Source organism: Paenibacillus tritici (assembly GCF_013204885.1).
In the GTDB taxonomy this organism is placed as follows: domain Bacteria; phylum Bacillota; class Bacilli; order Paenibacillales; family Paenibacillaceae; genus Paenibacillus_AQ; species Paenibacillus_AQ tritici.
The window spans coordinates 1-57,671 of sequence record NZ_JABMKX010000029.1 but is presented as its reverse complement, the minus strand read 5'-3'; the positions used below and the strand labels follow the sequence as shown (position 1 = coordinate 57,671).

Here is a 57,671-nt window from a genome sequence, read left to right as displayed (position 1 = left end):
AAAGGAAAGCATTCAGCCTTTATTTGTAGAATTCGATTAAATTTAAGCTAAAAATATAGTATAAGGACTATTTACTTTATAATAATATAAATTAATATTGTGTAAAAAGGTCAATAATCAATGATTTTTTTCAGAAATAAGATCAAATTCTACCTTTAGTTTGTATATTTTTAAATAGATTTATACTTTTATGTTTACAGGGTTCTTTATATATGCTATTTTATACCTGTAAGCGAATACATTCAATTGTTTTTCAATCATTCAATTAAAGTGTGAAATATATTGCTTGAAAGCGGTAGCTTGAACTAACAGGCCTCAGCGGGGTTTCTTGGTTCTTCTATATAGCATGTACATTCTAATGGTTGAGCAAATCCTAGGAGGGGTTACAGTGTTAAAGAAAAAGGGCTGGTTCACACTGCTGTCGTTGGTTCTGATGGTATCGGTTGTACTTACAGGCTGCGGCGGGAACAACAAAACATCGTCCGGAGGCAATAGCGGAGGCGAAGCCACGGCAAATGCCGGGAAGAAGGATTCCAAGGAGACCAAGAATCTTACCTTCATGTTCCGCGGAGGAACCGACGAGCAGAAGGCCTATGAAGGCGTTGTGAAGAAATTTGAAGCCGACCATCCGAACGTCAAGGTGAAGATTGTCGTGACTGCGGCAGATCAATATGCTACCAAGCTGAAGGCCTCTATTACAGGCAACAGCGTGCCGGATGTCTTCTATTTTGAATCCGGTGACTTGAAGGCCTATGTGAACAGCGGCGTGCTGCTCGATCTTACCAGCCATGTAGAGAATAATCCTAACATCGACTTGAACAACATCTGGAAATATGGCGTGGATCTGTACCGTTATGACGGCACCATGGCCGGACAAGGTAATCTGTACGGAATGCCCAAGGACGTAGGCCCATTCGCACTCGGCTATAACAAGACCATGTTCGAAGCTGCGGGTGTACCTCTGCCGGACAAAGACAAACCGTATACCTGGGATGAATTCATCAAAGTCGCCCAGCAGCTGACCATTGATAAAGACGGGGACGGCAAGCTGGACCAATTCGGCGCAGGCTTCAACGTGCAGTGGGCATTGCCTTCCTTAGTCTGGAGCAACGGCGCGGACTGGCTGGATGCTACCAAGACCAAGGTCACCATTGATGATCCGAAGTTCATCGAAGCCCTGCAATTCTTCACCGACATGCAGCTTAAATACGGGATTACACCATCCACGGAACAAGCGCAGACTCTGGATACCTACCAGCGCTGGATGAAAGGCGAAATGGCCTTCTTCCCTGTGGGCCCGTGGGATATGAGCACTTATGAGACTCTGCCGTTTGATTATGATCTGATTCCGTATCCTGCAGGCTCCACCGGCAAATCGGCTACATGGACCGGCTCACTCGGGATCGGTGCTTCTGCCAAAACCAAACACCCGGACGAGGCCGTAGAGCTGATCAACTATCTGACCGCCTCCAAGGACGGGATGGAAGCGCTTGTGAAGGCAAAAGTGCAAATTCCTAACCTGATTGACATGGCTACAGAATGGGCCGCAGATACAAGCACCAAACCGGCTAACAAAGAAGAATTCCTGCAGGTAGTGAATGAGTACGGACGCGTGCTGCCTGGCCATTATACGTACAATGCGGAATGGTATAACCTGTTCTACACCGACATCCAGCCGGTCCTTGACGGCAAAGTTACCCCGGAAGAGTATGTGAAATCGGAACAGCCGAAGATGCAGAAGCTGCTGGACAAAGCGGTAGAGCAAGAGGCGAAATCCAAGAAATAAGCGCTATCACATAGTACTTATCCAGCATTAAAGTGATGTTTGGTCTCCTGTAACAGCGGACCGGCATCACTTTGTTGCTGAACTATCCGAATTTGAGGTGATTCTTATGAATGCTAAGTCCAATCTCTACCGCAAGGAGAAAATCTACGGATTTCTGTTTATCCTGCCTCCGCTGCTGGGATTGTTGATTTTTACACTATACCCGATGATTTACTCCATCTATGGCTCATTTACGGATTGGGATGGACTCGGACAGATGAATGTGATCGGGCTGAGCAATTTCGCGGATCTTTGGTCAGATGAGCTGTTCCACAAAGCCTTATTCAATACCTTGTTCATGATGCTGGGCATTCCTATCGGCATTACGCTGGCACTGCTGCTCGCCCTGGGCCTTAACCGGGGGGTGCCCGGGACTACGGCCTTCCGGGTGATCTATTATGTTCCGGTTATATCTTCACTGGCAGCAGTATCCATTATGTGGAACTGGGCCTATAACGGTGACTACGGTCTCGTCAACCAGTTCCTCGATCTGTTCGGCATCAGCGGACCGAACTGGATGGCGAATAAATATACGGTCAAGCCTGCGCTGATTATTATGGCGGTATGGAAGGGACTCGGCTATACGATGCTGCTCTATTTGGCGGCGCTGCAAAGTGTCTCCCGCTCCTATTATGAAGCGGCAGAGCTGGATGGGGCGAACGGCTTCCAGTCCTTCCGGCATATTACCTGGCCGATGGTGCGCCCCGTAACCTTTTTCATCATCGTTACCAATATTATTGGAGGATCACAAATCTTCACCGAGATGAACATCATGACCCCGACAGGCGGTCCGGAATATGCTTCGGCATCCGTAGTATTCTACATTTGGCAGAAGGCGTTCGGCAATTTCCAGATGGGTTATGCTTCCGCAATGGCGGTATTCCTCGGCGTGTTCATATTTGTCGTGACTCTTATCCAATTCCGAATGAACGAGAAGCAATCGTTCGATGTCGATTAACTGAAGAGGAAGGAGACCATAACTATGACGAGCAGAAGAAGAATTACCCATACCATTATATTTGTCCTACTATCCATAGGCGCGGTGTTCATGATCGGCCCGCTGCTCTGGATGCTGTCCACCTCATTCAAGGATAAGCAGGATGTGTTTGCCCTGCCTCCGGTGTGGATTCCGAATCCGTTCCATTTCGATAAATACAGTGAGATTTGGGAGGCGGGTCCGCTGCTGAGCGGGATCAGGAACAGCTTGATTATCGCAGTGACAGTAACGATTGTAGGGACATTCACCTCCAGTCTGGCGGCGTTTTCCTTTTCCAAATTGCGGTTTCCCGGTAAAAACAAGATCTTCCTGCTGATGCTGTCTTCGCTGATGATCCCGTATCCGGCGGTCATGATTCCGCAATTCTTCATGTTCTCCAAGCTGGGCTGGATTGACACCCTGCTGCCGCTGATCGTTCCGGGCCTGTTCGGGAATATCGTGATGATCTTCTTCCTGCGGCAGTACCTGAGCAGTGTGCCGAATGCTATTATTGAAGCGGCCAAAATCGACGGAAGCTCGTATTTCCGCCTGTACAGCTCGATCACCTTCCCGCTGATCAAACCGGCAGTAGCTGCACAGCTGATCCTGTGGTTCATGGGAATCTGGAATGACTACCTGTCTCCGATTATCTACCTGAATTCACCGGAGAAGCAGACCCTTCAGCTGGTAATCGCCAACTTCAATGCAACCTATGCGATCCAGACGGACTATCCGCTAATTATGGCAGCTTCAATTATTGCCCTGCTGCCGATGCTGATCATCTTCCTGGTATTCCAGAAGCAAATTATTGAATCTGTAGCCATCTCGGGCGTAAAGGGATAACAGATATAAGACCAAAGGAGAAACCATAATGAATACAAATAGAGAGTACAATAACCCCCTAGTAGAACAGCGTGCAGACCCTTGGGTATACAAGCACTCAGACGGTTATTACTATTACACAGCTTCCGTGCCGGAATACGACCGGATTGAGGTACGCAGAGCTGCAACGCTTGAAGGGCTGAGAGAAGCAACACCAGTCGTAGTCTGGCGCAAATACGAGAGCGGCCCGCTCAGCGCCAATATCTGGGCTCCCGAAATTCATTACATCGACGGTAAATGGTATATTTACTTCGCGGCCGCCCGGACCACGGAAACGAAGGAGGGGCTGTTCGACCACCGCATGTTCGCCCTGGAGAATACTTCGGCGAATCCGCTGGAGGGCGAGTGGGTGGAGAAGGGGCAGGTGAGAACGGCCTGGGAATCCTTTGCACTGGATGCGACCTCGTTTGAACATAAGGGAGTACAATATTATGTATGGGCGCAAAAAGACCCCGGTATCGACGGGAACTCCAACCTCTATATCTCAGCCATGGAGAACGGCTGGACGCTGAAGGGTCCGCAGACGATGATCTCTACCCCGGAGTATCCGTGGGAGATTATCGGCTTCAAGGTGAATGAAGGTGCTGCGGTGTTGAAGCGGAACGGCCGGATCTTCATGAGCTTCTCGGCAAGCGCCACCGACCACAATTATTGTATGGGGCTGCTCACCGCATCGGAGGACAGTGATCTGCTGGACGCGGCCTCCTGGACCAAGCATCCTGAGCCGGTCTTCAAGACCAGTGAAGAGAACGGGCAATACGGTCCGGGACATAACAGCTTCACGGTAGATGAGAACGGTGAGGATGTGCTGATCTACCATGCCCGGAGTTATAAGGAAATTACCGGAGATCCGCTCTATGACCCGAACCGCCACACCCGTGCCCAGCGCCTGCGGTGGAACGGGGACGGGACTCCTGATTTCGGGGTGCCGGTGAAGGACGGCGGGGAGTAGGCTGGCGGGGGGAGTACAGACCTGGGGGAAAGAGAGCGGGATGCAGCGTGCCGGGTCACATGCTCCGGCGCTATGACGCCCGAGCCCGACTAGTACAGCGTCAGATTTAAAAAGGTGAGTGGGCGCGATGAGGCCTGAAGGACTATAAAAGTGAAGTCATTGGACCAGATGTATGCGAAAAATCGAACACAATTGGACTGGGTGCACCGCGTAGGCCAAATGTAATCGAAAAACCGAACACAATTGGACTGGGAGCGCCGGGTAGGCCGAATGTAAACGAAAAACCGAACACAATTGGACTGTGAGCGCCACGTAGGCCGAATGTAAACGAAAAACCGAACACAATGGGACTGGGAGCGCCACGTAGGCCGAATGTAATCGAAAAACCGAACACAATTGGATTGGGAGCGCTGCGTAGGCCGTGCGTTTATCGCAGTGCCAGACGTATTTTCACAGAAAAACCGTGCACATTATGCTGGCGCGAAGGTAATTGGGTCAATGTATGCGAAAAACCGAACACAATAGTAGGTGGTTCGATCTTACTGATTCAATCTACTGTATAAATTCTGATGCTCTACTAGTAGCCCTCTGTGAACCCTACAGTGTCTCCCCGTGACCGACAATACCCGCCGTGAACTGACCCGCCGCAACGCCGAAGATCCCGCAACCCTATCAGGGGAGCGGGATTCTTTATACTGTATGGAGGATTGCTGCACAAATTGCAACCTTCCCTTCGTGATATGGCCGCTAATCAGAAATTGTTGCACGAAAGTCAGCATTCCTGCGGCATTTACCCGCATGGCGGGACTATTCATGCATTTCCTGCAACAATTCTCTAAAGTGCACACTATCTATCGGCCTAAGTTGCAAAACGTACAACATTTGCAAACCTGCCTATACAGAACAGAATAAGCTAAAATGCTGGCGGTTAACCCTTTCAGCGTCCCCTTCCTATATACCCACAGCTATGCGTAAGCGGCGGGACGGCGGCACATTATTCCTGGGCTAGTGCTTCATATCATCAATTGGGCCAGTGCTCCATATCTTCATGATGCTAGTGCTTCGCATCCCCTAATGGAACTGGAACAGTTTGTCTATAGAACTTAATATAGTCGAAGCCATCCATCAGCAGGAACTGCGGCTTATCCGTGGTCTGGAAGGAATAGGTACGTTCCCACAGGATATTACCGTTCTTCAAGTCCCATGAACGAAAATCGGATATAGAGGTGACGGGGACGGCGGCTCCTGCGGCCTGAACAGCCAGAGTGTCCTTGTCCAGCATCGTGAACTGCTTCCCGGCGATCACGATATCATAGCCCTCAGCAGTCTTGGTGACACTGCGAATCCACAGCTTCTCGTTGCCGACCGGAACGGAGCGGTCTGAGGGTGAGGCCAGGGAGATAGGCTGCTCTACGGTCTGGTATCCGATAAAATTATCGAGCACCAGCTCAACGGTTTGCAGCTTGTCTGTCGGGAGCACATCGAATTCAATTTGAAACTCCAAGGCTTTCGTTTTCTCATTCAGGCCTGAGCGCATCGACCACATATTCACTTCAGTCCCATTCACATAAAGCTTGGTTGCTGCCGGAAATCTTGGAATTTCCCCATTATCCATTTCGTAATGTCCCTTTACGATGGTTGAGGTGGGTGAGGCTGTTATGGAATCATAGAAGACTTTCCCTTCGTCCACCGGCACAGCCTGGTCAATATCTGCAACGAGCAGGCTTTTCATGGCAAGGTTCGGGTCATATTTGAAGGAGATAGGGAAATGGACTATTTCTCCGCTTGTCAGCTTTGCATTGAGATTCACGGTCAATTTTTTGGAAAAAGGGCTGACCGGCTCAAATTTGTATACACCCTCGAACCGGGTCTTGTCCGGGCTGTAATCTCCGCCGCCTCCGGTAGGATCAGAGTCAGTAAACAAGCCTTTAATATTATTGAAGGAGTAATTGGAGAAGCCCGTCTCATCAAACACCAAGCCTGGCGGGCGCTGTATACTGTAATGCATCAGCAGGTTATTGTCGTCTGCAATCACAGCTTTGATAGTGAAGATGGTCCCGTCCTTAAGTGTCTTGCTCTGGTTGACCGCTTGTCCGTAACCCTCCTTAACCACTTGAGCGAAATTCACAGTATTCAGCTCGCTTTGACTGAACAGCTTCCCGCCGTAATAAGCTAAGGCAGGATATTGATACACGCCTACAGTCAGCAGGAGTGCGGCAGCCGAAGCGGCGACCCATGTTCTTGCTCTTCTAATCCGTGATCTTGGCTGTCTGGCAGGTGCCTGCTCCAGTGCCTTACGCAGTCTGCCCTCAAGTTCTGATGGCGTCCTGGTCTGCTGATGCTCCTGTAGTCTCTCCTCGATCGTTCTCATAACGGTCCCCTCCGATCATAGCTTTTAGTTTCTGTATCCCTTGCGAAATTCTCGACTTGATGGTGCCTACCGGTGCATCGGTGATATCGGCAATCGTCTGATACGACAGATCGTGAACGTAGCGGAGTTCAATCGCTTCCCGCTGCCGCGGATTCAGATGAGCGAGCAGCAGCGACATGTCCAGTTCAGACTCCGTATAACGATAGGGGTTATCTGCAGTCCAGGCCTCAAGTGCAGGCTCCGGCGGCCCGTCCTCCTCCAGGGCAACGAACCGGTTCTGTGAGCGGAGGACCGCTTTGCAGCGGTTGACGAGAATGGTCTTGCTCCAGCTGTAGAAGGCTTCACGCTTCTTCAACTGCTCCAGCTTCTCATACAGCGTGACAATCATGTCTTCCATCACATCCATCGCATCATGCTCATTCTTCATGTAGCTATAGGCCAGGCGATAATAAGCGTCCTGTTCGGCTAGGATTAGTTCTAATAATGCTTCTTTGTTGCCTCGCTGGGCCGCTCTGACAAGACGGCTTATATTCATCTTCTCACCCCTTTTCATAGATAAGAGTCCCTGGCAGCCCTAAAAGTTCATTATGCTCCAAAAAAAATCTCCACAGCCGTTCTCAGAGAAAAGTACTCTCTCTAAGGAGGCTGCGGAGGAAGCGGGAGGAGGAACAACCCTCACTCATAGAACAGCAGGCGTTTGGCATAAGCATTGCGGAACTCGGTGGGGGTGAGGCCGACGATTTTTTTGAACGATTTCATGAAATTATGGCAATCCTTATAGCCGAGCTGCTGCGAGACTTCACTGACATTCTGATTGGTGTCGGTCAGCAGGAATTTCGCCAGCTCCATCTTTTGCTGCAGAATATACTGCTTCAGGGAGATCCCGGAGATTACGGTGAACAGATGGGAGAGATACTTCTCGTTGTAGCCGAAATAGGCGGCGATCTGGGAGACCTTGATATGCTCGCTGCGGCTCCATTTGATGTAGTCCACGATATCATGGTAGAGCTGCTCCTGCTTCGTTCTTTTGAACGGATCGGCACCGGTATGCAGGGTCTGGTTGTACAGCTCGCACAGAATGACGGTGGACATATAGTTGCTCAGCGCCGTCTGATTATAGCTCCGGACCGAATCCTGAAGCTGCTTCATCATCACAATGAGCTTCTCCGCATTCCGCAGGGTCCCGTATTGGGGCAGATGGATTACGTATTCTTCCTGCCCGGAGGTCTGCGGAGGGAGATCTGTAGTCTGAGCGCCGCCCGCAGCTTGAAAATGCAGCCAATAGAAGCTACAGTCCGAGGACTTGGTTCCGTATTGTCTGGTAAGCGGCGGGAGCAGCAGATATTCGCCTTTGGAGACCACGAATTGCTGGTTGTCCCCCGCGAGGTAGAGCACGCCTTCTGTCATGACGATAAGCTCATAGTCCTGCAAAATCCGGCTCAGGTGAATCCACTCCGCAGAGGGGGCAACAAACTTGCCGGTCATCTCCAGCGTGACAGGCTTATCCACAAGCAGCTTGAATGCAGTCATGTATGTGTCTCCTTATATTCTGGCCTTCATCCTGTTTATCGTAACGGAGCGCCTGGGCAGAAGCAAGGAGTAGCTGCAAGCTCTGTTAGTTCAAGCCTTTATGATATGGGTTCAGATGAATCTGGAACCTGTCTCCTGCCTTGCCGCCGAACACAATCGTTCCGCCTTCCGGGAGGATTACCGATGATGTATCCTTATTCACGATTGAGGAGTACACCATCGCACCTTGGTCATCGTACACGATAACCCCTCCGCTGGCCGGAGCCTCTACGCTCATGGCTGAAGCAGCCGATTTGGCATCAATCTTGAACCATACAGCATGACCGCTATCCGCAATCGTACAGATCGAGGCATTTCCGCCGTAGATCGGGTGGATGGCATCTTCACTGAGGTAGGACTGCCCGTCTATCGTCAGATACTCTTGCTTGTTCACAGTATGGAAGCTCAGATCGAAGGCATCTCTTCCGCTCATCGCCGGAATTTCAGCAACATTGACGGCGGTATGTTCATCCACAATTCGGGTGCCTGAGGCATAGCCGTTCTTACTGTCAACAGCGATAGTATAGATTAGGTCTTCAGGGGTGAGATAGAGCAGGGAGTTGATTTTTTCATCCAATCCGTAGTAGCTTTTATGGTTTCTTGTCTCCCACGCAGCTCTGGTGGCCGGCGCTAGAGGATTGGCGTCCAGCTTCTGATATTCATAGGCGACCACAGACGTATACCCAATGCCGGGCAGTTCCACATAGGCCTTCAGCTTAAAATAGATATGTCCGTTGGACTGTTTCTCAAAGCTTATCGTCACGGTACCATCCTTGTTGGTGAATTGTCCTTGGCCTGTATACACATAGGCTTGTGGAGGGATAACGCCCCCTTCGAGGGCGGGAAGCGAGATCTCCCCATTCTTGATCTCCACCTTCAGCGTTGTGCCCACTGTGCCGTATAATCCGGCATACGCAAGCTGGTCCGCCGGCATCTTGACCTTGATGGAAGGTTCGAAGACAGGACTCGGGATCAGCTTGCCGGTCTTGCCGGTGTCCTGCAGATAGGCCAATAGAACGTTGGTGGCAAAAACACTGTTATACAGCGAATTTCCGTTCGAGGACAGGACAGCCATCGAAATATGATGTTCAGGCAGTGTAGTCAGAGCAGCATGATACATAACGGTATCCCCGCCTTTGGACAAAGCCTGGATGCCATATTGATCGAACGGGGTCAGGCGGACGGCATCCCAGCCCAGGCCATAGTTCACGCTGTTGGTTTCCTCTGGTACCCAGATGCCTTTTCTATATTCTGCGCTTTGCATGGCGGCGGCCGATTGCCCGGATAACACATCGGGCCGGCTCCCGGTCAATACTTCTCCGAACGCAGCCAGCTCTTCAGCCGTTGAGTATAGCCCGCCGGCACCAATGACATTGGTATTCTCCACGGGCAAAGCCTGTGGTATTCCAGGGTAATAGGTTTTGGCTAATTGTGCTCTGTCAAAGGTGCTGAGCGGCGTTTGGGTGGAGGCGAAAATCAGCGGCTGGTTGATCTTCTGATCCAGAAATCCGGTATAGCTTAAGCCGCTAACCCGTTCAACCAGGAGCTCCAGCAGCTGGAAGCCATCGTTGCAATACACCGAATATTCACCCGGTTTCGACTTCAGGCGCTCCGATTGCAGCCTCATTAATAATTCATCCCGGTTGCCGGTGTCATGGTCATCGAACAGGATGCTGTTGGCATAATGACTGCCGTAAAGACCTGAGGAGTGATTCATCAGCATACGCGGCGTAATGTCCTTATACCGCTCCTCTGCCATGCTGAAATCCTTGATATAAGTGATGAGCGGCTGATCAATATCCACTTTGCCCGCATCCGCCAGCATCATCACTGCAGCCGTTACATACATTTTGCTCACTGAGCCGATGCCGAACATGGTATCCTTTGTAACGGGAGATTGGCTGGCCCGGTCACGGACACCTGTGCTGCCGGATAATACAAGGGTTCCGCTGTCCATAATGGCATACTGTAAGCCGGTTACTCCATAGTCGGAAACAATCGTCGATGCCAGCTTGCGGGCCTTCTCCGTTGCCGTATTCTTAAGGGGCTGTGCTGAAGCCTGGTTCATGGGTTGAAGGATGGTTATAAGCATAACACTCATTACTGCTGCACGAATTCTCTTCACTCTAACTTCCTCCTCGGCACCCTGTAGCGGACTCATCTGGGCTATAGTTCAGCATACAAGAGAGGAGGCGGGAGGAATACGAATACACCCTGAAACGCCAAAAGCAATCCCTAAACAACCATTCGTCTAAGGATTGCCTGTATCGCATCATCCGGCAGCTTGCCGGGTAGGGCAGATAAGTCATTACGGTCTATGCCTCTTCAACTTTATGTAACGTCGTTCGGATATGCTCCAGCGCAGCCGCCGGGTCCTCCCGCTTGAGGCACTCCTCGATATAGAGGTACTGCTGGTTGGTGTCGTGGATGATACGATTGACCGATTGGAAGCTGCGTACCGTCTGGTCGTAACTGGCTTCCTGCTCGTTCATCTGCTGCTCCAGACGGGTATTCTCAAGCTTGAATTGAAATTTATCAACCATCGTATTCAAAATATAGATGATCATCACGTTGATCCATAGAAACCCGATCGCGGAAATAAAGTAATGGATGTTCATCTCCGTGTAGAATGTGAGTACATTAAGCTGGTAGATGCTGATGAGAGGAATAAGGATTAATAGGATGTAGGAACGATAAGGCAAGGGGAAGCTCCTGCGTGTGGCGATCAGCCGGATGATCTGGATAACGGCTAACATGATCATGAAGCTAAGCAGATTGGCCTGGAATAACAGGAACGTATTCTCTTCGTCCGCTACAGTAAGACTGGCGGTATCAACCAAGTCCAGCATATAGAAGCAATAGACCGAAATCATATTCGCAATAGACATTAATACCGCGTAGAGCACGGTAAATATAATCTTCGTTTTGAGTTCCGCCTTGAAGACTAGAGACAGACTGAAGATGGCGGATGTCACCAGAAGCGAAGAGACCACAAAAGAATCGGGAACAGATAAATAAAGGTAACCAAGGATTCCGTAAACGACAAAACACATCCACTCCTTGCGCTTGTGGGCCGGCTTACCTAACACCGAGTTGAAAAAATACATGATCTGAAAACCCAGAATAAGCTCAAGAAACAGCACGATGAACCCTTCGCTGGTGGTCATAGCTGTGCAACCCGTTGATCCATTGGGAACCTCCTCTCCTTCTAACAACTAAGCAGGCCAGCTTCGAAAAGCGTCCGCAGTCCCGGACTTTCCCCCGCCACAGCGCCCGTCCTTCCCCCGCCGCAGTCACCCGTTCTTCCCGCCGCCGGCAGCAGGGGAAGGACGGTATTCAGCGTGGTGACTACGATTATACCTTGATTATAGTAACCTTGTATTCCTGCTCCGTAAGATGATCCTCGGCCTTAACTGTGAGCTTCAGCCCGGTATAATCATGCAGCAGTCTGATCGTGCGCGGGAGCGAATCCTCGATTAATATGCCGTCAGCATAGACCAGGGCATTCTGATGCTGGGGGGTAACGTTCAACTGTACTTGGCGGGTGTCTTGCGGAACAGTTAGGGTGTAAGCCGTTACTCCGCCAGTAAAGGAAGTGGACAGCGTTCCTTCGCTGAAGGCAAGCTGTCTCAGCCCGGCGTTGTGATCATAACCGGTCATCATGCGCAGCAGGTCGAATATACCGTTCTCCCGGCCCGGAACAACGAATTTGACTTCTACCTCTGTTTTGGCGCCAATGGCTTCAGCCGGGATCAGATAACTCCGGTTGTAGAAGCTGCGGGCTTCATCCGTATACAGGATTTCGGACGCGATCCGCTCACCATCCACATAGATGGCAATTTCCTTCCCGTTATTTCCTGAGAAATAAGTCACCGAGAGATAGTTGTCCGTACGGGGCGCGACCTTCATCCGGTAGCTGAACCAGCCGCCTGTCTCCGCTTTGCGGATATTGTAACCATCCCAGGTAGCTACAGAGGTATTCTCTCCCTCAATGCCATGCTCCAGCTCATATTGGTCATTGCCGACAGGCAGGCTGTCCAGAGTGGCGTCCTGCATACGCTGCCGGATTTTGCCCTGTAAAATATGCTGCTGCAGCTCAGCCGAATCGGCTTCCACCAGCCGCCAATAGATGCCGTACCGCTCACTATGCTGCTTATAATGTGGAGTGAAGACCAGCCGGTCATCCTCATCCGTCCCCCGCAGCGCAAAAGCCAGCTCATCCTGCTCCAGCCGGACCATGCGGCCCTCAAGCTGCTCCAGCCAAGCCTCCGGAGCTTCGTTCACCGTAGTGATGAAATCCTTAACCAGCAGGTTCCGGGTCGGAACACTGACCGCAACGCCCGTTGCAGATACGGACAGATCGGTCTGGCCCAGAGCTGCGCTCAGCACCACCGGCCCGTATTTGAAGGCAACCACCTGGGGGGCATCCGGCAGATTGAAGGAGGCAAGCTTCATCGGCAGCCGGAGCTGAAGCGTATCGCCGTCTGCCCATATTTTACTAAGAATGATATAATTTCCGCTGACCTCTGTATTCACAGGCTGTCCGTTCAAGAGAAGCTCAGGCTCACCGGCTAGCCAATCCGGCAGACGAAGCTTCAGCGCGAGCGAATGAACCTGCGGCTGCAGCACCGATACAGTGAATTGTACACGATCACTATAAGGCAGATCCGCTGACTGTGACAGCTTCAGGCCATGTTCGGCAGAATTCAGGGTAGAGCTAAGATACTGGTTGACCACAATGCTGGATGCATCATGGAAGTACAGGCTGTCGTTCAGCTTGGTGAAGCTCTCCATGCCTGTACCCGTACAACACCAGAAATGCTCGAACGGGGAGCTGTACACCTTGAAATAGCCAGTCGCCATAGGCTGGAAATACATTGTCATCCCGGTATGCGGATGCTGTGACGAGACGATTGCATTCAGGTACGTATTCTCGTAAAAGCTGGCATAACGGGAGTCCCCAGTGATTTTGAACAGCTCGCGGGTCAGCTTGAGCATGTTGTAGGTGTTACAGGTCTCCGCTGTGAAGTTGGAGCGCTCCCGGTCCAGCATATCCGGGTCGCCGAAATGCTCCCATTCGCTGTTGCCGCCGGTGATGTAGCTGTGATGATGGACCACCATGTCCCAGAACTGCTTCGCGGCCTCCAGGTAAAAAACCTCGCTGTCCCCAAGCGTCCGGTAACGGTTCAGCGCACCAAGAAACTTCGGAATCGTGGTATTGGCGTGTTTGCCTTTGAGGATGTCCTTGCCCTCATGGACAGGGGTGAATAAAGTCAGCTCGTCAAAGCTATGGGCGGCGTTTAAGTGTTCAGCTTTCCCGGTGAGCTTATACAGCTCGTAGAGGCAGTCATTCATTCCGCCATATTCCACGGATAATACGCGCTGATGGACCTCCTCCGACCAGGAAGCCGTGCGGCGGCTGACCCAATCGCCCAGCTTATCCGCCAAAGTATAAGCGGTCTTGCTGCCGGTAGCGGTATAAGCGGCGGTGAGTCCGGCGATGATCTTGTGCATCGTGTACCAGGGAACCCAGGCGGGCTGCTTGTTCTCGATATTATCGAACAGCTGCTCCCCGAATGCGGAGAGGTAACCGCTCTCATGCTGGCACAACGCCAGCTCCTCCAGAAGGTATCTCAGCCGGAGCGCAAGTGCGTCATCCCGGGTGCTGGCATAAGCCTGGGACAACGCCGACAGATAGTGGCCCAGCGTATGGCCGCGGATCTCCGTATTCTCCCACCCCGGATATCTCTCGCCCTTCTCCGGCAGTCCCCGGTTCTCACGGAAGCCGGCCAGCAGGCGGTCGGGATCATAGCTGGTAAGATACTCTATCTCCTTGGCGAATGCGTTGACGATATAGGGATCGGATACGGAGACCTGGTTCATACGGTATTCCTGATACATCGGCGTGCCCGGAGTCCGGGCGGCTTGCTGCGGCTTGGGTGTAATAGTCACTTTTTTATCCTCATTCCTATGGGTTCTGTAGGGTTGATGCAAGGTATGAATCCTATGTATAAGCTTATATATAAAGGGCTTAACGGTAAATAGTGATAGGATTGAATATGTGTGAAAAGGTTAGAATGAAGCAGCCTGCTACAGGCGCAAAAAAGCCACAACTGCTGCTAACGGCATCAGACTGTGGCTTGTAGAAGGCGTATGAATGCTAGTAATCTTGTATCTTCGTTATGGAGTATACTGCTGCACGATAGATACGATTTGTCCATCCTTAAGAGTAAGGTGATAAGGAGACTGGCTTAGATCGAATACCTCAGTCCGGGCAAATTCATGAATGAACTGCTGCAGGCTCAGCGCTTCGTTCCAGTTGATATCCAGCTCTTCAAGCTTGCCTGTGCGGTCATAGATCTGCATGGTCACCTTGGCATCCGGAGCTACGGTATAGGTACTCAGCGAGTCGCTGTCATTCACAATGTAGTAGCCGTCAGGAGCACCGCCGATTTCGGCTGCAGATTCAGGCTCACGCTGTGCAAAAACTGCATCGGCGGCAGCTCCTTCGTACCATTCAATCTCGTCCCCGGTGAGAGTCGTCTGACCCTTCAGGGTATCAATGGAATGGATGTACACACTCAGGTGCTGGAGGCTGCTGCTCTTGGCGTCAGCGGTCTTCATGGTTGTGCTTGCCGTAGTTACGAGGGAGAGGAACAACAGGACCAGTACAGGAAACAGATAGACATTTTTGTTCTTTAGCATTATGAATTTCCCCCTTGGCGTAATAGTAACACGGCATAAGTCTATAAGATGTATTTACCCTGCCGGAACATTCTCAAACTTGGTTATACCCTAATAAACGTTGCTGGGCCGGAAATGTTGCAAAATATTTTTGCAGCCAGGCGGAAATGGGGATATATAACATTTATTCCGGTTTTGTCAACCTCTTTTGAACCGTTCAAACTCGATTGACCTGTCTAATTAAGGGACTTATTATATAGGAATATCTGGGTTTTTACTAGAATATCTGGTTCTCGAGGGGCGGTATTGGTTTGCAACACAAGTCTACAATTCAAGCAGAACTGGCTGCTTTTCTGAAAAAAGAGAGCTATACCATCAATCAGTTTGCAGGGCTATCCGGTGTCAATTCGGGAACACTGAGCAGCATTATTAATGGCAACCGTCCTATTGCCATGCAGCAGCTTGACCGGATTACCGCCGGGATGGGGCTTCCTGAAGGAACATTTTATGAGCTATATATAGATGAATGTGTCGTTCATTCCACACCTGACTGGCGGCGGCTCGGACCCTTCCTGCACCGCTGTGCGGAGCTTCACAAGCTGGACTGTATCCGGCAGGTTGTTCTTATCATTATGGATAATATTACATATGCTCCGCTGCTGTTCGATACGGCAGAAGAATTCTACGGGCAAGGCAAGCTTGAAGCAGCAGCTCTGCTCTATGAGGGGGTAGCTGACAGTGAGAAGTATCAGCATTCAGAACGGCTGGCCCTCTGCCAGTACCGGTTGTTCAAGATCAGAATTGGCCAGAGCCCCGAAGCGGACTTCCGCGCAGCCACCCGGTTCGAGTGTTTCGTGGAGCGCCTGGAGGAACTCGACCAATTGGGTGCAATACAGCAGCTCGCGGACATCTACATCTCTTTGCGGCACTGGGATAAGGCCGGAATACTGGCCCGGGAGCTGCATCATAAGACCTCTATCCAGTACGAGCTAAGGTATTACAAAACCAGAAAACATAAGGAGATAAAGGAAGCGCAGAGGCCTCTGTGCTTCTATATCCTATATTCCTACTGGCTCCAGTCCAAGGTATGTGAGGAATCCGGGGAATATAAGCAGGCGCTTGATTATGTAGGCATGTACTCCGACATGGACTGGATTGTGGAGGAATCGGAAGAGGTCCGGCAGATCAAAGAACAGTTCACGAAGCTTGGTATAGTCTATGCGTGTCTATACCGTCTGATGTGCGGTGAACTTGAAGTCCTCCCTGAATATGGGAAATATATCGGCACCCCTGAGCTGGGGCTGCTGGACGGGCTGCTTAAGGCCGTTCAAGCGGCTAACCGCTTCCACTGGGATACAGATAGCCTGATCAGCCGCTTCCAGCCGTTGCTGGCGCAGGAAGGAATGGTCTTGGGGCAAGCGGCTTCCGATGCGGATATCCCGGATAACTATCCGGTATTGCTCTATGAGCTGGCGGTGTATTATCTGCACACGGAGAGAGCAGAGCAGGGGCTGGCTTACCTATTCGAGAGTCTGGAGGCTTCGGCGGCTCTCTGCAGTGTGGCCTATGTCATCCGCTCCGTAAGATTATTCGAGCAGTTCCGGCCGCTTGCTTCAGCGGAGGATCAGGAGCGGTACAAGCATCTGATCAATAAAGTGCAGCAGGCCCACACCGGAGCGAAGCGGACTACAGGGTCCCTGCGGGAGTAATGAAGCTGCTTACAAATATATAATAAGCCCCTTCCCGGCTGGGAGGGGCTTACTGCGTTATATTATCTTGTTTTTTCTGTTATGATAAGGACCAGTCAAGTCTATCGTTACATATTTAGGCTTGGGAAATGAGGTTCTGGTACGAAGATGGAGAATACGAATACCCGTAGTCCGGTAATACGTAATTTAGAGGATGCCGCAGACCGGATGATAGAGCTGCTAAGCCAACTTTTCAAGTCCAACACGATTCTGATTTCGGTGTATGGTGTAAGCTCAGATCCCCTGCTGCGGGTGTTCAACCGGGAAGAGCTGACGGCGCCGGATACGGATGGCTCTGCGTTTTTTGATCCTATTTGCAGTCTGATCACTCTGAATAACAATAAGCCGTTACTGGTCGCTGATACGCATACACAGCCCGCGTCCCCTGCGCTCGGCTTCATACACACCCGGGGAGTGCATTCATTCATTGGCGTTCCCCTGATCACTGAGGATGGCGAATCGCTCGGGACGATCTGCCTGATGGACCCTGCGGCCGGGAGTCATACGAAGGAAGACCTGGACATCTTAAGCGCAATGGCTTATTTTTTCACCTATATTATGAATTTGGAACGGAAGTATGAAGCTGTAGAGCAGCGGAGCCAATCGAAATTGGATCTGTTCGCCATGCTCAGCCATGAAATCCGCACCCCCATGAACGGCATTATCAGCATGACGGATCTGATGATGACGACTGATATGAACGAGGAACAGCGGTATTACATGGAGATCATTGAATCGAGTAATGCCAAGCTGCTGCAATTCCTGAACGATGTTCTGGATTTCAGCAAGATGGAAGCGGGCAAGCTGTTCATTGAAAAAGAACCGTTCGATATTATCACCGCCCTGGAAGAGAGCGTCTATCTGTTCTCCACCAAGGCTTTTGAGAAAAACCTGGAGGTTATTCTGAATGTGGATTCGGAGATTCCACTATATGTTCTGGGAGATGCCCCCAAGATACGCCAGATCATCATGAATATCGTAAGCAACGCCCTGAAGTTCACCCACGCCGGGGAGATCCTGATTGAGCTGAAATCCTTGCCTGTGCGCGGGGAAGAGGTCGGAATTAGGATCAGGGTTCAGGATTCCGGGATAGGGATAGCGCAGGACAAGCTGAAGCGGCTGTTCAACAAATATACCCAGGTTCACCAGAACAGCGAGCTGCATCATTACGGAGGTACCGGACTGGGGCTGGCCATCTGCAGACAGCTGGTGGAGCTGATGGGGGGAGAGATCTCTGCCGAAAGCGAGGAAGGGACAGGGACCAGGCTGGAAGTCACACTATATCTGGAGAAGTATACAAGCCTGCCCTCGATTCCCTTCGAGAAGGATGTGCTTGATGCCATTAAGATCCTGGTTGTGGATGATAATCTGACCAGTCTGCAGGTCATCTCTTCGGTACTTGAGGACTGGAGTGTGGCTGTGAATTCTGCCCGTACTGCCGGAGAGGCCCTGGAGCTTGTGGCGGCCAATAACGACTATGATCTAATCCTTATGGACAAGGATATCGCCGGGACAGAAGCCACAGAGCTTGCCAAGCATATGCGCCAGCTTGCTCCGGGCAGGAAGCTGCCCGTCATTCTGCTTGCCCCCCTGGGGACGAATCTGGACGAGGAGACCAAAGCGCAGTTTGCCTCCATCATTATCAAGCCCATCCGCAAGGTGCATCTGCTCAATAACATATTGGCCTTGCTGAAGCACAGTAAGCCGGAATCATAAATCGTACAAGAGCCTGTTTGAAGCCGGGAGGATGCCGGAATTCAAGCAGGCTTTTTGGATTGTACATACGGTAAATCCATGCTCCGCATACGGTGATTTCACTATATCTTAAGCGGCTTATTGCCCGGCCCCGGGTCCGGATGACATAATCGAAAGAACAGGCATGTACACGGGAAGGCGTGAAGAAATTGGACTATTTCCGGAAGCAATCGTTCCGCAGTAAATTAAAAACCGCATTCCTGGCCGTGATTCTCCTCTCTGTGCTGATGACCGGAGGGCTGTCCTATTCCATCTCCGCAGCGATCCTGGAGAAGAATGCGCTGAAGCTCACCCAGGATACCGTCGTCAAATCGGCACAGATCATCGACGAGAAGCTGAACAAGCTGACCCTGATCATGATGACCTTTATGATCAGCCAGCCTTTTCACGATATGATGAGGGATGTCGTCTCCGGGGACACAGGCAGATATTATACCCACCTGAATGATCTTGATAACGTTTTCTCGCAGGCGCGGATTGCCGAGCCGCTGATTCAGTCCATCTATGTGTCCACGCCGATCGGGGAGTTCTACCCGTCGTCAATGAACCGCAACCGGCTGACGGAGTTCAAGGATACGTTTCTGTATGAGCGCATTGAACAGGAGAAGAAGAACCTGTGGGTTGAGGGACATGAGGATATGCTGTTCTCCGGTAAGGACCGGGTGATCTCACTGATCCTGGAGCCCATATTCGATACTCCGGTCAGCGGTGTGTATATCGTAGTCAATATCCGCGAAGACGGCTTCCGCAAGCTGGTAAGCGGAGGTACCGGCGGCGGGGGGCACAGCTTCCTGCTGAACGCTTCAGGGGAGCCCGTGTATTCTGTGAAAGATCCGCTGGTCCGGCAGGCGCTGGAGGGCAGTCATCTGGGCGGTATGATCAGCAGCAGCCGGGATCTCAGCAATACGTTCAGGCTGGGCGGTGAATCCTACCTGCTGAACTATGCCCATCTGGGCATTGCGGATTGGACGATGACCACGATCCAGTCCAAAGCCAGCGTGCTGAAGGATATGATCTATGTCAAGTGGATGCTTGTAGTGGTAGCCCTCGCTGCCTTTACAGTTACGATGATGGTATCCGGCGCATTTACCCGTTATCTGCTGAGGCCCCTTCAAGGTCTGATGAAGGTCATGAAAAAGGTGGAAAGCAACGATCTGAGCGCCCGGTTCGAGAGCAGCAGCGGGGACGAGCTGGCTCAGGTCGGTATCCGGTTCAACCGGATGCTGGAGCAGATTGTAGTGCTGATCGGCGAAGTCACCGAGGCGGAGACACATAAACGCTCGGCGGAGATCAAGGCGCTGTCGGCGCAGATGGACCCCCATTTCCTCTACAACACGCTGAATACGATCTACTGGAAGCTGAATCTGAAGCAGGTGGAGCAGTCGCAGCGGATGGTAGTGTCGCTGTCCCGGCTGTTTCAGCTGGGGCTGAATAAAGGGCAGGAGATCACCACGCTGTCCAAGGAGCTGGAGCATGTCGGCCAGTATCTGGAGCTGCAGTGCAGCTGCTATGAAGGGTTATTCCGTTATGAAATCTACGTAGAGGATGAAGCGCTGAATACACTCCCTCTTCCGCGCATTCTGCTTCAGCCGCTGGTGGAGAACAGCATTCTGCATGGCTTCCGTGATCTGGAAAGCGGCGGAGTGATTGATATAGAGGTATTGGACGAGGGGGAACGCTGGTGTATTACGGTCCGCGACAACGGAACCGGGATGGAGGAGGATCAGGTCCGGGCGCTGTTCTGGCGGGAATCGGAGAAGGGGTATGCCGTGTCCAATCTGATCCGCAGGCTGCAGCTCTATTACGGGGACAGCGCGGTGTTCCGGGTGGACAGCGGGCCGGGCAGGGGAACGGCGGTCATCCTATCTTTACCCAAGAGAGAGGAGCATCAGGATGGACGATAAGGGTGTGATCAGCTTGTGCATTATAGACGATATCAAAAGCGTAGTTGCAGGACTCACCTGCATGAACTGGGCGGAGCAGGGTATCCGGGTGGCGGGTACGGCAGCCAACGGGGAGGCTGGGCTGGACATCATCTCGGAGCTGCGCCCGGATCTTGTCATTACGGATATACGGATGCCGAGAATGGATGGACTCTCCATGCTGCGGGCCGTGCTGGAACGCCACCGGGATTGTAAAGTGATTCTGATTAGCGGCTATGCCGATTTTGAATATGCGCAGCAGGCCGTCCAGCTTGGCGCTTTTGACTTTGTCGTCAAGCCGTTTACCGAAGAGGATATTATGAAGACGGTGCTGCGGGCGAAGGCGGAAATTATGGAAGAACACTCGAAGCTGCTTACCCTGCGGGAGATGGAGAACCGATTGCGGGAGAGTCTGCCGGTGCTGCGGCAGGAATATTTCGCCCTGCTGGTCAGCCACCGTACAGCCTGGGAGCAGGCGGCGGCCCGCTGGGAATTCCTGAATATTGATCTGAATCCGCTAGGATTCGTGGTCATGCTGCTTGAGATTGATCACTTTCAGGAGCGGGCAGCCGAGCTGTGCATCCGCGAGGTGGAGCTGATCCGCTTCTCGCTGCTCAATATCACACAGGAGACGATTGCCGAGCATGTACGCTGCGTAGTCTTCCGCGCCAGACATAACCGCTATCTGGCGGTTATGAATGACTGCAGCACGGTCAGTGCGGTGGAGATTGCCGAACGCTGCTGCCGGAATATTGAACGCTACACCAAATTCACCGTCTCGGTCGGGGTCGGGGGCAGAGTGGAGGAGACAAGTGAGCTGCCCGATTCCTATCTGCAGGCCAACCGGGCGCTGGCCTATCATCTGTTCACGGAAGGCAATGCAGCCATCCGCTATGACGATATTCTCCCGGCCGGCAGCCAGGAGCCGCTGTCCCTGGAATACAAGGACGAGCTGCTGCTGGCGCTGCGCTCGGGCAATGCCGGCAAGGCAGCGGCCATTCTGGAGGATATCTCGACAGGCCTTCAGAGTCTTGTCTCCCGGCAGAATCCGGATTATCTGCTCAGCCTGTACGATGAGCTGGCTGCTTCGGCGATCCGGAGCTTCTATGAGCTGATTCCGTATGCGGATATCCAGCCGCTGATCCAGAGGTTCAGGACTGTTCAGGGGACAGCCGGACTGCCGCTGGCCTCTCTGCAGCGGCAGCTGCTGGAGTTATGCGTGGAAGGGGCCGCACTGGTGCGCAAGAACAGCCTGTCCGAAGGGCAGAAGGTCATCTATGCCTCACTCGATTATATCCAGAGCCATCTCTCTGAGGATATAACGGTGGGGGATTGTGCTGCTCACGTCCATCTCAGCGTGAGCTACTATTCCAGTCTTTTCAAGAAGGTGACCGGTATGACTGTTACCCAGTACGTGACTACGGAGAAGATCCAGAAGGCCAAAGCGCTGCTGATCGAGGGGATGCCTGTGCAGGAGGTCGCCCTTGCAGCGGGTTACCAGGAGCGGCGGTATTTCAGCGAAATGTTCAAGAAAATCACCGGGCAGACGCCTTCGGAATTCAGGGCGGGCTATCATCCTGACCGGCCGGAGGAGAAGCCTTACCGATGATGAAGTCAGAGCCGCATCGTTCCGGTGTCATGTATGCTAACTATTTCGCACACACGAAGCCCCACTCCGTGAAGTACGAAGAGGGGCTGACCTACTATCTGTTCCGGTTTCAGGCAGAAGGAACCTGCCGGGCGCTGGTGGCGGGGAATTACGAGACCATCATCCCTGGAGACCTGCTCATCTATCCTCCCGGCCAGCCCTACGAACTGAGCGTTCAGCCCCGAAGCGTACCAGCCTCGGGTGAGATTCAGCCTGCTTCGGACTATTTCCTGGCCGGCAAGGGGGAATGGCTGGACTTGTGGTGGGCCAACACAAGCCTGCCGGTAAAAACGAATATCGGTTTTGACGATACGGTGCTTACGTTATGGAAGCATATCATCAGCGAGAAGAGAAAAATGATGCAAAACCTGGACGAGATCATGGACTATCTTCTGAGAACATTTTGCCTGACCCTGGAGCATGTGATTGGGGTCAATCCGCGTACCAAGGGAGAGGACACCGCGTACAAGCTTAAGTTATTCATAGACAAGCATGCCCATGAACCGCTTAGCCTGGAGCAGATATCGGCCTCCGCCGGGTTAAGTGTGTCCCGCTGCTCCTATCTGTTCAAGGTTTCTTTTGGCCAATCTATGTTCGCCTACTGTATTCGCGTCAGACTGAAGCTTGCACAGCAGCAGGTGCTGTACAGTGACCTAACGCTTGAACAGATTGCCGACAAAACGGGCTTCCAGAGCTATGCCCACTTCTGCCGGATGTTCCGCGGACACTTTGATTATTCCCCGGGAGAATACCGGCGCAGATTCGGGTTCCGGTTCCATCCGAGTGGATGCACAGATTAGACGTCTGTATACAAAACCTGATTTTCTTGAAGAAGGATGGAATGCAGCTTCTCCACCTCTACATTCTGAACAATCCCGTCCGCGTCAAGCGCCAGCGCGGCTGCAGCCGCAGCCGATTGCCCCAGGATCATAAATACCGGTTCCATGCGGATTGAGCCGTAGGCGGCATGAGTAGCAGATACACATACCGGTACGATCAGATTGGTGCACTCCGTCCGTTTCGGTACAACCGCCCGGTAGCTTATCGGGTAAGGTGCAGCCAATCTCACATAGAATCCGCCCTCTGTGCTTACATGGCCGTCTTCGTTCACATAGTATTGGGTATGGTGCGAGTCCATGGCGAAGGAGCCCATGCCGATGGAATCCAGAACCGGATTGTCCAGTCTGACATCATGCTCCGTAACCACATAATCGCCGATCATCCTGCGGGATTCCCTGATATATAACTGGGGTGTCCAGTGGCCGCTGTCCGTGAATTCATCAAGCGGCAGCCCCCACGGCTTGTAGACCGCCCGGATGTCCTCCGGCACCCGCGGATGATTCTGCAGGGTCCAGACATAACCTTGCTGATAGATGCGGTGGGCCTCCCACATGGCTTCTCTTGCCGGATAATCCGCCTCTGCATAGCTATGGTTCATTCCGTTGTAATCCGTAGAAATGCCGCTATTGTTGTTGGAATCCGTCTTCTCTGCAGTAACCCGGTTTAATTTAAAGAAACGGGAGCGCTGCCCCTGCTCAATGGCCCGGAACAGAATTTCATAATCGGCCTCGTTATATCCCTCAGGCTTCCCGAGCTCCAGGCGGTTGCCGGGATTGTCCGTCAGGCACATGCGGAAGTTATACGCCTGAAGCTTGTTGTCACCGTCACCGATACCGCCGCCGCGGGTAGCATTGACACGCGGGAGCAAGCCGCTTGAAGGTACTCCTTTTATGATATAGGGATCAATACCGGCTGGAAGCTCGTTCAGCTCGTCGCCGGGCTGAATACCGTTAAGCGTCTCGCCATAGGCTGAATTCGGCTCCCGGCCGACAGTATAGGATACGCCTGATTTGCCCATCAGATCGCCTTCATACGTAGCATCAATAAACATCCTGCCCCTATAGATGTTCCCCGATTCCATGCGGATAGAAGTGATTGTGGTGTCTTGTCTGGCCACCCCGTCCTGAAGCTCAAGCCTGTCTCCGCAGACAACCTCGATAGGGTGTTCGAGCACGAGGTCCTGCAGTACTTCGAGCGCCACTTTGGGTTCGAACAGCCAGCGTGCCCCGTCTTCATTATATTTCCGGGCTACCCGCTGGTAGAACTCCAGGGACAGACCGCCGACCGCCTGCTTCATCCCCACATCCGTATCTCCCAGACCTCCGCTGGTAAGGCCCCCTATGCGCTGTCCCTGCTCGATCACTACCACAGATTTGCCCATTTTTGCAGCTTGGACCGCAGCTGTAATTCCTGCAGCGGTTCCGCCGTAAATGACAATATCATACACCTTTTCCCGGTTCATAGTACGCCTCCTAATGCCTGATTTCACCTGCAGAAATTATCATAACCGCTGGCCGGCCAGGCGGGAATGATGGATCTTCCTTTTTGATTTGACGGATCTTACTGTTTTAGTCCAGCAGCTGATTTTATGGCAAAAGGCTTTTGAAATCAGGAGTTTCGTATGATAAGGTGATTCCTGAAAAACGGCAAAAGCTCTTATTCTATGATGTTAAACGGGAGGAAATATGAAATGATGAAACCGAAATTCCGCTATTTGGACAAACCGGCGCTTGAGCCTGTACCCGGCTGTGATTGGGCGGATAAAATGGTTCTGAATCCGGCTATTATTAAAGACCCTGATTCTGATGAAATCCATATGCTGTTCCGGGCCACCGGGCCATGGCAGCACAAAAGAAGAGAGGGCTGTCATGATCCCTATCCGATTTTTCTGGGTTATGCGAGCAGCAGGGATGCGGGAGAAACCTGGGAGGCAGACTTTTCAACACCCGCACTGGCGCCTGCGCTGGGGTATGAGGAGCACGAACTGTACATCACGGATATATACGGAAATGAAGTGCGGAATTATGCCAACGGCTGTGTGGAGGACCCGCGTATCTTTTATATCGAAGAGGAGCTATACGTCACGGTGGCCTGCCGGGCGTTTCCCCCCGGCCCCTATTGGCTCAGCAGCCAGCAGCCTCCGGTACAGACGCGGTTTGAATATGTTCCGGACTGGATCTTTACCGGAGATGAGACAGACCCGTTCATTCAATCGGCGCGGGCTAATGACACAGTCAGTGTGCTCTACAAGCTGAATCTGGATAAGTTGAAGCAGGGTGAGTATGAAAGCGCTTTTCAGTATGTGGGTCCGCTTACCGAGGGGCATATCAGCGATAACCGCGATGTGTTCTTATTTCCCCGGAAAATGAGGATTGCCGGTAAAATGCAATATCTGATGCTGCACCGGCCGATGAATGTCCTTCCCTTTGAAGGGGGAGAGCAGGCGGGGAAGCCCTCGATTTATCTGGCAGCAGCGGAATCCATAGCGGATTTGGCCTCGCCCAAAGCGGCGCACAGGCTACTGGCTTATCCGGTCTTTGATTGGGAGGAGAACCGGGTGGGCGCAAGCTGGCCGCCGGTAGCCTTGGGGAATAGAGAATGGCTGGTATCCTATCACGCGAAGAAAAATATACAGTTCGGGTATACGCAATCCTTCATGATCCTCAGGGAGCAGGATAATGATTTCCCGGCTGTTATACACCGGTGCTCCGACCGTCTGATGTATGCAGAGCGGGATTGGGAAATGCCGGAGGATTACCCGACACCCTGCCTGTTTACGACCGGAGGCATTGTCTTGGGCGATGATTTAATCATGTCTTATGGCGCAGCAGATCAGAAGGTGGGGATATCGTGGGTTAATTTTGCAGAATTGCTGGCGTATATCCGGAACTACGATGAGAACGGGAACCTGACCGGACAAGGAACATCCAGCAGATAAGAACCATGGATTTCTGTCCCTAGAGAGTGAGTCTGCCGCACTCCTTTTGCGGGGGAGGGGGCTTATAATGAGAACGAGCTCACAATACAAATGTTAATCAAAGGGGTAGAATGTATGCAGAAAAAATGGTTGGGTCTCAGCTTAAGCCTCATGCTGGCCGCCGGAATCGCCGGCTGCGGCGGGAACAACAACACGGGGGCGGCAACTGAAGCGCCTGAAGCGGGCACGGCAGCTCCCGCCGCAACGGCCGCTGCTGGCGGCAACACTGCCGCAAGCGAGCCTGTACAGCTTAAATACTGGACGGACGACCGTCATGACCAGGAATATATCAAAGAGCTGATCAACAAGTTCAATGAGACGAACGGCGAGAATATCCAGGTCGAGCTGACGGTGATGTCCGAGAACTACGCGCAGAGCGTCGATATCGCTTTTACCAGCAATCAGGCACCGGATCTGCTCCGCCTGAAGAGCGGCAATACAGCCGAATTTGTCAAAAAAGGATATCTTGCACCGATTGACGGTTATCTTACCGATGACATGAAAACCAAATTTGGCAGCGTAATTATCGACAATGTCAACCGGATTGACGGCAAGGTATACTCCTTGGCGAATACCGGCCTCACCCTGCGCCTGATCTATAACAAGGACCTCTTTGCCAAAGCGGGGATTGCGAATCCTCCGGTATCGCTGCAGGAAATGGTCGATGATGCCAAGAAAATTACCGAGCAGGGCAAAGGAGAGGGTGTGTATGGCTTCGCGCTGAACTTCAAAAGTCCGAAGTCGGCTTTTGACCGTTCAATCCGCGAGATTCTCTCCTTGAGCGGCTATCAGGGACTCGGCTTTGACCTGAAGACAGGCCAGTTTGATTTCGCGCCTTACTCCCAGACCATCGAGTACTTCAAGCAGATGTATGAAGACGGCAGCATCCTGCCAGGTGCAGAGACACTGGACATCGACCCGCTGCGCGCCCAGTTTGCGGCAGGCAAAATCGGGATGTACCTCTCCTTCTCGACAGAGCCGGGGGTGTATCAGGACCAGTTCCCGACTGAAATCAACTGGGCGGGTGCCCTGGCTCCAACACTGGATGGCCAGATTAAAGGAACCTCTGAAATTGTGTCCGCCGGTACCTGGCTCGGCATCAGTGCCAAATCAGCACATCAGGAGGCGGCCTGGAAATTCATGCAATACATGTACGGTGACGATATTCTGAAGACGTATCATGAGAAGGGCTTCGGGATTGCCGTAGTGCCAACCATTGTAGAACAGGCTAAGAACCCGGAAATTAACGGCATGGAAGGGTTCCTGGTCGGCGAGCATGACTCACTCTGGCCTGCAGTGCCAAGCGTTACTCCAGAGGGCTCTACCTATGCGGATGCTTTCTTCAAATATATCCTTGCAGGCGGAGACGCCAAGGCCATTACTGAGGATTTGAACACAAGATACAATGCCGCCTTGACCAAAGCAGTGGAGAAGGGCGAGGTTACCGTTACGCCAAATGCTGCCTTTGATCCGCTGAAACCGCAGGGAGAATAACAGGTTAGGAAGGGGCTAGTACGGGATTCCCGGCGCAGCCCCTTTGCTATCCCCGAAGGAGGACAACGCATGATTTACAAATGGAGAAGGCTTGGGGAGAACTCCCTGTTCCTTGCGCCGAGCATTATTCTGACGATTACCCTTGGCATCTATCCTTTATTCTGGATGCTGCGCTATATGTTCTATGATTATGCCGGATATGGCGAGGCATTGTTCATCGGGCTGGACAATTTCAGCAGGCTGCTGCGGGATGGCTTGTTCTGGGAGTCAGTCCGCAATACCTTCGTCTTTGCCGGAGGCAAGCTGCTGCTGACCCTGCCGCTGTCCCTGCTGCTGGCTGTCATTCTTAATGGCAGACTGCGCGGTTCTAATCTGCTCCGGGGTATCTATTTCATGCCGACTGTGATCAGTACGGCGGTGATCTCCGTTGTTTTTTATAACATCTTCAATTCCTATAACGGGATGGTTAACACGGTTCTGATGAAGCTGCATCTGGTCTCCCAGCCGATTGACTGGCTTGGTCCGAAGCATGCGATGATGACAGTTATTATCGTGGCGGTCTGGGGTGCGGTCGGCAACTACATGCTGCTCTTCCTCGCCGGGCTGCAGAGTATTCCGCAGGATTTGTACGAGAGCGCGGCCATTGACGGAGCGAACGCCGGAAGACGCTTCTGGAATATCACGCTTCCGATGCTGGCTCCGGTTGCCCAGATGGTCATTATGCTGGCGATTATCGCTTCCCTGAAGGGCTATGAGAGCATCATGGTCATTACAGAAGGCGGACCGATCGGCAAAACCGAAGTGATGTACCTCTATCTGTATAAGCTGTTGTTCCCTGTATCCACCGGTTCACCGGTAGCGCAGCAGCTGGGCTACGGCAGTGCCGTGGGCTTCGCATCCGCCGTGATTGTCGGCGCGGTTACCGGATTGTATTTCTTCTTCAGCCGCAAAATGAACAAGGTGTATTAGGAGGTTTATTGATATGAACGAACATGTGATATCCAAGCAGCCGGCCGGACGGCCGCAGACGGCGCTCCGGCCATCCGGCCATGCCGGAAGAATTGCGGTCCGGGCGCTTATGTGGCTGTTCCTGCTGGCAACGGCGCTCCTGACCTTGTTTCCGCTGCTGATGACGCTGACCGGATCGCTGAAGACCGGGGCGGAAATGATGACCGGCGGCAGCCTGCTTCCGGCGAAGCTGCAATTCGCCAACTATGCGGAAGCCTGGAAGCAGGCCAACTTTGCCCGCTATACCTGGAATAGTGCTTTTATGAGTGTGATGGTTACGGTGGGGACGCTGCTGGTAGCGTCGATGGCTGCCTATGTGGTGGACCGGCGTAATTTCCCCGGCAAACGGATATTTGTAACGGTGCAGGCCTCCATGATGTTCATCTCGGTGGGTGCGATTGTGCTGCGCCCGCAGTTCGATCTGATGGTTGCCCTGCATCTGAATACCACGCTGTGGGGGGTTATTCTGATTCTGGTGAGCGCCCATTCCAGCACCTTTTTCATGCTGCAGGGCTTCTTCAAAGCAATCCCCCGGGAACTCGATGAAGCAGCTATGGTCGACGGCTCCGGCTTCATCCGCACCTTCTTCCGCATCATTCTGCCGCTCCTGACTCCAGGACTGGGCGTTGCCGGACTATTCGCCTTCCGCCATTCGTGGAACGAATATATCCTGCCGCTGGTGTTCACCATGACCAATCCGAAGCTGCAGACGCTGACTGTCGGGCTGGCGAATCTCCGCTACGGCTCCTCGGCCGCGATGCAGATTCATCTGATGATGGCCGGTGCCTGCCTGTCCATTCTGCCGATGCTGCTGGCGTATATTCTGGCCAATAAGACCTTCATCCAGGTTACAGCCGGTTCGGTGAAAGGGTAGCTCTAATCTTGTATATGCAAAGGAGAAACTTCCATGATGAACGATCTGACGATAGGAACACTTACCTCAAGTCCGGTGATAGTCCGGCATCCGCTGAACCCCATTCTGAAGCCTGCGGATGTCCCGTACGGGCCGGCCATGGTCTTCAACGCCGGTGTGGCGAAATTCAAGGGCAGATATGTAATGGTCTTCCGCAATGACTATGGGGATGAGGGCAAGGGGATCGTCGCCCCCCACCATACAACGAATCTGGGACTCGCCTTCAGCGATGACGGAGTAAGCTGGGAGGTCCAGCCGGAGCCCTGCTGGTCCTGGCATGATGAGGAAGTGGTCCGGGTATATGATCCGCGCCTGACCGTGATTGGTGAACGCTGCTATCTGTGCTTCGCGGTTGATACGCTTCACGGCCTGCGCGGCGGGATCGCCGTGACGGACGATTTCCACTCCTTCGAGGTGCTGAGCCTGTCGCTGCCGGATAACCGCAATATGGTGCTGTTCCCGGAGAAGATCGGCGGCAGATACGTCAGGCTGGAGCGTCCGCTGCCGGTCTACAGCCGGGGCGGACTGGACCGCTTCGATATGTGGATGAGTGATTCCCCGGACCTGAAGTATTGGGGGAATCACAAGCTGCTGCTGGCTGTAGAGCATGTGGCGTATGCCAATGACAAGGTGGGGCCCGGTGCCCCGCCGGTCAAGACGGACAAGGGCTGGCTGACCACATTCCATGCCGTGGATCTTGACCGCAGCCGGGGCAAGAACGGCTGGGAGGACAGCTGGAAGAAGCGCTATACCGCCGGGATTATGCTGCTTGACCTTCAAGATCCCAGCCGGATTATCGGCCGGGCGGCAGCACCGCTGCTGGCACCGGAGGCGCTGTATGAGACCTCGGGCGGGTTCCGCAACGATGTGATTTTTCCCGGCGGGATGATCCTGGAGGATTCCGGGGAGGTCAAAATGTATTACGGTGCTGCGGATACGGTGGAGTGTCTGGCGACTGCGCATGTAGATGATCTGCTCCGGCTGTGTCTGGAGCAGGGGACTGAATAACTAAACCGGACATACAAGGAGGGCGATTATGAATCACGGAGATATGAGTTACGGACATATAACGCTGCCGGCGGCAGAGGTGCCGGTCTCCCGCGAGGTGGATGTGCTGGTGATCGGCGGGGGAGCGGCAGGGATTGCCGCCGCCATCGCGGCTGCCGAAGGCGGTGCAAGCACGATGATCGTAGAGCAGCGGGGTTATCTGGGCGGCATGGGGACTGTAGCGCTTGTGCCTGCCTTCTGTCCCTACACGGACAAGGTCAAGCCGATTATCCGCGGCCTCGGCCTGAAGCTGATGGAGCGGATGAAGCAGGCCTGCGGGCCCGGCTATCAGGAGGAATACCGCGAAATGCTGGACTGGGTGCCGATTGATCCTGAAGTGCTTAAGCGCGTCTATGACGATGCCATTCTTGAGAGCGGTGTGACCCCGCTGTTCCATACCTTTGTCTATGATGTGTTGCTGTCCCCGGATGGGCAGAGTGTCGAGGGCGTGATTATTGTTAACAAAACAGGGCGGTCCTTCATCCGCTGCCGGTATATTATCGACTGCACGGGTGACGGGGACATCGCTGCCCTGTCGGGCGTTCCGTTCCAGAAAGGCGGCGGGGAAGGGGAGCTTCAGCCGGGCAGCATGTGTTATCTGCTGGCGAATGTGGACCGCAGGGAGTTCAGCCGGTTCCTGGAAGAAACCGGAGATACGGGGCAATTGCACCGGACGGTTGAGCAGGCTATGGCTGAAGGGGCGCTCCCGGAAGGCCGCAAGTCTATTTCCGGCCTGGCCTGGGTGAGTGATTATCTGGTCGGGGTCAACTTCGGCCATGTGTTCGGGGTAGACGGAACGAAGGCCGAGGAGCTTACGCGCGGAGCCATCGAAGGCCGCCGGACCGTGCTGCGGCAGCTGGAATTCTTCCGGAAGTATGTGCCGGGCTTCGGGGCGGCACATCTGGTGGCGAGCGGGGAGCAGCTTGGCATCCGGGAGACGCGGCGGATTCAGGGCGATTATATGCTGACCGTGGACGACTTCATTGCGGCGCGTTCCTTCCCGGATGATATTGCCCGCAATGCCTATTATATTGATATCCACCTGGCTACCAGCAAGAGTGATATGACCTTCAATCATCTGCCGCCGGGCGTCTCCCACGGCGTGCCTTACAGGGTCATGCTTCCCGCAGGCATCCGCAATCTGTGGGTGGCCGGGCGCTCCGTGTCCTCGGACCGGGCGGTTCAGGGCTCCCTGCGGGTGATGCCGAACTGCTTCTCGATGGGCCAGGCCTGCGGGACGGCAGCATCGCTGGCGCTCCGGGATGGCGCGGATTCCCGCAGCATCTCGATCCCTGAGCTTCAGCAGCGGCTGCTGGATCAGGATGTGTGGCTGGGGGAGAACTTCATTCCGGGTACCGGTGCGGACCGCAGGGAAGCAGGGGAAGGGCATTGAAGAGCCTTCCGCTGACAGATGAATGGTTTCACGGCGCAGTTTCACTGGAGCACCGGGGGGAGGGGATCAAGCCCTGGCGTATTCCTTACCGGGATTACGAGTTGTATCCGCCGGACGGGATCGGGGGCAAGGCGGAGATCTGCTCCGGTATCCGGCTGCGGCTGGCCACCGGCTCCAAGGCGCTGGCCTTGTCGTTCAGTCCGCTTGCGGAGGCTGCCGCGCTGGATTGTCTCAGCGGCGGGGTGCTGCACCAGACGCTCCGGCTTGCGGCGGGCGGCACGGAAGCCTTGTTCACCGGGCTTCCTCCCGGAAGGAAGGAGCTGGACATCTATCTGCCGCAGAATACCGGCATGACGCTAAGCGGCTTGCAGATCGAAGCTGAGGCGGCTGCTGAACCACTGCCGGATCAACGGCCAAGGTGGATCACCTATGGAAGCTCCATCACCCAGTGTGTGGCAGCGTCCAGCCCTTCACGCACCTGGCCGGTCATTGCCGCCGGGAAGTGCGGCTATCATCTGACCAATCTCGGCTTCTCCGGCAACTGCCTGATGGAGCCGATGGCGGGCCGGCTGATCCGGGACTTGCCGGCTGAACTGATTACCTTGTGCGTCGGAGTCAATATATACGGTGCAGCCGCCTCCAGCCCGCGGATGTTCAAGCCGCTGCTGATCGGCATGCTGGAGACCATCCGTGAGAAGCACAAGGAGACGCCGCTGGCCGTCATCTCTCCGATCTACGGGACGGAGCGGGAGACGGAGGAGAACAAGCTCGGGTTCACCCTGCCGCTGATGCGGCGGCAGATCGCAGAGACAGTGAAGCTGCTGCATCAGCGGGGAGACCGCCATCTGCATTACCTGGACGGCCTCGAATGGTTCGGCCCGGAAGACGGGCACCTGCTCACGGATGGCCTGCATCCGGGAGCCGAAGGCTACGAGCTGCTGGGAAGCCGTTTCGGCGGCAGGCTGAAGGCAGCGCTTCAGGGTGGGCGGCTGTAGCCATCCGCAGAGCGTTGATGGAAAGGATTGTACTAAGCAGCAGGCCCTCTGGTAACCGGGGGGCCTGCTGCTATTATTAATTTTACCGCTCCAGTTCGACTGGCGGAGATTAAGTGGAAAAAGATCATTTAATTTCCTTGAAATTGACTATTCTCCTGAATTAGTTGGAAAAATACATTTAGTTTCCTTGGATTGGCCTACTTCGGGACAATTGTCTTGAATAAGTGTCGTTTATCCATCTAATTGTATATGATCGCTTGGCAGCATGAAATTAGGTGTACTATTTCCACTAAATGTTCTTGGACCTTCATTTAAGAAAGTTATGATGGGTTACAGCATACACCTCTCAGCATCCGTTACTCTTGACGCCGGGCGGGGACGCGCCGTATTGTACAAGGGACAAGTGCTGTAAGTCTCCGGTGTGATTAGGCAGGTCAGAGAGACGAAGCGGAGGAAGGGTAGAATATGAATACATTCATAGCCTATTGCGGGCAAGTCTGGCGGCAGCTCGCAGGCAGGTATTACCGGATATCAATCAAACAGAGGATTCTGTTTTCTTTTATTGTTCTGATAACGCTATCAATTGGTGCGATGGGCAGCTTCTCTTATTGGACAGCCGCCCAGGAGATTGAGGATAATGCCTATGCCGGCAGCCAGGAGACGGTAAGCAAAACTACCCAGCTGCTCGATTCCCGGCTGAACGATGTAGCCTTGTCCGTGCAGTCCCTGATGCTGAGCGATGCCTACCGGAAGATGATGATTGATGTGTTCAGCCATGAAGTGTCGAATTACTATGTGCATCTGTCGGAGCTGCAATATGTGCTCTCCCAGGCAACGTTCAATCAGCCGATTATCGAGAATGTGCTGATTGTTACGCCGATTGGCGACTTCTATTCCACCACGCAGATCCGCGCGCAGGATAGTTCGTTCTACGGCTCGGAATTATATGATCTCAGCAAGGAGCAGCCGGGCGGCTATTGGGCCAAAGGGCATTATGACCGGTTGTTCACCGGCGACCAGCGGGTGATCTCGTTCGTGGTCCGGGGAATCTATGAATATCCGTATACACCGATCAGCAATGTGTATATTGTGGTCAACATCAAGGAGAGCCGGATTGACGGCCTGCTGAATCAGGGCGGAGAGCCGCTTGGCCGGAATTATTACCTGCTGAGCGGCGAAGGGGATGCGGTGGTAGAATCCCGCTGGCCGTTCCGCGGCAAGTTCCCTTGGAGGCCCATGATGGCGGAGGACGGGGAAGAGGCGTCCGGGCAGGAGCATACCTACCCCTATGACGGCAAGGAGTACCTGGTGAATTACAAAAGATCGGCAGTCTCACCGGACTGGATTATCTCCGGCATGCAGTCGCGGGACCAGCTGCTGGGTAAGCTGCAGCGGGTGCAGCGTACAACGCTGTATGTAATCGGCGTCTTTCTGCTGACCACCTGGCTGATCTCCAATCAGCTGACTTCAGCCCTGCTGAAGCCGCTGTTCAAGCTACGGCGGCTGATGCGCAGGGTAGAGGAGAACCAGCTCAGCGTAGTGTATGAGAGCAGATACGAGGATGAGATCGCCCAGGTAGGCTTCCAGTTCAACCGGATGATGTCGGAGATCAAGACGCTGATCGAGGATGTGAAATCCAAGGAGAAGGACAAGCGGCAGGCGGAGCTCCGTGCGCTTACGGCGCAGATGGAGCCGCACTTTCTGTATAATACGCTGAATACGATCTACTGCAAATCGGTCATGGGCGAGAACGACGATGTGAATGAGATGATTCTGGCGCTGTCGCAGATGTTCCAGATCGGCCTCAGCGGAGGCAAGGATCTGATCCCGCTGGAGGATGAGCTGTCCCATGTCCGGCAGTATTTTGCGATTCAGCAGAAATGTTATGAGGATCTGTTTGAATATACCGTAAGCGTGGAGGATGAAGAGCTGCTGGCCTGCCAGATTCCGAAGATCATGCTGCAGCCGGTTGTGGAGAACAGCATCCAGCACGGCTTCAGCGACCGGTCCGGGGGTGGAAGAATTGACATTACGGTGGGCAGAGAGCAGGGCATGCTGCATATTTGCCTTGAGGACAATGGGCGGGGACTGGATGCCGCGAGCGTGAAGCAGGGCATGAACACTGCACCCTTGTCCCAAAAAGGCTACGCCCTGTTCAACATCAGGCACCGGCTGGCGTTGTATTACGGGGCTGACGCCCGCATGGAAATAGACGGAGCACCGGGCAAGGGAGCGCGGACGGATCTATGGATTCCGCTGGGGGAGGAGAGATAAAGATGGAACAGGAGCTGGACAGGTTCAAGCTGTGTATTATCGACGATATCAGAAGTGTAGTGGAGATGATCTCCCGCAAGCCGGCCTGGCAGGAGCACGGCATTGATGTCTCCGGCACCGCGCTGGACGGAGAAGAGGGGCTGCGGTTGATCCGTGAGACCCGGCCCGACATTGTGCTGACCGATATCCGCATGCCGAGAATGGACGGGCTGCAGATGACCCGGGCGATACTGGATTTTCTGCCGGACTGCAAGATTATTATTCTTAGTGCCTATTCCGAGTTCTCCTATGCCCAGGAAGCGATCCGTCTGGGTGCGCTTGATTTCGTGAAGAAGCCCTTTTCCCTGGATGAGATTGTGAATGTGGTGCTGAAGGCGAAGGAGCAGTGTCTGCAAGAGCGGCAGAAGGCGGCCAGGCTTGCCGTGATGGAATCCAAAATCAAAGAAAGCATGCCCATCCTGCGCCAGGAATACCTGACCTTCCTGCTGCATCATCAGACGACGGAGGCAGATGCCCGGTCCAGATGGGCTTATCTGGATATCCCCCTTGCGCAGCATGATTTCTTCGTGTTTGTTGCCGAGATTGATCACTTCGCGGAGAAGCTTATGGGTCAGCCTGTACAGGAGATCGAGCTGCTGCGGTTCAGCCTGCATAATATTCTCGAAGAGACCATTACCGCCTGGACCCGCGGAGTGATCATCCGTGAAGATACCGACCGCTATGTCTGCATTATCAACGGCTCAGACCCGGACACCGCCGTGCGGATCACGGAGGCCTGCTGCATGAACGTAAGCCAATTCTCGCGCAATACACTTTCGGTCGGCATGGGGCTGGGCGTATCTTCGATACATGAACTGGCAACGGCATACAGGCAGGCGCTCAGCGCACTGGGGTATCATTTCTATACCGGCGGCAACGGTGTGTACAACTACGGCGATATCGAGAATAAGCCGCTCGCGCTTCACAGCTATTCCGCAGCCGCCGAGCAGGAGCTGCTGTTCGCCCTGCGTTCCGGGAATAGCGGCAAAAGCCTGCAGGTGCTGGATCAGCTGTTCGCAGAGCTGCTGGACAATGAGCTGCTGCCCGAGCCGCGTTATGTTGAAAGCGTGGGCTATGAGCTGAGCTTCCGGATCTGCCGCGTTATGCTGGAGCAGTTCCCGTATGAGCAGGTAGAGCCGCTGGAGCGCAGCATTGAAGTGATGAGGAACCGCATACATCCGTCCCTGCAGGATATCCGCGGTCTGCTTGACCACCTGTGCCGGGCGGCCTGCTCCCTGGTGGAGGAAGCGCGCTCCGTAGAATCCACGCGGATTATTCAGCAGGCCAAGGCGTATATCCGGGATCATCTGAACACCAGTCTGTCGCTGGAGCAGGTCGCGAGGCAGATCAGCCTCAGCCAGGGCTATTTTTCCAATCTGTTCAAGAAGGTGCAAGGGGTCTCGTTCCAGCAGTATGTGATGCATGAGAAGATGGAGAAGGCCAAGACGATGCTGATTGACGGCCTGCAGGTGCAGGAGATCGCCCTCGATCTTGGTTATGAGCACAGGCGGTACTTCAGCGAGGTGTTCAAGAAGTACACGGGCATGACCCCGTCGGAGTTCAAACTGCATTACCTGGGCAAAGATTAAGAGGGACAAGGGAGGGATTTCCGCCGTGGCGGGGATTCGCTCCCTTTTGTGTACAGGGACGCTTCAGGGGCTTCAGCCTGTCAGCAGCTCTGGCAACTCCCGCAAAAACCTGCCCTCAATGTGGGCTTACCCGCCTTATGTGTAAGCGCTGCTCATTCTATAATCAGGTTGTAAGTTAATTTCAGCAGCGATAAATAAGGGGGCACTACCAATGATGAAGCGTACGCTTATGACCTCTGTAAGCCTGGTTCTGGCACTTGGCCTGGCAGCCTGCGGCAACGGTAACAATGCAGCAGAAGGCACAGGAGATGCAGGAACAGGCGGTTCAGGTTCAGGGGCAAAGACTAAAATCAGCTACTGGACGGGCGACCGCCATGATGCCGAATTTGTGAAAGAACAGGTTGCCAAGTTCAACGAAACCAACACCGACGGAATTGAGGTGGAGCTGGTCGTTAAGGGCGACGACTTCGATACGGCGCTGGATTTGTCCTTCCAGACCTCGGATGCGCCGGATGTGATCCGGGTGAAGGAGAATACCATCCAGACGTTCTACAAAAAAGGCTTCCTCGCTCCTATTGATGAATTCCTCACCGATGAGCTGAAGACGAAGTTCCCGGCTATGCCGGATCTGAACGAATTCGAAGGTAAACGTTACAGTCTGCCGAACTACGGAACAACAATGCGTCTGGTGTACAACAAGGACCTGTTCGCCAAAGCAGGCATTGAGCATCCGCCGACTACCCTGCAGGAGCTGGTGGATACAGCCAAGAAGCTGACGGAAGCGGGCAAGGCGGACGGCGCTTACGGCTTTGCACAGAATTTCAAGAGTCCCGGCAGTGCGTTCGCGCGTTCTTCGCGGGTCATTGCGGAGTTGAGCGGCTTCGGCGGCTTCGGGTATGACTTCAAGACCGCACGGTACGACTTCAGCGGCTTCGAGCCTATTATCAATGCGTTCAAGCAGATTAAGGATGACGGCAGCATGCTTCCGGGCGTAGAATCCCTGGATATCGATCCGCTGCGGGCACAGTTCGCGGAAGGCAAGATCGGGATGTATCTGTCCTACTCCTCCGAGCCGGGCGTCTACAAGAATCAGTTCCCGGCCAAAATTGACTGGGCAGCCGCACCGGCTCCTACGATCGACGGCAATGTGAAGGGCGCTTCCGGCTTCCTCGGCGGCCAATGGCTGGGTCTGAGCTCCAAATCGGAGAATAAGGAAGCGGCATGGAAGTTCATGCAGTTCATGTATGACGATCAGGTGCTGACGGATTATCAGGAAAAAGGCTTCGGTATCTCCATGGTTCCATCGGTTAGCTCGGTAGCCAAAACGCCGGATGTAAGCGGTATTGAAGGGTTCCTGCCGAACAAGTATGACGGGGTATGGCCGGTCTATCCGGCGGTTGCTCCCGAGGGCATGAAATCGGATGACGCCTTCTTCAAGTACATGCTCAACGGCGGCGATCTGAAGGCGATTATCGCTGACCTCAACAAACGTTACAATACAGCGCTGGACAGCGCAATTCAGAATGACGGTGTAAAAGCTGAGCCCGATGCCAGCTTCGATCCGGCCAGCCTGGGCGGCAAGTTCGCCAAATAATAGCGATTGAGCATACAGATACAGGTCAGGGCAGCGGGGATGGGGAAGAAGTCTTCTCCATCCTTCTGCCCTGACCGCAAGGGAAAGGAGCCGGAAAGACCCTATGAATAAAACAAAAAATGCCTTATTCTCATACAGCTTTATCTTTCCAAGTGCCTTGCTGACACTTGTACTCGGAATCTATCCGATTGCCTGGGCGTTCCGTTACATGTTCTATGACTATAAGGGTTATGGAGCCGCCCGGTTTACCGGGCTGGACAACTTCAGTCGCATCCTGAAGGACACCCAGTTCTGGGATTCGGTTGTGAATACGTTCATCTACGCAGGCGGCAAGCTGCTGATTACCATTCCGCTGGCTCTGCTGCTGGCCGCTATTCTGAACCGCGGGCTGCGGGGCAGACAATTGCTGCGGGGGATTTTTTTCATGCCGACCGTTATCAGTACAGCTGTTATGGCCGTAGTCTTCTTCACCATATTCAACTCCTATAACGGAATTCTGAATCAGTTCCTGATCAAGTTCAATCTGTCGGACACCGGCGTTGACTGGCTGGGGCCGAAGTATGCGATGCTCACCGTCATTCTCGTGGCAGCGTGGGGGGCGGTCGGAAACTATATGCTGCTCTTCCTCGCCGGTCTGCAGAATATTCCTGAAGATGTGTATGAGGCCTCTTCTCTGGACGGGGCAGGCAGAATCCAGCAGTTCCGCTATGTAACGCTGCCGATGCTGGGTCCGGTCATGCAGATGGTCATCATGCTGGCAATTATTACAGCCTTGAAGGGCTACGAGAGTATCATGGTCCTGACCGAAGGCGGTCCGGTAGGCAAGACTGAGGTGATGTTCCTGTACTTATACAAATTATTCTTCCCTGTCGGCGGCGGCAGTGCGGCGGTTCAGGTGCAGGAGTTCGGATATGGCAGTGCGGTCGCCTTCGTGTCCGCGCTAATCGTAGGGATGATTTCACTCATTTATTTCTATGCATCCAGACGAATGAATCAGACCGATTGAGGAGAGACGCGAGATGAGAATAAGAACCATACTGGGCAACACTGTGCTCTGGATATTTTTGCTGGCTTTTGCTTGTATAACCCTGATTCCGGTCGTGATTACGATACTGGGCTCCTTCAAGACGAATGCCGAGCTGACTACCGGAGCAACCTTCCTGCCAAGCAGCTGGCATATCTCCAACTATTCCGAAGCCTGGGAGCAGGCGAACTTCTCCAGGTACACCCTGAACAGCCTGATCATCTCCCTGTCGGCGGTGGTCGGCACATTGCTGGTCTCATCCATGGCGGCTTATGTGGTGGACCGGATGGATTTTGTCGGCAAAAAAATATATATCGGCCTGCAGTCCTTCACCATGTTCGTTGCCGTGGGGGCGGTAGTGCTGCGTCCGCAATTCGATCTGATGGTCAAGCTTCATCTGCACAGCAGCCTCTGGGGGGTCATTCTGATCCTGATCTCCGCGCATGCTTCCATCTTCTTCATTCTGCTCAGCTTCATGAAGGGGATTCCCAGAGAGCTGGATGAAGCCGCGCTGATTGACGGCAGTTCGCTGGGCCGGACCTTCTGGAGAATCATACTGCCGCTGCTGGGACCGGGACTCGGCGTAGGCGCCTTATTCACCTTCCGGGGCGCATGGAATGAATATCTGCTGCCGCTGGTATTCACCATGACCAAGCCGGAGCTGCAGACGCTGACCGTTGGCCTGGCGAACCTGAAATACGGGATATCGGCGGCATCCCAGACCCACTACATGATGGCAGGCGCCTGCTTATCCATCCTGCCGATTCTCGTCGCCTATCTGTTTGCCAACAAGTCCTTTATGCAGATGACGGCGGGTTCCCTCAAAGGGTAGATGCCTGCTGATGCTGTATGAGCTTAACTATATTCAAGGAGGTACACCCCATGACATTACAGGTTCCTGCTATTCTGCAATCCGCCCCGTTCATTCAGCGCTATCCGGGGAATCCGGTGCTGGATGCATCCAAGGTCCCTTACCCTACCGCACTGGTATTCAATGCCGGTGTAACGAAATTTAACGGCAAATACGTGATGATCTTCCGCAACGATTACGGCTCGCTGGACGAACAGACGATTGAGCCGCATCATACGACCGATCTCGGCATTGCATACAGTGATGACGGGGTGACCTGGACAGCCGGCCCGAAGCCGGTATTCAAAATGCATGACGAAGAGATTATCCGCGCCTACGACCCGCGCCTGACGGTGATCGGCGGACGCTGCTATATGTGCTTTGCCGTCGATACGAAGCATGGCATCCGCGGCGGGATTGCCGTGACCGATGATCTGGAGCATTTCGAGGTGCTCAGCCTGTCCACACCGGATTTGCGCAATATGGTGCTGTTCCCGGAGACAATCGGCGGCCGTTATGTCCGGCTGGAGCGTCCCTTCACCGTATACAGCCGCGGGGGGCAGGACCGCTTCGATGCGTGGATCTCTGAGTCCCCGGATCTCAGATATTGGGGGAATTCCAGCCTGCTGCTTGCTGTCGAGCAGGTGCCGTTCGCCAATGACAAGGTCGGTCCGGCTGCGCCTCCGGTCAGAACGGACAAGGGCTGGCTGACCACCTTCCATGCGGTGGATATCGACCCGGCAAGAGGCAAGCACGGCTGGGAGCCTACCTGGAAGAAACGGTATACCGCTGGCATCATGCTGCTGGATCTGGAAGATCCGCGTAAGATTATCGGCATGGCCAGGCAGCCGCTGCTGGCACCGGAGACGGATTATGAGATTGACGGGGGCTTCCGCAATCATGTTATTTTTCCGGGCGGGATGATTCTGGAGGATAACGGTGAGGTCAAAATCTACTACGGCTCTGCGGATACAATTGAATGCCTGGCTACGGCCCATGTGGACGATCTGATCAGCTACTGCCTGAAGGGCTGAGGACGGGCGTTGAGCAAGCTGTGGGAGAAGCTGGCCAATCCTGCGGCAGAATACCGGTCTGCACCGCTCTGGTCCTGGAATGACAAGCTGGAGCCGGCCGAGCTGAAGCGGCAGATCGAAGAGATGCATGCAGCCGGGATCGGCGGGTTCTTCATGCACGCCCGCAGCGGACTACAGACCCCGTATATGGGCTAAGCCTGGATGGAGGCGATCCGCCTCTCGATTGTGAAGAGCCGGGAGCTGGGCATGAACGCCTGGTTCTATGATGAGAACGGCTGGCCCAGCGGCTTCGCGGACGGTGAGGTTCCGGCCAAAGGCATTGCCTATCAGCAGAAGATGCTCGCCTGGGAGAAGCCGCCGTTCCGTTATCCGGTGGAGATGGCCCTGCCGGGCATCTTCACGGATGAGCCGCAGTTCGCCAGAAGCAGGCTGCCGTGGTCCTTCGAGCTGGAATTCGGAAGAGCCGTATACCGCAGGTATTTCGGGCTGCTGCATGCAGGAGAGAACCGGATACGGCTGGAACTGACCGGCAGCTGCCGCAATCTGCTCGGCCGCATCATCATATTCAAGGTGAGGTCTACAAGGTAGGTCCGGGCAGCTTCAAGGATAAGCCCGGCTGGACCAACAAAGACCTGGAGCCGGAGACCATGTCTATCAGGACCGCTATGCCTTTGTCCGCTTCGGATTATCTTCGGCACCTATGCTCCGGGGCTAAGTCCCTTAAACAACAGCAAGGCAGCAGTTATCCCTTACCGGGAAGCGGCTGCCTTGTATTTGTTGCTTCGGTAAGATCCCTGACCCACACTAGTATGGAAGACCCATGAAGCAGAACCGGATGACGTCCACAATCCCGTGGGCGAGCATAGCGGAGGTCAGATCCCGCTTCCTTTGCAGCACAGCAAAGGGCAGACCGAACAATATGACATACATAAGTATAGTGACGATCCCTGGAATAATGCCCCCATTAATGAAGCTGTCCGGAGTATGTACTAGCACATGCGGGATAATCATCATGAACCAGACAGTGAATTTCTGGGCTCTGGTTTCGATTTTGCCGTGTAGCATAGAGAGGCAGAGGGCATAGAACAAGGCGCGCAAAGCGATTTCTTCATAAATGGCCGGACTGAGTGCGACTTTGAAATAGGCCAGCCTGATGCTGTAACCGTCCAGGCTGCTGCCGCTCAGCATTAAGTTGATGATCCCCAGAAGGACGCCTACCGCAATACCGGTGAGCAGACTCACTGCTACTGATTTCTTACTTGCAGTATTCAAGAAGACAAGCTTTAAGCTGTTATATCTGTTGAAAGTACTAAACACAGCCAGCGATGCAAATAGAGTGATGATGCTTACTTCTATCATGGAGAAAAGAGATAGGTTAATATAGGCCGCAGCGACAGCAAGGGCTAACAGTAGAGAGATCAGGATCTGCCGCTTCAGGGGCAGCTTGTTCTTAATAAGCAATACCAAACTGATGAGGAATGCCCACACGCCGAGCAGAAGCCACATTCTGGCTGTTGGCATAGGATTGTCACTGTGGATGCCGAAATTCAGGATAAACAGCAATAGGAATACACCAAACATTATCCAAACAGCTAACAGGTTACTCTTGGTAGTCACACATTCGTTCTCCTTCCAGATTACACATTTATTTGTATGCGGACTGGATCATTCTATCTTTATAAGGATTAGGCGGAAACGAATTAAGTCACTCCTGCGGAAATAACAACAGGGGCTGACCCAAGCCTTCTCACGGCTATCGGGTCAGCCCCTGTTCCCTAATTCGTCAGCTCCTGCAGCACCATAGCGCAAGCACCCGCTGCCACGGAGCGTTCACGCAGTCTGCTGCGGGTGAAGCGGACATTATACTGCTCGCGGTAATAGGTCCGCTCAAGGGCGATCCGGGTCGCCTCCTGATAGAAATCCTCTGCCGCGAGGAACAGCGGGCCGCCGAGGATGACCTCCTCGGGGTGAAGGATATTGATCAGATTCGCCAGCCCGATACCGCAGTAGACGGCCATCTCATTGAATAACCGGACCACCACAGGGTCGCGGGCCTGGAGCGCTTCTATCAAATGAGCGAACTCCAGCTGCTCCGCACTCTCTGCCAGGCCGTGGAGCAGCCCGCTGCTGCCCAGCCGCCACGCATCGCGCGCCTGTCTCTCCAGGGTCTGGACGGACACGTAGCTCTCCCATGCCCCGGCGTTGCCGCCGGGAATATGCGGCGGCAGACCGGAGCCTTCAATGATCATCTGCCCGACAGCTCCCTCGGTATCAATCATGCCATAGAGCAGCCGTCCATCATTCATGATGGCGGAGCGCAGGCCGATTCCGGCATGGAGGTAGAGCAGATGATGCTGCATCCGGTTGCTGCTGGCCCAATATTCGCCGAGCAGGGCCGTGTTGGCTCCATTATCCAGATATACCGGCACACCCAGCCGCTGTTCCAGCTCCTCCTTAATAGGTACCTGCGACCAGCCCGGGGCCGCGAACCGCGCCGGATTCAGAATCACTCCGGCTCTGCGGTCCAGCGGACCGACGGCACCAATGCCAAGTCCGGCGACCCGGCTAAAGTCAAGGGAGACTGAGGCCAGCATGCGCTGCGCCTCTTCCTGAAGGGATTCCATCAGATGCTCCGGGGTAAGCCCGGCATCCATATTCCAGGTATATTCGCCCAGCAGCTGCAGATGAAAGTCCATCAATAACAGCTTAGCGCGGGTCCGGGAGATCTCCAGCCCCAGCAGATAGGCATAGGCCGGGTTGGTCTCATAGAGGATAGGACGGCGGCCCCCGGTAGATTCGCCGAAGCCGACATCAATCAGCAGCTCCATAGACAGCAGTTCGTCCAGTATTCGTGTTAACGTGCTTATGGTCAGTCCGCTTTCGTCCAGCAGACTTTGTTTGGAGACGGTACCGTGTTTTCTTATGGTGAGATAGATTTCCCTGGCTTTGGGATTGGCAATAACTTCATGAATAAGCAGCACAGACGGTTCTCTCCTTATGAATATACTTCACCTGCTGAGCAGACTACAGCTGCTTCAACAATGACACAAAAAGCAAGGTGCCGCAACTGGCCTAAGGAGAGAGGCGGGTGAGGATATAAGGGTGGTGTTCATGCGGTGGCGGAGACGCTTCAGCCGCAGCAGCGGGCAGCGCTGCTAAAGCTGCTAGAGCTGCTAAAGCTGTCCCGCAGGCGGGGCCTGGGCTAGAGCAGCGCCTTGAAGGAATGGCGGATGACATCGCCGCGGCTGATAATGCCGACCAGCACACGGTTCCGCTCCACGGGAACTTTTTTGATCTGCTTTTTGCCGAGAATGGTTGCGACCCGCTCAATATCTTCCTCCGAATGTACGGTGATTACCTTCTTCTTGGCGATGGCCATGACGTTCAGGCTCAGCAGCTTGCGCGTCCGTTCCTCGAACTCATCATTATCCCCGACAAACACGTTGATCTGGAAAAAAGAATCCACAATCAGATCCTCATGCCTGCCGATATAGCGCATAATATCTCCGTCACTCAAATAGGCGACAATCTCGTTCCGGTCATTGACTACAGGCATGCCGCTGATCCGGTGAGCAATACATTTCTCGATAAAAGTCCGTACCGTGTCTTCCTGCTTGACCTTGTAGACCTGGCGGATCATGAACTCATGGGCTTTCATAGTATAGGTTCCCCCTGAAAAGTATCTCATGCACAAATAAGTTGCATAATGAAAGTATATACTTGTATTATACAAGTGGAGTGATTGATGTCAATGAAGAAAGAGAAGGGGATGGGACTGCATGGAGAAACGTTCAATTGAGACGATAGAGCTGGAAATGGCGGTTCTTGTCCGCCGTCTGACTTCGCTTACCACGTACAAAAAAATCGGCAATCTCGACCGTGCGGCCTATCTGCTGCTGCATCAGATTGCTTTTAATAACGGAACCGCAGGGGTAAAGGTCATCTCCGATGAATTCCAGCTGGATATATCGACTGTCAGCAGACAAGCTGCCGCGCTGGAGAACAAGGGGTATATCACCCGGATACCGGACCCTGAGGACGGCCGGGCTTATTTGCTGCAGATTACAGAGCTTGGCGGGGAGATTCTGGACGAGAACCGGCAGGTACGGCAGGAAATTATGGGCAAGCTGCTGATGAACTGGTCGGATGAAGAGGGGGATTCCTTCGGCGAGCTGCTGCGCAAATTCAATGCGACTTTTCTGGAAGAGGATTAGATAGGGCGGAGCCGTCTCCTGAGTGGAGGGTTGGGGCTGTTTTGGGCTATACTTATGTCAATAAAGCTTATGGGGTGTACCGATGAACGAAGATAAATATGAACATATTGATGATTTAATGGAGGCCTTTCAGCAGTTTGCCCGGATGAATTGGCGCAAGACGACGCTCTGGGGGCTGAAGCCGAGTGAAATCCGTGTGCTGGTCTCGATCAAGAAGGGCATGGAGCAGGAAGGGGGCAAGGGGCGGACGGTGTCCGATATCAGCAAGCTCCTCAAGGTGACTTCTCCCACGGTCACGCAGATGGTGAACAGCCTGATTGCCCAAGGGTACGCTGTCCGCACGCCGGATAGCCAGGACCGCAGAATCAGCGACATTACGCTAACGGACAAGGGAGCGCATCTTGCGGATATGGCGGTGGCGAAATCCCGGGAGACCTTCCGGGGGATGATTGATCATCTCGGCAAAGAACGGAGCGAGACCTTAAGCGAGCTGCTGAACGGGGTGTACGAATATTTCGAGCAGTTGAACAGCGAGCAGAATGATAACTGAACAGTAGTTTTAAGCATTTATACTAAAAGAGATGTCCCGCAGCTTGAAGCTGTTCCGGGACATCTCTTTGTTGTTTATAAGGATTAGCTTGTGAATCTGTTAACGCCCGGCAGGCGCAGTCTTCTTCCGCAGCTTGCTTCCTGCACCGGCTTCTTCCGCAGCAGCTACTGTCTTGGATTCGCTGGAACGCAGCGGAATCTCCTTCAGGAACAGAACAAGCACGGCTGCAATAACGAGCAGCGCAGTACCGCTCAGGAACACTACCGTCAGGGAGTCGCTCAGCGCTCCGCGCACCATCTCAATCAATTGATTGAAGAGCGGCCGGATCTGCTCCGGCAGTGAGGTATGCAGCTCCTTCAGCTTAGGCTGGTCGAGCAGCAGCTGCGGGTTCATGAAGGCTGTAAGCTGCTTACCGGCTTCAGGATCAAGCTTGGACAGGTCAGGGCCTTGGCCTGAGGCCACCGCAGATTCCAGCTTATGCGTAAGTGTGGTGTTCATCACGGTACCCATAACGGCAATCCCGATGGTTCCGCCAAGGTTGCGGAACAGGGTGTTGGTAGCGGTAGCCACGCCCAGCATCTGCGGAACCACGGCGTTCTGTACGGTCAGCGTGAATACCGGCATGGCCAGCCCGAGGCCGATCCCGAACACAACCATGCTGGCTACAGCCATGACGATGCTGTTCATGAAGGCCATCATAATCATGGCGGCGACCATGAACGGCATACCGATCATGGCATAACGCTTGTATTTGCCGGATTTGGAGATCCAGCGGCCGGCCAGTGTGCTGAGCACAATCATCATCAGCGACATCGGCATGTTGATGAAGCCGGAGTTGGTCGGCGACACGCCCTCAACCCCCTGCACGAAGAACGGCAGATAGATCATGGCGCCCATCATGCCCGCATTCATCAGGAACCCGATAATCATCGAGATGGTGACAATCGAATTCTTGAACAGGGAGAGCGGCAGCACCGGGCTCTTGGCTTTGCGCTCTATCCATATCAGAATGACTGCGCCAATAAGGGCTGCCGCGAACAGTCCGAGAATCTCCGGTGAACTCCAGGCATATTTGGTGCCTGCCCAGGAGAAGCCGAGCAGCAGGGCGACGATGCTGAGGGACAGGAAGATGGAACCCGCATAGTCAATCGTTTCGGAAGCGGCGCGCGTGCTTTTCGGGAACATTCTCAAGATCATAACGAACGCTACAATACCGAGCGGCAGGAAGATCCAGAAGATCCAGCGCCAATTCATATGATCGACCATGAATCCGCCCAGGGTAGGCCCGATTACGCTGGAGAATCCGAAGATGGCCATCATAATTCCCGTCCACTTCGCCCTTTCCCGGGGAGCGAACAGGTCACCTACGGCAGTGACGGTGGCCGACATCAGAATCCCGCCGCCGACGCCCTGTATCCCGCGGTAGGTGATCATCTGGTAGATGTTGTCGGACAAGCCCGACAGGAAGGCCCCGATGATGAAAATAACGATCCCGCCGAGCAGGAAGGGCTTGCGGCCGTAGATATCGGATAACTTACCGACCAGCACCGTCGCAATGGTGGAGGTCAGCATATAGATGGTGATTACCCAGGTGTAATGCTCAATTCCGCCCAGAATGGCAATAATCCGGGGCATCGCGGTGCTGACAATCGTCTGATTGATCGCCGCGAAGAACATCGCCGCCATTAAGGCGACCATAATGGTTACTTTCTTTTTTTGCGTGAGATGCTCCATGGCAGGGTATTCTCCTTTGATCCTGTACGTATTATAGTTTGGCATAGTATGATATTCTAATTAGGTAGCCAAACTACCTTTTATGTATAATACACAAATATTTTGAACATCACAATATTTTTATTTTTTGTCAGCGGAGAATCGCGGTTTGTATTGATTTTCACATGTTAGGTAAGTAATCTAATGATATAGATCGGAGGTGTCTTATGAGTATTCAGGACAGCCGGGAGAGGCAGCTGCTTATCACACTGGAAAATATAAAACGCCTAAGCCCCCGTCAGCAGGGCATGGACTCTATCCCGCATGGAGAATTCGTCACGATGTTTGTCATTCATGCAGCCATGAAGCAACAGGAGGCGGATGAACAGGAACAGGGAGGACCGTGCCGCGGCCTGATGGTCTCCCGGTTAAGTGAGCTGATGCAGGTCAGCCGGCCGACCGCTTCACAAATGGTCAGCACGCTGGAAGAGAAGGGCTACATTGAACGTATAATGTCCGAAACCGACCGCAGGGTCATCTATATCTGCCTGTCGGCCAAAGGCCAGGCGGTATTCGGCAGCAGAATGGACCGCTACTCGGATGTGCTGTCCGAGATTATTGATAAGGTGGGGGGCGAGGAGATTGATCAGCTGATCTCCACCTGCGGCCGACTGCTGGAAGCCGTTAACGAAGTGCGGCCGCGGATGATGGGGAATCCGTCCGAATGAGCCGTGAATTTCACATTTGTTAACCGTCTGATTTCAGGCGGTTTTTGTGTTGCTTGAAGTAGCGCAGATTGTGCCAATGTCCTCTCCGCAGCAGACCCTTTCTGTTTGGCCCAACCGTATAGAAGAGAAGGGCAGAGGGCAGCTAAGTGGAAAAACGGCATCTAATAACGCAGAAATCTCTGTATACGGTAGATTAGTTGGAGAAACAGCACTTGCTGCCACCCGGATCGGAGAAAAGCGAGGGAAGAGGAAAAATTAGGTGGAGAAAATCCAACTAAAATCGGTAAGGCTATCCGTGAGGACTTAGGAAGTGGAGAAAATCCAACTAATCCCCGAACGCCATTCACCGTCACAAGGAGTAATAACTGCAGGGAATCTGGATGCCCGGCTGAGTTTTGTCCCCCATGGGCAGGGGGAGCTGTACGCTGAACACCGCAGATGTACCTATCCAAGGGGGCGGCAACGGCCTATGATCTTCTCGAAAGAAAGCGCTTTATAATTTGCCGAGGGGAGCTGGGGGAGTTGAAGTCACTGGGTAAGAGAATCGGCTTGTGTCTGCTGATGCTGATCATGACAGCGGCACAGGCCGGACTTGCGGGAACCGGGCAGAATGTAGCGGAGGCAGCGGACAAGGAGCTGGCGCAGAAGCCTTATATGGGCTGGAGCAGCTTCAGTATGCAGGTGTATGAGCCTTCAGGAAACTGGATATCGGCGGACAGCATCAAGAAGCAGTCGGATGCCATGCATGAGAAGCTGACAGCTATCAGGCAAAGCCTGGATTCCCCTTCATCCCCACCCACAGCCCGGATTGCTCCAGGCAGGCGGCCAGCTGGAGCAGCAGGTCCTCGCGTCCCTTGGAGGCCATGACCTGAACGCCGATCGGCATCCCCTCTGCTGTAAGATGTAACGGCACGCTCATGGCCGGCTGGCCGGTCAGATTGGCAAGCTGAGTGAACGGGGTGTAGGTCAGGCTGGGCTCGAACATCTCGTAGATCATCCGCCGCTGCGCGTCCTTGGGCAGTCCGCTGACTTGCAGCAGCTCCTCTGTCTGGGACGCGTTCTGCGTCAGTTCCCCGATCCTTGGTGCGGAATCCGCATTGGCTGGTGTGATGTACAGATCGAAGCGGTCCATCAGCGCTGCCATCTGCGCAGCAGCCACATCCCATTCGTGCAGGCTATGCACGAATTCTGCCGCCGAGACCTGCTTGCCGGCTTCGGCCAGCACCCAGGTGACAATATCCACTTCATCCGCCGCAATCGGACGGCCCATGCCGCTCTCCAGCGACAGGAACATCGCGGAGACTTCTCCGGCGTTCATCGTGTAGTAGTTATCCATCAGCCGGACTCCGTTGACCGGACTCAGCTTCTCTTCGACCTCATAGCCCTCGGATTCCAGCCATTGCACGGTCTTCAGCACCGCTTGTACCGCCTCGGCGGATACCGGTGTTCCCACCGGCGACGCCGTGGTGAATGCGATCCGCAGCTTGCGCTGTGCAGGCTTCAGCAGATCCTCCAGATAGACGCCCGGATACAGCGGGGTCTGAAAAGCAGCTTCCGGCTGCACCACCTGCAGCAGATCAAGCATCGCGGCACTGTCACGCACAGACCGTGTCAGGGCGAAATCAATCGACGCGCCTTGCCACTGGCGGCCGATTCCCGGCCCTACCGGTGTGCGCCCGCGCGTCGGCTTCAGCCCGAACAGGCCGGTGAAGGAGGCCGGAATGCGGATCGAGCCGCCTCCGTCACTGGCTCCGGCGGCCGGGACGATCCCTGCGGCAACCGCCGCCGCCGCTCCGCCGCTGGAGCCGCCGGGCGAATAGGCGGGATTCCAGGGGTTGCGCGCCGGGCCGTGGAGCAGGGGCTCGGTGATATTTTTGAGGCCGAATTCCGGGGTGTTCGTATGTCCCAGCGGAATGAAGCCGCCCCGCCGGATACGGGCTACATAGTTGGAGTCACGCTTCGCAATATGGTTCTTCATGAGCAGGGCGCCCGAAGTCAGCGGTTCTCCGCCGATCGCCTGGGAGATATCCTTCAGCAGGAAGGGGACACCGGCGAACGGACGGGATCGGTCTGCGGGATCGGCAGGCATCTCATCGGCTTCCTTCAGCGCGGCCTCCCGGCGGGTGCGCACCACCGCATTCAGCAGCGGGTTGATTTCATCCATCCGGGTGAAGGCTGACTCTACAAGCTCACGGGGGGAGACTTCACGTGCTTTGACAAGGGCGGCAAGCCCCAGAGCATCGTAACCGGAATAAGCAGACAACGACATGTGAATGACCTCTTTCTGGCAGGGGCGGGCAGTCTACGGAACGATAGCTGCGGTCTGCAGGTAGTGATAACGGGATTATGGCGGCGGCTGATCAGGTACGCTCTTCGGTCAGATATTGCTTCACCGGAGGAGGGGTATAGTCCGCGAACTGCCGCAGAATTCCCTCAGGAGTCGTATCGTTCAGCATGATGGAATGATGTTTCTCCTGCATGAACTTGTCCTTAGCCATGTTGCCGAACAGGGCAATCAGCGGATCATAATAATGATTCACATTGAGCAGTCCGCAAGGCTTCTGATGCAGGCCGAGCTGCGCCCAAGTGAAGATCTCGAAATACTCCTCCATGGTGCCCGGTCCGCCCGGCATGGCAATGAAGCCGTCGGCAAGCTCAGACATCTTGAGTTTCCGCTCGTGCATAGAGTCGACCATGATCAGTTCCGTGAGCTGCTTATGCTCAATTTCCCGTTGCTTGAGAAAATGCGGCAGCACCCCGATCACGCGTCCCCCCGCCTGCATGACGCTATCTGCAATGGCCCCCATCAGGCCGACGGTGGCTCCGCCGTAGATCAGTGTGAGGTTGCGGGCGGCAAGCTCCTTGCCCAGTTGAACCGCATATTCTTTATATACGGGTAAGGCTCCGTCACTCGAACCGCAGAAGACAGCGATACTTTTCATATGAGTCTGACACTCCTTTACCTATGGTAATGTGATCATGGGAACAATTGTTTTTCCCTAATAATGTATCACGGATTTCCGGCTGTGCAAATTTTTCTCCGCCTGGAGCAGGCAGGTGAACTGCGGTGCCGCCTCTGCATTGACAACATTTTATGAAGCGGCTATACTTTCTGTAATCTTATAGTTGGTATACGTTGAACGAGCCAGTAGCAGACTTGTCCCTGTTCCCAGAGAGCCGGGGGTTGATGGAACCCGGTACACACAAGCGGACTGCGAATTACGCCTCGGGAGTATCTTGGGTAATGCCAAGCGGAGCTAAGCGAACGATAACTCGCCTAAGAGTGGTACGGACCTGATACAGTATGAGGTCTGTGCAATTTGGGTGGTAACACGGTTAATTCTAATCGTCCCTGTGTCTGAATAGACAAGGGGCGATTTTTTTGTTGGAATGTGCTGCTTCCGGCCTCTGTGGCTGATACGGGTATACTCACTGCTCAGTCAACGAATACCAAAGGATATCCAAAAACAAACCAAAAAGGGGCTGTACATGTTGAACATTATCGACGAGCTATTGTGGCGCGACGCCATTAATCAGCAGACAGATGCGGACGGACTGCGTGAATTAACGGATAGTAAGGCAGTCTCGCTGTATTGCGGCGTGGACCCTACAGGCAACAGCATGCATATCGGTCACCTGATTCCCTTCATGGTGCTTCGGCGCTTCCAGCTGGCCGGTCACCGTCCTGTGATTCTGATCGGAGGTGCTACGGGAACCATCGGCGATCCGAGCGGACGCCAGAGCGAACGCTCCCTGCAGACGCTGGAGCAGGTGCAGGAGAATGTGGATGCGCTGACGGCCCAGATGAAGAAGCTCTTCCAGGCAGGGGACGACAACCAGGTCCGGCTGGTCAACAACTACGACTGGACCAAGGATATGAATGTCATTGAATTCCTGCGTGATTTCGGCAAAAACTTCAGCATCAATACGATGCTCGCCAAGGATGTAGTCGCAAGCCGTCTGGACAGCGGGATCTCGTTCACCGAGTTCTCCTACCAGATCCTGCAGTCGATTGACTACCTGCACCTGTACCAGCATGAGGATGTGCAGCTTCAGGTCGGCGGTTCCGACCAATGGGGCAATATCACCAGCGGCCTGGATCTGATCCGTAAAAAAGAAGGCAACGAAGCCAAAGCCTTCGGCCTGACCATCCCGCTGATGCTTAAGGCAGACGGTACCAAGTTCGGCAAAACCGCCGGCGGCGCGATCTGGCTTGATCCGAAGCAGACTACCCCTTACGAGTTCTACCAGTTCTGGGCGAACACCGATGACCGCGATGTGGTGAAATACCTGAAATACTTCACCTTCCTGAGCAAGGAGGAAATCGAGGCGCTGGAGGAGAAGGTGGCGATGGAGCCGCATAAACGCGAGGCCCAGAGAACGCTGGCCGAAGAGATGACCCGCTTCGTGCACAGCGAGGAGCTGCTGGAGCAGGCCAAGCGGATCAGTGCCGCGCTGTTCAGCGGGGATATCCGCTCGCTGACCGCCGATGAAATCGAGGAAGGCTTCAAGGAAATGCCGACCTTCACCGCCGGCAAGGAATCGAAGAACATTGTGGACTGGCTGGTGGAGCTGGGGATTGAGCCGTCCAAACGCCAGGCGCGTGAGGACATCACCAAAGGCGCGATTTCCATCAACGGGGAGCGTGTGAACGAGCTGGAGACGGAGATTACCGCTGAGCAGGCCATCGGCGGCAAATTCATCATCGTCCGCAAAGGCAAAAAGAACTACAGCCTGGTGAAGCTGGGTTAACCGAAGCTGCGGGTGTAGAGTGTTGAAGGAGATAAGTTTCTAAAGAAGCAGGTTGCAAAAAGAAGCTATCCCGCTGTCAGGAATGACAGGGATAGCTTCTTTTGTTGCATGAAATACAGCCTGACAGAAACTTATTTCAGAAAATATAGAAGATTACCCCTTTACCGGCGGCTGCAGTCCGGCTGTAGAAATGCTTGATTTCGTTGAAAAACTGAAGCAGGTAGGCGAAAAAGGCAGGCCCATCCTCATCTGTAACCGAGCCAGGCTCAAGAGGATACACCTCGTCCTTGACCATGGCCGGGAAATCATACCGCTGGCGGAGCTGCGCTTCATCCAGCCCGGATATAGCCTGAAGCGCTTCGGCCACTTGCCCGGCCCGCAGATAAAATGCCCCGAATGAGCCGAATTCAAGGCCATTGTCAGATGTCAGCGGAACCACGTAGCCTAACGGTGCCGCTCCATCTGAAATATCTCCGCAGAGCAGGTAATGAATCGCCTCCCAGGTTCTATCGATATCCAGGCCGGGATAATCGTCTATGTTCAAACTTGTAAGTGAGGTATTGCCTGCTGCAACTTGCTCCACCAGGGTGTCCTCCATCGCAAAGTAATATCCGCGCATCGCCATTGACAGCCATCCTCCCATTGTTGATGATCTTGATCACATGAAGCTTAATCCTCAAGCAGCGCAAGCTTGTCTTCGAGTTCAGCCAGCTTCGCCCGGATGGCTTCCGCGCGTGGTTTGTCTTGTGCCTGTACAGCCGCTGACAACTCATCCTGTGCAATACCGATCTGATATTCAAGATAAGTGTAATCCGATGCGGCGGCAGGGTGGGTGGAACGTTGTGAATAGGTCATGTGCCGAGTCCTCCTTTCTATACAATCACGTGATGGTTACGGCCTCGTTAACATTGCAATGATATGTTCATGATACAATCTTTACCGGAAGGGCTCAACCTCGTGCCGTGGGACAAGCCACAGACGTAATTGCGACATTTTTCACAGACAATGAACCCTGTTCTGGTTTTACCATAAGAAGGTATTGAAAATTAAAGCTTAATTTTTCAGTAACAGTGTGCGGAGGCGCAATCCGCAAAGGAAGGTTGATATACATAATGATAGCTGTATCTTTTAACACCTTGAATGAAGCCAGACGCCATCTGGAGGAACTGGACGGGAACAGTGGACTGGTGCTGTTCGCTTCGGCTGCGGCCGTCCGGGAATTGTCCTTCCATGCTCCCTCCCGGGCGGTATTGTGCTCAACCAAAGGGGAATACACTCCGCAGGGCTACCGCAGCGGCGTAATTACAGGGTTCGAATACGAAGCGGATCTGGCAGATATCGTAGAGATTCTGCATCCGCCTGTGCTTAGCGCAAGTGCACTGGATGCGGCTTACCGCAAAGTCGAGGGCAATGCGAACGCTTTTCTGCTGCTCCTGTGTGACGGTAAGGGTGGGATGGAGGAGATGATCCTCTCCTCGCTGTATTTTATGGACCCGCAGTTCAAGGTGATCGGCGGCAGTGCGGCGGATGATGAGGGCGGCGAGACTTATCTGTATATGGGCACCCGCCGGGTGAGGAATCTGGGGATTTATTTCAATATGTCTGCCCGTACAGCCCTGGTCAAAGAGAATATTTATGTCCGGACCGGGAAGACACTGCTGGTGACGGAAGCCGATGTCTTCGGCAGAACGGTATATTCCTTCAACGGCCGGCCTGCCGCCGGGGAATATGCGCGTGTGCTGGGCGTGCCGGAGGAGGAGCTGGCAGAACATTTTCTGAGTAACCCCCTGGGCAAAAGATATGAAGATGATCTGATCATAGCCTCCCCGATGGCGGTCCATCCGGACGGTGCTGTCACCTTTTACAGCCAGGTCATGTCTAGTACTTATGTGGAGGTGCTGAGTTCAGCCGACCCGCTTGCCGTACTGGAGGAGACGCTTGGCGGCAGTCCGTATAAGCCTTCCTTTGTGCTTAACATTAACTGTACGCTGCGGGATCAGCTGTTTACACGGGATGGTCTTTGGGGGGCTTTTGACATGGCGATGCTCAGATTCTGCGGCAATACTACAGGCTTCATCAGCTTCGGAGAACAATATTATAACAGACATGCCAATCAGACGATGATTCTGCTGCTGGTTGAATAAGGGAGAGCTTACATATGATGCAGTGGATAAGTAAATTGCGCACTTCTTGGGGGAAAAACACCTCTGCCGGAGATATTCATAGTTACAGTAACGGTCAGAGCAATGAAAGCGGGTCAAGAGAGAGGGGCATGGCAGAGCGCGAGATCGCGGCTAAGGATATGGCCGCAGCTACGGGGACGGTTATGGCAAATGGAAAGATCACAGTAGGAGGAGCAGGGGCTAACGCATCTGTACCTCTAGCTGGCATGGATGGCAGCAGGTCGCCTGCTTCTGCTTCCGGCGCTGTGTCCTACGGGGAACATGCCTATGCCTTGGCAGAGCAGCTCCGCCATGAAACCGGAGAAATCCTGAAAGAAGAAGCCCGGATGGTTGAAGAGTTCGAAGCGTTGCGGGCAGGCGGCGGAGAGCTGATCGGTCAAATTGGCGGGACCCAGAAGCTGCTGGAGCATTTGAAGGACAACAGCGGACAGACCGAGAATCTGATTAATGAAATGTACGGCAGCCTGTCTTATTCCTCCAATAAAATCGAATTTGCCAAGGAAGCCAATATTCAGATCTCTGCGGAAATGCAGAAGGCTTCGGCAGTCTTCACTGAATTCGTAGCCTTGAATGAGGATCTGCGGCAGCATTTCCATAGCATTGAACAGCTGGCGAAGATCATCACGGATATCGCTGAGCAGACGAATCTGTTATCGCTGAACGCAGCGATTGAGGCGGCGCGGGCCGGAGAGCATGGACGCGGCTTCGCCGTCGTCTCTACTGAAATCCGCAAGCTGGCGGACAGCACCCGCAGCCACGTGAAGGAGATCATGGGCTCGCTTTCCGGAATGACCAGCGTGATGGAGCAGCTGCACAACAAGTCCGGTGACGGGATGCTCGCCATGAATGAGACCACTGCCAAGATCGGCGAGTCCACGGTCTATATGAATGAGATTGTTGTCGCTGAAGAGCAGGTATTCGAGCATCTGGAGAAAATCCAGGAGTCCCAGGAGAGCAGCATGGAGGATGTCGATCAGATCAACGGCGATCTGCTGCGGATTCTGGAGAAGTCGGGCCAGGATACCGACCAGTTCCGGCTGCTGGTCCTCACCGTCCAAAAGAAAGCCGACCATTACCAGCAGCTGCTGAATCATCTGCATCAGATCGGGCTGCTGCAGCAGCTTGAGGAGGCAGAGAAGATCAGCGTGTAAGGAGAAGCGGCTAACTAGAATGCAATTAACGGCTCTTTAGCGGGCCATAAGCGGGCAGACGATAAGAGAGATAGCGGGCATAAGAAAGAGAGAATGCGGGCGTGAAATATGAGACTGCATCCTTCAGCGGAGCTGGCGGGTGTGGTTTTTTTGTTGTGAGTAGTGAGAATATCTCTGGATCTAACTAGTTAGTGCGCCTGAATTCACTGGACGTGCGGAAATGAGCGAATAAGGAGCAGTAGTGCACCTGAATTTACTGGACTGGGGAAATGAGCCAATGAGGAGCAATAGTGCACCTGAATTCAGCGGACACGGGCCAAGTGAGTAAATGAGGAGTAGTAGTGCACCTGAATTCAGCGGACACAGGCTAAATGAGCTAATGAGGAGCAATAGTGCACCTCAATTTAGCAGCCACGGGCTAAGTGAGTAAATGAAGAGTAGTAGTGCACCTGAATTCAGCGGACACAGGCTAAATGAGCAAATGAAGAGCACTAGTACACCTGAATTCAGCGGACACGGGCTAAGTGAGCCAACGAGGAGCAATAGTGCACCTCAATTTAGCGGCCACGGGCTAAATGAGCTAATGAGGAGCAATAGTGCACCTCAATTTAGCAGCCACGGGCTAAGTGAGTAAATGAAGAGTAGTAGTGCACCTTATTATGCCGGATGCCTCCCTCCCGTGAGTGGGTAGTCGGAGGGAGCCGGAGGTATAAATCCCTCTGAATCAGCCAGAAGTGGACGGTAGACAGGAATGAGAGGTATAAATCAGTATAAATCCCTCAGAATCCGCCAGAAGTGGGCGGTAGGCGGGAATGAGAGGTATAAATCCATTTGAATCCGCCAGAAGGATGGCGTGAAATAAGTTGTGTACCAGTATTTGGAGCCTAGTCAGGCAACAAAAAAGTAGGGTATCCTCAGGATTGCGAAACCACTAAGGAGGAACCCTACCAATGCCTATTTTACCCGAAAGTGCACTG

General features: G+C 53.7%; 47 protein-coding genes. 31 read left to right on the top strand and 16 right to left on the bottom strand.

The genetic code is table 11. The annotated features are described in order from the left end of the window. Positions 1 to 388 precede the first annotated feature (388 nt). The 4 genes from HQN87_RS30755 to HQN87_RS30740 all read left to right on the top strand — a co-directional run bounded on the left by HQN87_RS30755 (position 389) and on the right by HQN87_RS30740 (position 4,635). On the top strand, positions 389 to 1,786 hold the full coding sequence (locus HQN87_RS30755; RefSeq protein WP_173140938.1) for an ABC transporter substrate-binding protein: 1,398 nt from the start codon (positions 389 to 391) through the stop codon (positions 1,784 to 1,786). Between the two features lie 106 nt (positions 1,787 to 1,892). Next, complete coding sequence (locus HQN87_RS30750; protein WP_173140935.1) at positions 1,893 to 2,783, top strand: carbohydrate ABC transporter permease; 891 nt, start codon at positions 1,893 to 1,895, stop codon at positions 2,781 to 2,783. A gap of 24 nt (positions 2,784 to 2,807) precedes the next feature. Next, on the top strand, positions 2,808 to 3,644 hold the full coding sequence (locus tag HQN87_RS30745) for a carbohydrate ABC transporter permease (RefSeq protein ID WP_216857515.1): 837 nt from the start codon (positions 2,808 to 2,810) through the stop codon (positions 3,642 to 3,644). A 28-nt stretch (positions 3,645 to 3,672) separates the two neighbouring features. Then, positions 3,673 to 4,635 carry a glycoside hydrolase family 43 protein gene (locus HQN87_RS30740; RefSeq protein WP_173140933.1) on the top strand — a complete coding sequence of 321 codons (963 nt, stop codon included), beginning with the start codon at positions 3,673 to 3,675 and terminating at the stop codon, positions 4,633 to 4,635. Between the two features lie 1,054 nt (positions 4,636 to 5,689). Here the strand turns inward: HQN87_RS30740 and HQN87_RS30735 are convergent. From HQN87_RS30735 to HQN87_RS30705, 7 genes are all read right to left on the bottom strand, one after another. Then, complete coding sequence (locus tag HQN87_RS30735; RefSeq protein ID WP_173140931.1) at positions 5,690 to 7,006, bottom strand: DUF4179 domain-containing protein; 1,317 nt, start codon at positions 7,004 to 7,006, stop codon at positions 5,690 to 5,692. Next, positions 6,945 to 7,541: an RNA polymerase sigma factor gene (locus tag HQN87_RS30730; protein WP_173140929.1), complete on the bottom strand. Its 597-nt coding sequence runs from the start codon at positions 7,539 to 7,541 to the stop codon at positions 6,945 to 6,947. The genes HQN87_RS30735 and HQN87_RS30730 overlap by 62 nt, the downstream gene beginning before the upstream one ends. 140 nt (positions 7,542 to 7,681) lie before the next feature. Then, the gene (locus tag HQN87_RS30725; RefSeq protein WP_173140927.1) at positions 7,682 to 8,536 is read right to left on the bottom strand and encodes an AraC family transcriptional regulator; all 855 of its coding nucleotides are present in this window, start codon (positions 8,534 to 8,536) and stop codon (positions 7,682 to 7,684) included. Positions 8,537 to 8,621: 85 nt separating this feature from the next. Continuing rightward, positions 8,622 to 10,700: a serine hydrolase domain-containing protein gene (locus HQN87_RS30720; RefSeq protein ID WP_436836500.1), complete on the bottom strand. Its 2,079-nt coding sequence runs from the start codon at positions 10,698 to 10,700 to the stop codon at positions 8,622 to 8,624. A gap of 190 nt (positions 10,701 to 10,890) precedes the next feature. Continuing rightward, positions 10,891 to 11,742 (bottom strand): hypothetical protein, encoded by an 852-nt coding sequence (locus HQN87_RS30715; RefSeq protein WP_173140925.1) that lies wholly within the window; start codon positions 11,740 to 11,742, stop codon positions 10,891 to 10,893. Positions 11,743 to 11,929: 187 nt separating this feature from the next. Next, on the bottom strand, positions 11,930 to 14,527 hold the full coding sequence (locus HQN87_RS30710) for a beta-L-arabinofuranosidase domain-containing protein (protein ID WP_367272843.1): 2,598 nt from the start codon (positions 14,525 to 14,527) through the stop codon (positions 11,930 to 11,932). A gap of 228 nt (positions 14,528 to 14,755) precedes the next feature. Continuing rightward, positions 14,756 to 15,280, bottom strand: a complete 525-nt coding sequence (locus HQN87_RS30705; protein ID WP_173140923.1) for a hypothetical protein — start codon at positions 15,278 to 15,280, stop codon at positions 14,756 to 14,758. Positions 15,281 to 15,570: 290 nt separating this feature from the next. Between HQN87_RS30705 and HQN87_RS30700 the strand changes: the two genes are divergently transcribed. The 5 genes from HQN87_RS30700 to HQN87_RS30680 all read left to right on the top strand — a co-directional run bounded on the left by HQN87_RS30700 (position 15,571) and on the right by HQN87_RS30680 (position 23,132). Continuing rightward, positions 15,571 to 16,968 (top strand): helix-turn-helix domain-containing protein, encoded by a 1,398-nt coding sequence (locus tag HQN87_RS30700; protein ID WP_173140921.1) that lies wholly within the window; start codon positions 15,571 to 15,573, stop codon positions 16,966 to 16,968. A gap of 147 nt (positions 16,969 to 17,115) precedes the next feature. Continuing rightward, on the top strand, positions 17,116 to 18,723 hold the full coding sequence (locus tag HQN87_RS30695) for a GAF domain-containing hybrid sensor histidine kinase/response regulator (RefSeq protein WP_173140919.1): 1,608 nt from the start codon (positions 17,116 to 17,118) through the stop codon (positions 18,721 to 18,723). A gap of 179 nt (positions 18,724 to 18,902) precedes the next feature. After that, the gene (locus HQN87_RS30690) at positions 18,903 to 20,666 is read left to right on the top strand and encodes a sensor histidine kinase (protein WP_367272841.1); all 1,764 of its coding nucleotides are present in this window, start codon (positions 18,903 to 18,905) and stop codon (positions 20,664 to 20,666) included. Then, positions 20,656 to 22,293, top strand: a complete 1,638-nt coding sequence (locus tag HQN87_RS30685; protein ID WP_173140917.1) for a response regulator — start codon at positions 20,656 to 20,658, stop codon at positions 22,291 to 22,293. Before HQN87_RS30690 ends, HQN87_RS30685 begins: the two co-directional genes overlap by 11 nt. After that, a complete protein-coding gene (locus tag HQN87_RS30680) occupies positions 22,290 to 23,132 on the top strand; it encodes an AraC family transcriptional regulator (RefSeq protein ID WP_173140915.1) in 843 nt (280 codons plus the stop codon). The genes HQN87_RS30685 and HQN87_RS30680 overlap by 4 nt, the downstream gene beginning before the upstream one ends. Here the strand turns inward: HQN87_RS30680 and HQN87_RS30675 are convergent. After that, positions 23,129 to 24,634 (bottom strand): FAD-dependent oxidoreductase, encoded by a 1,506-nt coding sequence (locus tag HQN87_RS30675; RefSeq protein ID WP_173140913.1) that lies wholly within the window; start codon positions 24,632 to 24,634, stop codon positions 23,129 to 23,131. The genes HQN87_RS30680 and HQN87_RS30675 overlap by 4 nt on opposite strands. 228 nt (positions 24,635 to 24,862) lie before the next feature. On the opposite strand from HQN87_RS30675, the gene HQN87_RS30670 reads away from it, so the two are divergent. The 15 genes from HQN87_RS30670 to HQN87_RS30600 all read left to right on the top strand — a co-directional run bounded on the left by HQN87_RS30670 (position 24,863) and on the right by HQN87_RS30600 (position 41,991). Then, positions 24,863 to 26,110, top strand: a complete 1,248-nt coding sequence (locus HQN87_RS30670; RefSeq protein ID WP_254075736.1) for a glycoside hydrolase family 130 protein — start codon at positions 24,863 to 24,865, stop codon at positions 26,108 to 26,110. A 114-nt stretch (positions 26,111 to 26,224) separates the two neighbouring features. After that, on the top strand, positions 26,225 to 27,643 hold the full coding sequence (locus HQN87_RS30665) for an ABC transporter substrate-binding protein (protein ID WP_173140911.1): 1,419 nt from the start codon (positions 26,225 to 26,227) through the stop codon (positions 27,641 to 27,643). Between the two features lie 69 nt (positions 27,644 to 27,712). Further along, on the top strand, positions 27,713 to 28,612 hold the full coding sequence (locus tag HQN87_RS30660) for a carbohydrate ABC transporter permease (RefSeq protein ID WP_173140909.1): 900 nt from the start codon (positions 27,713 to 27,715) through the stop codon (positions 28,610 to 28,612). Positions 28,613 to 28,625: 13 nt separating this feature from the next. Next, on the top strand, positions 28,626 to 29,525 hold the full coding sequence (locus HQN87_RS30655) for a carbohydrate ABC transporter permease (protein ID WP_173140907.1): 900 nt from the start codon (positions 28,626 to 28,628) through the stop codon (positions 29,523 to 29,525). Positions 29,526 to 29,561: 36 nt separating this feature from the next. Then, positions 29,562 to 30,572, top strand: coding sequence for a glycoside hydrolase family 130 protein (locus tag HQN87_RS30650; RefSeq protein WP_173140948.1), 1,011 nt, complete (start codon positions 29,562 to 29,564; stop codon positions 30,570 to 30,572). Positions 30,573 to 30,600: 28 nt separating this feature from the next. Beyond that, on the top strand, positions 30,601 to 32,004 hold the full coding sequence (locus HQN87_RS30645; protein WP_254075735.1) for an FAD-dependent oxidoreductase: 1,404 nt from the start codon (positions 30,601 to 30,603) through the stop codon (positions 32,002 to 32,004). Beyond that, positions 32,001 to 32,999: an SGNH/GDSL hydrolase family protein gene (locus HQN87_RS30640; RefSeq protein WP_173140905.1), complete on the top strand. Its 999-nt coding sequence runs from the start codon at positions 32,001 to 32,003 to the stop codon at positions 32,997 to 32,999. Before HQN87_RS30645 ends, HQN87_RS30640 begins: the two co-directional genes overlap by 4 nt. Before the next feature lie 465 nt (positions 33,000 to 33,464). Further along, a complete protein-coding gene (locus HQN87_RS30635; RefSeq protein WP_173140903.1) occupies positions 33,465 to 35,273 on the top strand; it encodes a cache domain-containing sensor histidine kinase in 1,809 nt (602 codons plus the stop codon). A gap of 2 nt (positions 35,274 to 35,275) precedes the next feature. After that, on the top strand, positions 35,276 to 36,901 hold the full coding sequence (locus tag HQN87_RS30630) for a response regulator (RefSeq protein ID WP_173140901.1): 1,626 nt from the start codon (positions 35,276 to 35,278) through the stop codon (positions 36,899 to 36,901). A gap of 211 nt (positions 36,902 to 37,112) precedes the next feature. Next, complete coding sequence (locus HQN87_RS30625; protein ID WP_173140899.1) at positions 37,113 to 38,495, top strand: ABC transporter substrate-binding protein; 1,383 nt, start codon at positions 37,113 to 37,115, stop codon at positions 38,493 to 38,495. A 103-nt stretch (positions 38,496 to 38,598) separates the two neighbouring features. After that, on the top strand, positions 38,599 to 39,501 hold the full coding sequence (locus HQN87_RS30620) for a carbohydrate ABC transporter permease (protein WP_173140897.1): 903 nt from the start codon (positions 38,599 to 38,601) through the stop codon (positions 39,499 to 39,501). Positions 39,502 to 39,514: 13 nt separating this feature from the next. After that, positions 39,515 to 40,351: a carbohydrate ABC transporter permease gene (locus tag HQN87_RS30615; RefSeq protein ID WP_173140895.1), complete on the top strand. Its 837-nt coding sequence runs from the start codon at positions 39,515 to 39,517 to the stop codon at positions 40,349 to 40,351. Between the two features lie 50 nt (positions 40,352 to 40,401). Continuing rightward, positions 40,402 to 41,403, top strand: coding sequence for a glycoside hydrolase family 130 protein (locus HQN87_RS30610; RefSeq protein ID WP_173140893.1), 1,002 nt, complete (start codon positions 40,402 to 40,404; stop codon positions 41,401 to 41,403). Positions 41,404 to 41,412: 9 nt separating this feature from the next. Beyond that, positions 41,413 to 41,598, top strand: a complete 186-nt coding sequence (locus HQN87_RS30605; RefSeq protein WP_173140891.1) for a hypothetical protein — start codon at positions 41,413 to 41,415, stop codon at positions 41,596 to 41,598. A 6-nt stretch (positions 41,599 to 41,604) separates the two neighbouring features. Beyond that, a complete protein-coding gene (locus tag HQN87_RS30600; protein WP_173140889.1) occupies positions 41,605 to 41,991 on the top strand; it encodes a hypothetical protein in 387 nt (128 codons plus the stop codon). Positions 41,992 to 42,207: 216 nt separating this feature from the next. On the opposite strand, the gene HQN87_RS30595 is transcribed toward HQN87_RS30600, so the two are convergent. From HQN87_RS30595 to HQN87_RS30585, 3 genes are all read right to left on the bottom strand, one after another. Beyond that, on the bottom strand, positions 42,208 to 43,020 hold the full coding sequence (locus HQN87_RS30595) for a CPBP family glutamic-type intramembrane protease (RefSeq protein WP_173140887.1): 813 nt from the start codon (positions 43,018 to 43,020) through the stop codon (positions 42,208 to 42,210). A gap of 158 nt (positions 43,021 to 43,178) precedes the next feature. Continuing rightward, the gene (locus HQN87_RS30590) at positions 43,179 to 44,384 is read right to left on the bottom strand and encodes an ROK family protein (RefSeq protein WP_173140885.1); all 1,206 of its coding nucleotides are present in this window, start codon (positions 44,382 to 44,384) and stop codon (positions 43,179 to 43,181) included. A gap of 221 nt (positions 44,385 to 44,605) precedes the next feature. Continuing rightward, on the bottom strand, positions 44,606 to 45,061 hold the full coding sequence (locus HQN87_RS30585) for a CBS domain-containing protein (RefSeq protein WP_173140883.1): 456 nt from the start codon (positions 45,059 to 45,061) through the stop codon (positions 44,606 to 44,608). A gap of 121 nt (positions 45,062 to 45,182) precedes the next feature. Between HQN87_RS30585 and HQN87_RS30580 the strand changes: the two genes are divergently transcribed. Together HQN87_RS30580 and HQN87_RS30575 are read left to right on the top strand one after the other, a co-directional pair. Next, on the top strand, positions 45,183 to 45,617 hold the full coding sequence (locus HQN87_RS30580) for a MarR family winged helix-turn-helix transcriptional regulator (protein WP_173140881.1): 435 nt from the start codon (positions 45,183 to 45,185) through the stop codon (positions 45,615 to 45,617). Between the two features lie 82 nt (positions 45,618 to 45,699). Then, complete coding sequence (locus tag HQN87_RS30575; RefSeq protein WP_173140879.1) at positions 45,700 to 46,167, top strand: MarR family winged helix-turn-helix transcriptional regulator; 468 nt, start codon at positions 45,700 to 45,702, stop codon at positions 46,165 to 46,167. 99 nt (positions 46,168 to 46,266) lie between these two features. Here the strand turns inward: HQN87_RS30575 and HQN87_RS30570 are convergent, their stop codons facing one another. Then, entirely contained in the window at positions 46,267 to 47,901 is a 1,635-nt protein-coding gene (locus HQN87_RS30570) for an MDR family MFS transporter (protein ID WP_173140877.1), read from the bottom strand. A 206-nt stretch (positions 47,902 to 48,107) separates the two neighbouring features. On the opposite strand from HQN87_RS30570, the gene HQN87_RS30565 reads away from it, so the two are divergent. Both HQN87_RS30565 and HQN87_RS30560 read left to right on the top strand, forming a co-directional pair. Then, on the top strand, positions 48,108 to 48,608 hold the full coding sequence (locus HQN87_RS30565; protein ID WP_173140875.1) for a MarR family winged helix-turn-helix transcriptional regulator: 501 nt from the start codon (positions 48,108 to 48,110) through the stop codon (positions 48,606 to 48,608). A gap of 522 nt (positions 48,609 to 49,130) precedes the next feature. Next, entirely contained in the window at positions 49,131 to 49,475 is a 345-nt protein-coding gene (locus tag HQN87_RS30560; RefSeq protein ID WP_173140861.1) for a hypothetical protein, read from the top strand. On the opposite strand, the gene HQN87_RS30555 is transcribed toward HQN87_RS30560, so the two are convergent. Both HQN87_RS30555 and HQN87_RS30550 read right to left on the bottom strand, forming a co-directional pair. Beyond that, positions 49,372 to 50,877, bottom strand: coding sequence for an amidase (locus HQN87_RS30555; protein ID WP_173140873.1), 1,506 nt, complete (start codon positions 50,875 to 50,877; stop codon positions 49,372 to 49,374). The genes HQN87_RS30560 and HQN87_RS30555 overlap by 104 nt on opposite strands. Positions 50,878 to 50,968: 91 nt before the next feature. Continuing rightward, positions 50,969 to 51,550 carry an LOG family protein gene (locus tag HQN87_RS30550; RefSeq protein ID WP_173140871.1) on the bottom strand — a complete coding sequence of 194 codons (582 nt, stop codon included), beginning with the start codon at positions 51,548 to 51,550 and terminating at the stop codon, positions 50,969 to 50,971. 550 nt (positions 51,551 to 52,100) lie between these two features. On the opposite strand from HQN87_RS30550, the gene tyrS reads away from it, so the two are divergent. Continuing rightward, a complete protein-coding gene (gene tyrS, locus HQN87_RS30545) occupies positions 52,101 to 53,360 on the top strand; it encodes a tyrosine--tRNA ligase (protein WP_173140944.1) in 1,260 nt (419 codons plus the stop codon). Positions 53,361 to 53,496: 136 nt separating this feature from the next. Here the strand turns inward: tyrS and HQN87_RS30540 are convergent, their stop codons facing one another. Both HQN87_RS30540 and HQN87_RS30535 read right to left on the bottom strand, forming a co-directional pair. After that, the gene (locus HQN87_RS30540) at positions 53,497 to 53,985 is read right to left on the bottom strand and encodes a YfbM family protein (protein WP_173140869.1); all 489 of its coding nucleotides are present in this window, start codon (positions 53,983 to 53,985) and stop codon (positions 53,497 to 53,499) included. 44 nt (positions 53,986 to 54,029) lie between these two features. Beyond that, positions 54,030 to 54,215 (bottom strand): hypothetical protein, encoded by a 186-nt coding sequence (locus HQN87_RS30535; RefSeq protein ID WP_173140867.1) that lies wholly within the window; start codon positions 54,213 to 54,215, stop codon positions 54,030 to 54,032. A 257-nt stretch (positions 54,216 to 54,472) separates the two neighbouring features. Between HQN87_RS30535 and HQN87_RS30530 the strand changes: the two genes are divergently transcribed. Continuing rightward, on the top strand, positions 54,473 to 55,504 hold the full coding sequence (locus tag HQN87_RS30530; RefSeq protein ID WP_173140865.1) for an FIST signal transduction protein: 1,032 nt from the start codon (positions 54,473 to 54,475) through the stop codon (positions 55,502 to 55,504). Positions 55,505 to 55,632: 128 nt separating this feature from the next. After that, the gene (locus HQN87_RS32915) at positions 55,633 to 56,694 is read left to right on the top strand and encodes a methyl-accepting chemotaxis protein (protein WP_173140863.1); all 1,062 of its coding nucleotides are present in this window, start codon (positions 55,633 to 55,635) and stop codon (positions 56,692 to 56,694) included. The last annotated feature ends 977 nt before the right edge of the window (positions 56,695 to 57,671 follow it).

What these genes read in the sequence shown, in the direction of transcription:
- HQN87_RS30750 (WP_173140935.1), top strand. Translation starts at nt 1,893, where the DNA reads ATGAATGCTAAGTCCAATCTCTACCGCAAGGAGAAAATCTACGGATTT.
- HQN87_RS30745 (WP_216857515.1), top strand. Translation starts at nt 2,808, where the DNA reads ATGACGAGCAGAAGAAGAATTACCCATACCATTATATTTGTCCTACTA.
- HQN87_RS30740 (WP_173140933.1), top strand. Translation starts at nt 3,673, where the DNA reads ATGAATACAAATAGAGAGTACAATAACCCCCTAGTAGAACAGCGTGCA.
- HQN87_RS30735 (WP_173140931.1), bottom strand. Translation starts at nt 7,006, where the DNA reads ATGAGAACGATCGAGGAGAGACTACAGGAGCATCAGCAGACCAGGACG.
- HQN87_RS30730 (WP_173140929.1), bottom strand. Translation starts at nt 7,541, where the DNA reads ATGAATATAAGCCGTCTTGTCAGAGCGGCCCAGCGAGGCAACAAAGAA.
- HQN87_RS30725 (WP_173140927.1), bottom strand. Translation starts at nt 8,536, where the DNA reads ATGACTGCATTCAAGCTGCTTGTGGATAAGCCTGTCACGCTGGAGATG.
- HQN87_RS30715 (WP_173140925.1), bottom strand. Translation starts at nt 11,742, where the DNA reads ATGACCACCAGCGAAGGGTTCATCGTGCTGTTTCTTGAGCTTATTCTG.
- HQN87_RS30705 (WP_173140923.1), bottom strand. Translation starts at nt 15,280, where the DNA reads ATGCTAAAGAACAAAAATGTCTATCTGTTTCCTGTACTGGTCCTGTTG.
- HQN87_RS30695 (WP_173140919.1), top strand. Translation starts at nt 17,116, where the DNA reads ATGGAGAATACGAATACCCGTAGTCCGGTAATACGTAATTTAGAGGAT.
- HQN87_RS30685 (WP_173140917.1), top strand. Translation starts at nt 20,656, where the DNA reads ATGGACGATAAGGGTGTGATCAGCTTGTGCATTATAGACGATATCAAA.
- HQN87_RS30680 (WP_173140915.1), top strand. Translation starts at nt 22,290, where the DNA reads ATGATGAAGTCAGAGCCGCATCGTTCCGGTGTCATGTATGCTAACTAT.
- HQN87_RS30675 (WP_173140913.1), bottom strand. Translation starts at nt 24,634, where the DNA reads ATGAACCGGGAAAAGGTGTATGATATTGTCATTTACGGCGGAACCGCT.
- HQN87_RS30670 (WP_254075736.1), top strand. Translation starts at nt 24,863, where the DNA reads ATGATGAAACCGAAATTCCGCTATTTGGACAAACCGGCGCTTGAGCCT.
- HQN87_RS30665 (WP_173140911.1), top strand. Translation starts at nt 26,225, where the DNA reads ATGCAGAAAAAATGGTTGGGTCTCAGCTTAAGCCTCATGCTGGCCGCC.
- HQN87_RS30660 (WP_173140909.1), top strand. Translation starts at nt 27,713, where the DNA reads ATGATTTACAAATGGAGAAGGCTTGGGGAGAACTCCCTGTTCCTTGCG.
- HQN87_RS30655 (WP_173140907.1), top strand. Translation starts at nt 28,626, where the DNA reads ATGAACGAACATGTGATATCCAAGCAGCCGGCCGGACGGCCGCAGACG.
- HQN87_RS30650 (WP_173140948.1), top strand. Translation starts at nt 29,562, where the DNA reads ATGAACGATCTGACGATAGGAACACTTACCTCAAGTCCGGTGATAGTC.
- HQN87_RS30645 (WP_254075735.1), top strand. Translation starts at nt 30,601, where the DNA reads ATGAATCACGGAGATATGAGTTACGGACATATAACGCTGCCGGCGGCA.
- HQN87_RS30635 (WP_173140903.1), top strand. Translation starts at nt 33,465, where the DNA reads ATGAATACATTCATAGCCTATTGCGGGCAAGTCTGGCGGCAGCTCGCA.
- HQN87_RS30630 (WP_173140901.1), top strand. Translation starts at nt 35,276, where the DNA reads ATGGAACAGGAGCTGGACAGGTTCAAGCTGTGTATTATCGACGATATC.
- HQN87_RS30625 (WP_173140899.1), top strand. Translation starts at nt 37,113, where the DNA reads ATGATGAAGCGTACGCTTATGACCTCTGTAAGCCTGGTTCTGGCACTT.
- HQN87_RS30620 (WP_173140897.1), top strand. Translation starts at nt 38,599, where the DNA reads ATGAATAAAACAAAAAATGCCTTATTCTCATACAGCTTTATCTTTCCA.
- HQN87_RS30615 (WP_173140895.1), top strand. Translation starts at nt 39,515, where the DNA reads ATGAGAATAAGAACCATACTGGGCAACACTGTGCTCTGGATATTTTTG.
- HQN87_RS30610 (WP_173140893.1), top strand. Translation starts at nt 40,402, where the DNA reads ATGACATTACAGGTTCCTGCTATTCTGCAATCCGCCCCGTTCATTCAG.
- HQN87_RS30600 (WP_173140889.1), top strand. Translation starts at nt 41,605, where the DNA reads ATGGAGGCGATCCGCCTCTCGATTGTGAAGAGCCGGGAGCTGGGCATG.
- HQN87_RS30585 (WP_173140883.1), bottom strand. Translation starts at nt 45,061, where the DNA reads ATGAAAGCCCATGAGTTCATGATCCGCCAGGTCTACAAGGTCAAGCAG.
- HQN87_RS30580 (WP_173140881.1), top strand. Translation starts at nt 45,183, where the DNA reads ATGGAGAAACGTTCAATTGAGACGATAGAGCTGGAAATGGCGGTTCTT.
- HQN87_RS30575 (WP_173140879.1), top strand. Translation starts at nt 45,700, where the DNA reads ATGAACGAAGATAAATATGAACATATTGATGATTTAATGGAGGCCTTT.
- HQN87_RS30570 (WP_173140877.1), bottom strand. Translation starts at nt 47,901, where the DNA reads ATGGAGCATCTCACGCAAAAAAAGAAAGTAACCATTATGGTCGCCTTA.
- HQN87_RS30565 (WP_173140875.1), top strand. Translation starts at nt 48,108, where the DNA reads ATGAGTATTCAGGACAGCCGGGAGAGGCAGCTGCTTATCACACTGGAA.
- HQN87_RS30555 (WP_173140873.1), bottom strand. Translation starts at nt 50,877, where the DNA reads ATGTCGTTGTCTGCTTATTCCGGTTACGATGCTCTGGGGCTTGCCGCC.
- HQN87_RS30550 (WP_173140871.1), bottom strand. Translation starts at nt 51,550, where the DNA reads ATGAAAAGTATCGCTGTCTTCTGCGGTTCGAGTGACGGAGCCTTACCC.
- HQN87_RS30540 (WP_173140869.1), bottom strand. Translation starts at nt 53,985, where the DNA reads ATGGCGATGCGCGGATATTACTTTGCGATGGAGGACACCCTGGTGGAG.
- HQN87_RS30535 (WP_173140867.1), bottom strand. Translation starts at nt 54,215, where the DNA reads ATGACCTATTCACAACGTTCCACCCACCCTGCCGCCGCATCGGATTAC.
- HQN87_RS30530 (WP_173140865.1), top strand. Translation starts at nt 54,473, where the DNA reads ATGATAGCTGTATCTTTTAACACCTTGAATGAAGCCAGACGCCATCTG.
- HQN87_RS32915 (WP_173140863.1), top strand. Translation starts at nt 55,633, where the DNA reads ATGGCAGAGCGCGAGATCGCGGCTAAGGATATGGCCGCAGCTACGGGG.